Consider the following 57,671-nt stretch of genomic DNA (forward strand, 5'->3'; position numbering starts at 1 on the left):
TTGGAAAAAGTCAAGTTGCAGGAATGAGCATTGTTGCATTAAAACTTTATTTTAACGCGCGCAATAAGGCAAAGCTTGAAATTGCGCTTGCTAAGGGGAAAAATCTCCACGATAAACGCGAAAGCTTAAAAGAAAAAATCCAAAAACGCGAAATCGCACAAAGTTTAAAAGAAATGCAAAAATTAAGATAAGGAATGAAATGCCACTAAAAGAAATGGTTGAATATGGGGTCATTGGAGTTTTACTAGCAATGAGTGTAATTGCGCTTTGGGCTGGGATTGAAAGAATATTGTTTTATCGTCAAATTAAGCTTGAGCAATACACAAACAAAACAGAACTTGAAATTGATTTGTCTAAAAATCTAACACTCATTGCTACTATTGGCTCTAATGCACCTTATGTTGGGCTTTTAGGCACAGTGTTTGGGATAATCCTAACCTTTGTGCAATTAGGGCAATCTGGAATGGTAGATACCGCCAGTATTATGACAGGGCTTGCGTTAGCCTTGCAAGCCACAGCTGGGGGATTATTAGTTGCGATTCCTAGCATTGTTTTTTATAATCTTTTAATGCGAAAAAGCGAAGTGCTAGTTGCGCAATGGGAAGTTTTAGGAGAAAAGGGCTTGCTAAAAGAAGGCGGAAAATGAAGCATTTTAGGAGAATGGATACAATAAATATTGTGCCTTTTATTGATATTATGCTAGTTTTGTTAGTGATTGTGCTAACAAGTGCAACCTTTATTGCGCAAGGCAAAATTCCTATTGCAATTCCACAAGCGCAAGGCTCACAAGAGATTCCAAAGCATAAAAAAAGTATTGAGATTACCATTGATGAGCAAGGGCATTATTATTATGATGGTAAGGGAATGGAGCTAGATGGCATTGAAATGGCATTAACTAAGCTTCCAAAAGATACTCCAATTCTTTTGCGTGGAGATCAAAAGAGTTATTTTGAACAATTTGTAAAACTAGTTGGAATTTTAAATCAAACAGGGCATAGCAATGTTGATGTGGAAGTGCAACGCAAATAAGGAGAGAGTTTGTTAAGAGAAAGTTATGATTTAGGCACGCTAATTTCAGCAGTGATTACCTTTATGATTGTTGTGCTTGCGATTCGTTTTGCGCTATATTTTGCAAACCGCAAAGGCTCACAAATCCAAAAACCAGATTGGTTAGATGATGAGAGATTTGAAGTCAAAAAGAAAAAAAATAAGAGATAAGGAAAGTTATGGAAACTTTGCTAATTAATGGGATTTTTACGCTATTTATGCTAGCCCTTGCATTTTGGGATTATAAGAGTTATGGCAAGCAAAAGCATAGAGATTTTAAATCTATTATTATGAGTGCTGGAGTTTTAGGGACATTTGTTGGAATCTTTGTAGGCTTGCAAGATTTTGATGTTAGCAATGTTGAAAACTCCGTGCCATCGCTCTTAGCGGGCTTGCAAACGGCGTTTTATACCTCTATTTTAGGTATGGCTTTAGCAATTTTGCTTTCAATCTTACAAAAAAGCAAGGCAGTTAAGAGTGATTTTGAAAATATGCTAGATTACTTTTCTCTGCAAGCAGGCAAGTTAGATAGTTTAGAGAAACTAGAAGCATTAAATGAGATTAAAAACACATTAAAAGGGATTGCTGAACAAAATAAAGAAAAATTAGAATCGCAAAATACCTATCAAACAGCACAGCTTGCAAACCTAAAAACACTAGAAAATTCTTTTAACACTACAAATACAACCCTAAAAGAAGCAATGCACCACTTAGCCAAAGGGGCTAGCAAGGAACTAATTGCTGCTTTACAAGAAGTGATTAAGGACTTTAATTTACGCATTACCGATCAATTTGGGGATAATTTTAAGGAGCTAAACAACGCCGTTACACAAATGATTGCGTGGCAAAATAGTTATAAAGATTCTATTGCAGGATTAGATAATAGCCTAAAAAGCACCCTTAAACTTTTTGATTCTACTAAGGAATCTTTAGAACTTGTTGCAAGTCGGAATAGTGAAGTGCTAGAAGTGTATAGCGCCTTAGCAAAGAGCATTGAAGCTTCACGCATTGAAAATGAAAAATTAGCGGTGCTTTTAAGCGGATTTGAAAATATGCACGCAAAGGCGGAGTTAGCACTTAAAGGCGTTGAAGAATTAAGTAAAAATTTAGATTCCACACACGAAAAATCCCTAAATTACACTAAAGAATCTCTCCAAGAAGTGCAAGGATTCCTAACACAAAGCACGCAAGAATATCAACAACGCGCACAAGATTCACTAGAAAATAACCTTAAAGCACTTCAAGAAGATGCAAAGCAACAAAAAGAATCCCTATTGGCGCTCCAAGAGGCGTTTAATGCCTTTAATAGTGCGTATTTGACACAAAACAAAGAGCAACTTACAAATCTCTTAGACGCACTAAAAGAAGAGTTAAGCACATTTGTGGAATCCTTTGTGGAAAGTGATTCTAAGCTAAAGCATAAAAATTTAGAGATGATTTCACATATCCAAAACAGCATACAAGAACGACTAAATGGAGTGCAAGAAAGCTTTAAAGAGAGTTTAGGAGTGCTAGAGAACGCACAAAAGGAATCCTTGCTTTTAATTGAAGAGCAAGCTAAACGCAGTGATGATGTGCTTATGCGTCATACACAAGAAATGGGAAGCGTGGTTGAAAAAGCAAGCCACCACTTGCAAGAATTAAGCGATAAAACACAGCAAAATTTAAGCAAAAATGCCGACACATTAGAGCAACATATCACAAATGCGGTGCTAAACTTTGATTCATTACTTGGAAAAACAACAAAAAGCTTAGAAGAAAACTTTGAAGATTCTAAAAATACCTTAATGGAATTAAGCAAAGAGATAGAATCGCAAATGGTTGTAACTACAAAATCGCTCAATTCCTTGCTTAATGATACCGCACAATCCCTAAGCACAAGCACGCACAACATTGAAAATTCACTCACACAAACAAGCGAAACTCTAACAGAATGCTTTAAGCAAACAACAGATTCTATTGCGCAAAACTTAGAATCCACTACAAATAATATGGGGCAGAGTGTAGCAAACTTGCTAGAGCAAAGCCAAACTTATAGCCAAAATCTCAATACGCTTTTAAAAAATAGTGTGAAAACCTTTGCAAACAGCTTAGAGCAATTACAAAAAGATTCCACACAATACACGCAAGAGATTCAAGGACAAATGCGCGCAAACTTCGCAGAATCCTATAAAAACGCACTAGAATCTTTAAGTGCATATCTAAAAAACACTACAAACACTTATCAAAATAAACTCCAAGAGTTATCAAAACTTGGTATAGAAAATCATCAAACTATTAGCCAAAATTTGCATACACAGCTTAATACAATTATAAAAGATTTTGAAAATAATACTAAAAATGTAATCCAAAGCAATGCAACTCTAGCAGAAAATTTACTCAAATTATCCACAAAATCACTAGATACGCATTCACAAAAAATCATACAAAATTACAGCAATTTAGATAATAACATCAAAACAACGCTACAAGAAATGGCAAAAAATTATCTAACAATGCTAGAACTTCTTACAAAACAAAGCCTTGAAACACCTAAAAATGCGAGTGTAGAGCTGCTTAACGCCTTTAACCACTTGCAAAAAAATCTAGGCGAAGCTCTAACACAAACTTATCTTTCATTAGAGAGCAATCGTAAAGAAATTGACGCGATTTTAAAAATCACGCAAACAAATATCACCACTTCCCTAAGTCAAACCACAGAGCTTAATAACACTCTGTGTAAATCTCTAGGGGAATTAGATAGCGCATTATCTAATATTACTTTAGGATTCCGCCAAGATTATGAGTGGTTTTTGCGTAGAATCCGCGAGCTAATGGGGGCTAGGGGATAATGGAGAGCAAAGGGAGCGAGTGGATTAGTATCTCTGATATGATGGCAGGGGTGATGATGATTTTCTTGCTAATTGCTGTATCTTATATGGTAGTAATTAGCAAAACGCAAAAGCAACTAGCCTTGCAAAATGCGGAGCTAAAAGAGCTAAATCGGCAAATGAGCGATATTGCAAAAACGCACGAAGATTTAAAAATCACCCTGCATAAAGATTTGCTTGCAGAATTCTCCAAAAATTTGGAATCTTGGAATGCTGAGATTGACGCAGACAACACGGTGCGTTTTAGAGAGCCTGAAATTTTGTTTGACTCTGGAAAAAAGGAAGTAAAAACAAGATTCCAAGAAATTTTAGATGATTTTTTTCCGCGTTATATTAAGATTTTAACGCAAGAAAAATACAAAAACGACATTGAAGAAATTAGAATTGAAGGGCACACTTCCACAGAATGGCAAAATGCAAAAACACTAGAATCGCGTTATTTGGGTAATGCCGAACTCTCACAAGCAAGGGCTTTAGAAGTGTTAAAGTATTGCTTTTCTAATCCAGTAATAAAGGCAGATAAACAATGGCTTATTAAGGTTTTGCGTGCAAATGGATTATCCTTTGCCAAGCCTTTAGAAACAGCGGAATTATCACGCCGTGTAGAGTTTAAAGCTCTCACAAAAAGCAACCAAAAAATTATGGATATTTTAGACATTAATAAAGAAAAAGACGCAGCACAAGCAAAACTTAAAAGCAATTCTAATCAAACACAATAAAGGAATATTATGTTAGAAAAATTAGTTTTTACAAAGCAAAATCCTAGCGTTTTTGGCGGGACAATGATTATTGCAGGAACTGCCATTGGTGCTGGAATGCTAGCGTTGCCTACAATTAGTGCTGGTATGTGGCTTTGGTATTCTTTGGGCTTAATGGCTTTAACTTGGCTTTTAATGCTTTTAAGCGCGCAAGCGCTTTTGGAAGTAAATTTATATTATGCGCCCGGTTCTAGCTTTCATACGCTTGTTAAAGATAATCTTGGAAAATTTTGGAATCTTGTTAATGGCTTAAGTGTAGCGTTTGTGCTGTATATTTTGATTTATGCTTATGTAAGTGGCGGTGGTTCAATGGTAATGCACACTTCAATGGCAGTTTTTGGCTATGAGCCACCTAAAGCATTAGCAGGATTGTTTTTTGGAATCTTATTAAGTGGTTGTGTGTGGTGGAGCACCTATCTTGTAGATAGGCTTTCTGTTGTGCTAATTGGTGGAATGGTTTTAACCTTTATCTTTGCAATGAGTGGAATGCTTGGTGAAGTGAAGCTTGCAAATTTGCTAAATGTTAATAGCGATGATAGCCCTTATGAGATTTTTATTTTTGTGGCTCTCTCTACTTATTTAACTTCTTTTTGTTTTCACGCAAGCGTGCCTAGCCTTGTAAAATACTTTGGCAAAGAACCAAAGCGTATCAATAAATGCTTGGTATATGGGACGCTTATCACGCTTTTTGCGTATTTAGTATGGATTGTTGCGTGTGATGGCAATATTGCGCGTGCAGATTTTAAAGAAGTGATTGCACAAGGTGGAAATGTTAGCCACCTAATTGCCGCTGCAAGCTCAAATTTAAATGGAGCATTTCTGTTAAGAATGCTAGAAGCCTTTGCTTTTCTAGCAGTTGTTACTTCATTTTTAGGGGCTGGGCTTGGGTTGTTTGATTATATCGCGGATTTATGTGGTTTTGATGATAGCAGACTTGGACGCACAAAAACACTTCTAGTTTCTTTTGCGCCACCAATTTTGCTTGAAATGCTTTTTCCTAATGGTTTTTTAGTTGCAATTGGTTGGGCTGGGCTTGCTGCTACAATTTGGTCTGTGATTATCCCTGCTTTATTACTTAAGGCAAACAGAAAACGCCTTGAAAAACTTCCGCAAGAACAAAGCGCATTTCGTGTAAAAGGCGGAGATTTCACTATTTATATACTTCTTGTTTTTGGCTGTGTGGTAGGAGTTTGCCATATTTTATATGTGTTAAATTATTTGCCAATGTATCAATAAAATGAAAGAATTATTGCGCGTTTTTAATTATATTCAAAAGTATCACGAAGATAATTTTGATATTTTATATCTTGTTTTAGAGTTTTTATTTTTTATCAAAGACAAAGAACAGGGCAGTGCACTATTAATGCAAAAAGACAAAGAAAAAGCATTAGAAAATTTTAAGAGTCATTTGCAAGAAATTGGCTTGGAGTATTTCGGATTCCATAGTGATTTAAATTACAAAAAAGTTTTAAAATCCCTGCAGGGCTTTGATATAAAAGCGCAAACTTTGTGGGAGTTTATCCAAGCAATCACAATGCAAAAAACAATCCTTAAACTTTATGAATACGCAACACCAGCAGAGATAAACGCTTTAGTCTATGGAATTTTAGATATAAAAAGTGGAGAAAGTGTTTATAATCCCTGCTGTGGGCTTGGCTCTTGGTTGCTGCATTTAAAGCTACACACCAAAGATTGCGCATTTTATGGCGCAGATATTAATCCTAAATCAATCCGTATTGCTAAGGCTCTTGCGCTATTATTGGAGTTTAAAACCTGCTCTTTAAGCATTAAAGATATTTTTAGTGAGCCTTTTAAAACAGAATCTAAATTTGATAAAGTCTTTTGCCATCCACCATTACTAAGCCATTTAAGCCTTAAAGCACCTAGAGAATCAAAACTTGCCCCTTACAATAAAACCGCATTAGAAATCCCTTTTATAGATTATTCCTTAATGCGTTTTAGTAAAAAAGCAGTTTTTATTGTGCGCACTTCACTTTTAAGCAAGGGAGCAGGAGAGCGATTGTGTAAATATTTATTAAAAAATGGATTATTAGAATCTGTTATTGAATTGCCTGATAATATTTTTCCTTATAAAACAGAATCTTATTCTATTTTAGTAATTTCAAATACAAATAAACGCTGTTTATTTATCAACGCGCGGGATTTTTATATAAAAGAGGGCAAATACCATAAGCTAATTAATCTTGAAGAAATCCTAGATTTATATTTTTCTAAGCAAAACACAAAATATTCTAATTTTGTAGAATATGCAAAAATCAAGGGTATAAATTTGTGTTTATTCGAGAGTCAAAACTCTACACAAATCCCATTAGGAAGCCTTTTAGACTGCATTTATAGGGGTGCTCGTATCGTTTCTAAAAACGATAGTGATTTAATCTCTTGTTATGATTTTGGGATTAAAGATTTTAATCCTTATGGCTTTAGCGATAATTTTTGCGATTCCACACTAAAGGCAAATAGCAAGCAACTTGAAGTGTTAAAAATTAAGCCTTATGATATTTTGCTTTCAATGCGTGGTGTAACCCCAAAAGTTGCAATTATTAGCAAAGAAGCAGAGAATAAAATCATTCTTGCAAATGCTGGAATCTTAGTGCTTCGTTTTAAAGATTATAAAGTTGCAAAGGCATTGTATTTTTATTTTTTAAGCAAAGCAGGGCAGGAGCTTCTTAAGTCTTTTTATCTAAAACACAATGAACGCGTGGGTGAAAAAGAGATAAAAGCATTAGCATTACCACAAGATTTTTTAGATTCCTTAGAGAGCTATAATGCAGACTTTGAAAAGTTATGCGAATATGGAGAAATAGTAGCAAAATACACAAGTGCGATAAAAAAAACTTTAGGCTTTTAAAGCTAAAAATTTTTTAGATTCCATTTTCAAACATTCTTAAAAGCCCAAATTTTCTAAGAAACTTCAGAAAAAATAAATTAAAAATGTTTTATTGAATTGTATTGTTTAAAAGAATATAATAAATCATTTTTATTTTTACAAATATAAGGAGAAATAAATGCAAAACAATGTTCAATTAACCCAGCGGGGGGGGGGGGCAAATCCTAGTTATCAGCCACTAAAACGACTTACTTCTTCAATCTTTTATGGTTCATTAGTTTTAACAACCTTACTTACAAATGTCAATGCAGATGATATTACTATAACTCAACCTCAAAATAATAATGTCTCTATTCAAAGTGGTCAAAACAAAGACAATATTATTGTTGAAAGTGGTGGTTCTATTATTGTAAATAATCAAAGCGTCGTAGCCATAGAGAATAAAGGAACGATTAATCAATCAATTCATATAAAAGATGGTGCTACTTTAACAGGTGGAACTAATACTACTGGTAATAGTTTTTATGTTTCTATTCATAATAATAGTGGGACAATAGGCGATATAAAAATTGATAAAGGTGCAATTTTAAATGGTGGAATTATGAATTATGCACGATTGATGGGCGGTCGATCGACTGTGAAAGGCGATATTGAAGTCGCAGGAACAATCAACGGAACTAATATTGGTATTCAAAATAGTTTTGGGACGATTGAGGGGAATGTTCTTGTTAAAGAAACTGGTAAATTAACCGGAAATATTTGGAATCAAGATAGAATCCAAGGTAAAGTAGAGGTTAATGGATATCTCGATGGAAGCATTGTCAATAGAAACAATAATTCTCAATCTTATATTGGAGAAAATATTATAGTAGGAAGTGGTGGTAATGTAACAAAGGATATTAGAAATGAAGGAACTATTGAAAAAGGTATTATAATAGAAAAAGGTGGAGTAGTAGCGGGCAGTATTAATAATACTGGTAAAATTAACCAAAATGGCATCTCCATCAATGGCGGTAGCGTAGGTGGCGACATTAAAAACAGCGGAACCAATGCAAAAACAGGAAACATTACTATTAACAATGGTGGAAGTGTTGGTGGTTCTATCATCAATGAAAATGGTGCAAATTATGAAGCTACAAATACAATTACACTAGATAAAGGCTCTAGCCTAGGTGGTATTCAAAACAAAGGAGCAAACTCAACTTTTAGTGCCAATCTTGATTTAAAAGGCAATGTTGGAACAATCTCTAATGAAGGAACATTTAATAGTGATTTAAATCTTAATAACATTAGTGTTAATACAATTAACAATTCTAAAGATTTCAATGGAGATTTAAATCTTAGTAATGGTGCGAGTGTTCAAGCCATTAACAACAATGGCGGAACAATCTCTAAAGATATTAGTATAAACTCTAATGCTAAGGTTGGAACAATCTCTAATGCTGTTGGTGCAATCATTGCAAAAAACATTTCTGTAAATAATGCTACACTAACAAGCATTGATAACAAAGGAACAATTCAAGAAGCTATTAAATTAGAAAACAATGGAACAATAGGCGATATTACTAATAGTGGAACAATCACAAATGGTATCACTGCAAGTAATGGAACAATCAATAAGATTACTAATAGTGGAACAATCTCTAAAGAAATTAATATAAGCTCTAATGCTAAGGTTGGAGCAATCTCTAACTCTGGAACAATTCAAGAAGCTATTAGACTAAATAGTGGAATCCTAACTGCTCTAAGCAATGCTAAAAATGCAACCATTAAAGAAGTAAGTATTACTAATAATTCTAAAGTAGGTAATATTACTAATGAAGGCACAATCACAAATGGTATCACAATTGATAAAGCAAGCTTAGAAGGTAATATTACAAATTCTGGAAATCTTTCTAAAATAGATGTTAATAATGGTGGAAACATCACAGGTAATATTACTTATAGCAATAACGCTAAAGGAAATCTTACTATTAAAGATGGTGGTAAAGTAGCAGGAGCTTTTATTAATGAAAAAAATTCAACCTTTAATGACGCAATCAAAGTAGAAAACAATGCAAGTTTAGGCGGAGTTGTTAATAAAGGAACATTTTCAGGTAGTCTTACAGTAGATAAAGGTGGAGAAGTAGGATATATTTCTTATGAAGAGGGTTCTACCTTTAATGGAACACTAGATATAAAAGGGGAAGTAGGTGGAATCTCTAATAAAGGAAACTTTAATGGAACTATTAAAGTAGATTCTATTCTAAAAGCTTTAAGTAATGAAGGAACTATTAAAGAAGTAGAACTTGCCAATACTGCTAAACTTGATGCTCTAATTAATGAAGGAACTATTAATGATAAACTCACAAACAAAGGAGAGCTTGCACAATTAGCAAACTCTGGGACATTAGAAAATGGATTTGAAAGTGAGAGTAAAAAGATACCACTTTAATAAACTCTGGAAACATTAAAAATGGTATTACTAATAATGGAACTGGAAAACTAACTCTAGCTAATAGTGGAACTATCACTAATGGTATTACTAACAACACTAATGCAAATCTCACTTTAGTTAATCAAAAGAACATTACAGGAGATATTACTAACAATACCAATGCAAATCTTACCTTAGATAACCACAAAGACATCACAGGAAGTATCACTAACTCTGGGGAATTAACTCTAACTAATACTGGAGATATTTCTAAGGGAGTTACTAATAATGCTAATAGTAATTTAACTCTAACTAACTCTGGAACAATTACTGAAAATATCACTAACTCTGGTGAATTAACTCTTACTAATACTGGAAATATTTCTCAAGGTATTACTAATAGTGGAACTATGACTCTTGCTAATAACCTTGATAATGGTATAACAAGAGCAGTAAGTAATCTTGCAAATGGAATCATTGGTAAAAACAATAATGGTGTGCAATTAGAAAACAATGGAGTAAATGCTAAACTCTCTATTAAAGATTGGTATTTTAAAGCACCTGAATTTACAACTAATGATGAAAGAAAAGATGGCTCTTTACTTGTAGGTGGAGATAATATTGCTGGAATCTCTTTAGAGAAAGTCTATATTAACACTGAAGATTTAGATATAGATAAAATCTATGATTCTAATACTTTCTTTGCAGATAAAGATGGAAATGCAGTAGGAGAGCAAATTAATACTAATCAAGGAATTGATGCTAATAATATCCATTCTATCTCTGGAATTTATACCTTTGAGAGTGCAAACAATAATGGGGGATATAGAGCAAAAATTAATCGTGCAGAATTAAGTGGTAAAACCTTAGCACAATCTGTTGTGTATTCTTCAAGACTTAGAAATATGAGCGTTTCAAATCTTTTAAGAGCTACCACCACACAGAACTTTGCAACAAACTTTAATGCCATAGAAGATATGGAACTCTCTAAAGAAGGAGAAGCACCAACAGATGCAGATGTTTTATCAGAGTTTGAAAAACTCTATATTAACCATAATAACTTAGAATCTAAAAACCATTCCTTTGTAATTCCTTATTATCAATACTTTAGTGCAGATATGGAAGGGGGCAGTGGAAAACTAAAATCTAATTCTGCAGGAATGCTAATAGGAACACAAAGACTACTTCCAAATGATTATGGAATCTTAGGTGTTTATGGCGGATTTGAAAGTGCAGATCAAGATGTTTCTAACCAAAGATTAGAGTTTGATAATAAATCTTACTTTGGGGGATTATCTTATTATGATATTTTTATAGAAAAGGTTTAACACAATATTTTGTGAGTCTTACAACAAATCTTGATTACACTAATGCAGATGTTAGCAAAACTTATACAGATGGTGTTACAAAAGTAGATTCTACTGCAAAGATTTATGGATATGGAGTAAATGCAAGAGTTGGATTAAGCCATTATATGTTGCATAACTATTTAAGAGTAACTCCAGAGATAGGATTTAATTATTTAGGAATGCATTCTAAAGACTTTACATTACAACACTTAGGTGGAACAAATGAACATTATAAGGCACAATATTTTAACTTTATAGATACAGTTGCTTCTATAAAAATAGAATCCCCTTATAGTAATCGTTTAAGAACATCTTTTAGTGTAGGTGGTTTATACAATGTTTATAAAGATGCAGAAGGAAGATTAAAGCTAGATAGAAATATCCTTACAAGTGAAATTGATGTTGCAAGATGGTATGCATTTGTGCAAATGGGATTATCTTATGATTTCTTAGAAAATGCTAATCTCTCATTAAACTATAATGGAATCTCTACACTCTCAAGCAAAGCAAACTCTCATAGTGTGTTTGTGAAGTTTGCTTGGTGGTGGTAGGGGAGTTGGAATCTAATTAGAATCTAAAATGTATTTACATTTTAGATTCCACTAGCTCCATTTTCAATTTATTTATCTACTACTTACTTATCATTTTACCTTATATTTACCAACACTTATCATTTACCCATTTTGCTTAAAAACTATTTTAAAACTATATAATAAAATTTAAAGACTATATAATAAACTTACTTTCAACAAATTTCGCTATAATGCGTGATTTTTCAAATCTTTAATCATTTAAATTGAGTGATGATTCTACATTCTATTCTTTGGAGTTTCTATGTCTGCAAAAACTATCAATCAACAGCTTGATGAATTGTTTAAAAATGCCACCAAATATGTTTCTTATGAAAAAATCGCACAAGTTTTAGTTAAACTTCCCACAGCAGCCCAAGCAAAAAAGTAAGTGAATTAGCAAAAATATAAAAAACAATTAATGGCAGCTTCAGAGGTTGCAAAAATTTTAAATCAAGATGATGCAAGAAAGATTAAAGAAGATAAAAACGCCTTTTAGATGAAGAATTAGAAGATGAATTTGACTTTATGAAAGAAAGGGAGCTTTTAGAGTGGAGTAGAAGTGATAGCCCTGTTAGAATGTATCTTAGAGAAATGGGACAAATCCCACTTCTAACAAGAGATGAAGAAATAGAATTAAGCAAAAACATAGAGCTTGGAGAAAATATTATCTTAGATGCAATCTGCTCTGTGCCTTATTTAATAGATTTTATCTTAGATTACAAAGAAGCTTTAATTAATAGAGAAAGAAGAGTTAAAGAGCTTTTTAAAAGCTTTGATGATGAAGAAGATAAAGAAGAAGAGAGTGAAGAAGTAGATGAAGAAAATGAAGAAATAGAAACAGAAGATAAGATTCTAAAAACCTATTTCTAAAAAGATCAAAAAAGAGTAGAAAAAGTTCTTGTTAGTTTTAAAGCACTAGAAAAAGCTAAAAAGATTGGTTAAAAACTTGGGAGCTAGAAAATGGAGATGAAACTTCTAAAGATATGCTCTATCTCTTAACCCTAGCACATAAAAACAATTCTTAAAAGAAAAGCTTTTAGACTTAGGACCAACCAGTAAGCTCATCAATGAGCTTGTTAAAGCAATGGAAAACACAATTAAAAGTGATGAAGGATTTGATAAGGAATTAAAGCGTTTAGAATACCGTTTACCCCTTTTTAATGATATGCTCTTAGAAAACCATAAAAAGATTTTAGAAAATATCACAGAAATGAACAAAACAGAAATCACAGCAGCAGTGCCAGAAGCTACAATGGTTTCAACCTATATGGAAATTAAAAACTCTTTCAAACGAAAGCTGCAAGTGAGGAAGCTTTGATTTAGAACCAGAAAAGCTTAAACAAATCCTAGAACAAATTAAAAGGGGGAAAGATATTGCTGATAAAGCCAAAACAAAAATGGCTAAATCTAATTTAAGGCTTGTGGTGAGTATTGCAAAGCGTTATACAAACAGAGGCTTCCCTTTTTAGACTTAATCCAAGAAGGCAATATTGGATTAATGAAAGCTGTGGATAAATTTGAGTATAAAAGGGGTATCGCTTTTCAACCTATGCAACTTGGTGGATAAGACAAGCAATTTCAAGAGCTATTGCCGATCAAGCCCGCACTATTAGAATCCCTATCCATATGATTGAAACTATTAATCGTATTAATAAAATTATGCGCAAATGCTTACAAGAAGAAGGAAAAGAACCCGATTTAGAAAAAATTGCTGAAGAAGTAGGCTTACCTTTAGATAAAGTTAAAAATGTGATTAAAATCACTAAAGAACCTATTAGCCTTGAAGCTCCAATAGGTAATGGAGAAGATGGTAAGTTTGGAGACTTTGTAGAAGATAAAAGTGCAGTAGGTCCAATGGATCATATCTTAAAAGAAGATCTCAAAAGTCAAATTGATGATGTGTTAGATCAACTTAATGAAAGAGAAAAAGCAGTAATTAGAATGCGTTTTGGATTATTAGATGATGAATCTGATAGAACACTAGAAGAGATTGGAAAAGAACTTAATGTTACAAGAGAGAGAGTTAGACAAATAGAATCTAGTGCTATTAAAAAACTTAAACATCCAAAAGTAGGAAGAAAGCTTAAGAATTATATTGAAGAATAGTTGGAATCCAAAAATGGATTCCGTGTTTTAAAGTGCTTTATTGCTCTTGCAAATCTTTAAAGATTTGGGTGGCTAAAGGCAGTGAGTAAAAGCCGTCTTGGTCCATAAAATGTCCGCCAGAATCTGTGGCGATTAACTTTGCATTGAGTGCTTTTGCAACTTCTTTGCTTAGGGTGTGTGGGACAATTTTATCATCTTTAGAAGAAATTACAATAGCTAGGTTAAGGTGGTTTTGTAGGGCTTTGTAATTAGGCTTTGTTTGTGTAAAGCCATTAAGAATAGGCAAGATTTCTAAAGGCTTATCAAATGGTGCTACAAGGATAATACCACCAATTTTAGAATCTTTTTTAAATTGCGTTTGGCTTAAAAATTGCAAAAGTGCGATTCCACCTAAGGAATGCGTGATAAAGTAGGTGTTGGAATCTAGTGTTGTAACTTGCCTCTTTAAATGCTGTGTCCATTGCTCTAAGCTTGGTTTATCAGGTGTTGGCATATCAAGGGCTTTAACGCTATATCCTAAGTCTTGTAATTCTTGCTTAAGGTTTGGAATCCACGCATATTTGCTTGTGCAGTTAAAGCCGTGTATAATATACACTTCCTTTGCAAAGAGTGGATAGACAAAGAGAAATAAAAGCATTAGTAACTTTTTCATTTAAGAAAACCTCTAAAAATAATTTGCAAAAGCTAATAATATATTGTAGCTTAAATTTAAAATATCTTAAATTTAAGTGTAGTTTATGTAGAATTTAAGATTTATGTTTTACAAGGAATTTTATGAAAAACACACAAGATATATGGAATCTAAAACCTCTATTTGATAGCAAAGAATCTTTACAAAATGCAATGCAAAGCGCAATTACAAAGGCGCAAGACTTTGAGAAGAAATATAAAGGCAATCTTAATGCGCTAAATGCAGAATCCTTTTATCAAAGCTTAAAAGAATATGAAGCACTTTGTGAGAAGCTATCACGCATTATGACTTATGCGTTTTTGTGCTTTGCGTCTAACACAAAAGAAGGGGCATTTTATGCAGAATGCGAAATGGAAGTCAATAAGGCGCAAGATTTTTTGCTGTTTTTTGATTTAGAATTTAATGCACTTGAAAGAGCAAAACAGCAAGAGTTTATAGAGAGTGCAAAGGGATATGCGTATTATTTAGAGCTTTTACAAAAGCACGCAAAGTATCAACTAAGCTTACAAGAAGAAAAAGTGTTGCTAAAAACACAGCCTGTGGGCGTGGATAGTTTTAAGCGATTATTTGATGAGCATTTAAGTAATTTGCGCTTTTTAATCACGCTTAAAGGGGCAAACAAAGAAGTTAGTGAAGAAGAAGTTTTAAGCCTGCTTTATGACAAGGATAGGGAAGTGCGTAAAATGGCGCAAGAATCCTTAAGTAAAACATTGGCGCAAAATCTCCCGCTTCTAACTTATATTTATAATGTGGTGCGTAAGGATTTAAAGATTACAGTGGAGTTGCGTGGATATGAAAGCCTAGAGCAATCGCGCCATATTGCTAACCAAACCACGCAAAAAAGTGTAGATATGATGGTAGATACCATTAATAAAAATGTTGGAATTGTAGAAGAATATTATACACTTAAAGCACAATTACTAGGCTATGATTGCCTTTATGATTATGATCGTTATGCGCCTATTGCTAATGATGAAGCGGACTTTAGTTATATGGAATCTAAAAGTATTGTTTTAGAAGCGTTTGCGGAGTTTTCGCCAAAGTTTTACGAAATTGCCAAGCGTGCGTTTGATGAAGGTTGGATTGACTCACATCCTAGAGAAAATAAGCGCGGTGGAGCGTTTAGCCATAGTGCTGTTCCTAGTGTGCATCCCTATTTAATGCTTAATCACACAAATCGTAGGCGCGATGCTTTCACAATGGCACACGAGCTGGGGCACACGATTCATCAATATCTATCGTATTCTGTGGGTTATTTAAACGCTGATACTCCACTAACAACAGCAGAAACTGCTTCTGTTTTTGCGGAAATGTTATTATTTGAAAAAATGCAGCAACGCCTAAATGATAAGGAAAAAATCGCTCTTTATGCAGGAAAGCTTGAAGATGTATTTGCAACACTTTTTCGCCAAAATGTTTTTACAAATTTTGAACGCTTGGTGCATAAAAAAGATGGGGAGTTAAGCACGGAAATGCTAAATGCTCTATGGCAAGAAGAAAATCAAAAAATGTTTGGTAAAAGCGTGATTTTAACAGAGAATTACAGGCTATGGTGGTCGTATATTCCACATTTTATCCATACGCCTTTTTATTGCTATGCTTATAGTTATGGGCAACTTTTAGTTTTTGCACTTTTTGGTGTGTATCGCAAGCAAAGGGAAGATTTTGTGGCAAAATACGAGAAGTTTTTGAGTCTTGGGGGAAGCAAAACGCCAAAAGAACTTGTTGGAATCTTTGGATTGGATCTTGAGAGTAGCGATTTTTGGGAAATTGGAATGCAAGAAGTTAGAATCCTTTTGGAAGGTTTAAAAGAAATTATAAAAAGGGTATGAAATGGAAGTTTTATTAAAGGATAAGAAGTTTCAAGCAATGCAAAGTAGGCATTGTTATGAGATTTTAGAGCATTTAATCCGCAAAAAAATCAACTTTTCTATTCTTTGCAATGTAGATTGTGTGAAGTTTGAGCCAAGTTTGCCCCAAGAGATTCGCAATGCGTTTGGAGAGCTAACTTTGTTTATTTTAGCTGGCTATACTTTTGAGAGTTTGGAGCTTGATGGAGAAAATTTGTATTTTGAAGCGGGATTTGGAGAAGAGAATTTGGGTAGTTTTGTAACAGCTCCGCTTAATAGCATTGTGCAAATTTTGTTATCAAATCACGATAGTTTGCAATCAGATTTTTGTATTTATGTCAATCTTTTTGCAACTTTTGCAAAGTTAAAGCCAAACTCTATGGAAGAAGATGAAGGAATAAATAGCTCAATGCAAGCCCTTTTGGCAAATCCAAAAAACAAAAGATTTAAAAAATAATTTGTTATACTGCGTGCATTTTAGTGCTTCAAATGGAGAAAAAATGGAGAAAAAGATTAACTTAGAGTTGTTCCGTTTTGATGTAAAAACGGATTATTTGCCCTATTTTGCAAAATTAACACTTAAAATCAATGTGGAAAAAACCTTGCTAGATTTGCTTAAAAGCGTCCAAGATTCTGTGTATGAGTATGGTTATAATGCTTATGGATTTAAGATTAATGGAGTAGTTGTTTATGACTTTGAGCTTCCTATTTTTAGGCTTTTAGATAGGTTTGGTAGTGAGTGGAAAGTAGAGCCACTTAATGCGCATTTAGCACTAAAGGATTTAGTGATTAATGTTGAACCATTTTTAGATAAACTTGCGCCACTAAGAGAATTAGGCTTAGATGAGTTAGCAAGTGATGAAGTGTTAAGCATTTTTAAAAATGCAGATTTTAAAGGAATTGGCATTGAGAAGTTGGAATCTAAAACGCTAAGTAATACATTTCTGCTTTCTTTCTTGCCCTATGCGTATGCAACGCCTTTGAGTGTGGAGAATCCAAGCTATTTAGGCGAAGCGTATTTTTTGCTTGTAGCGGCATTGTATGCAAAGCACAAAACAAATGCTATTTTAGAATCAGTAAGTGATTTAGAAAATGGAGTCTTAAATGCTCAAGAATTAAAAACATATCTTTTTCCACAAGATGATAGATTTGATCGTTGTATTAATGAGCTAAAAATATTACTATTTGATCGTTGTGAAAATCCAAAGATTCAGAAGTTTAAAGCCAAAATCTTAAAGAGTTAGGAGAAATAATGGAATCTTATATCCTTTTGCATAATAACTTTTATAAGCATTGCAAGCCTTTAATCTCTAGCGTTAAGAAACTCTTAGAGAAGATCCATATCCCTATTGTTAGGACAGAATCGCTAGCGCTTGATGAGAAGTTTTTGCCATTTATTACGCCTGTGGAGTATTTTAAGCCCTTAATTTTGCTATTAGATAAAGCGCAACAAGATGGACATAAGGTGTTAGTTTGTGATTCACAAAGTCTTTTGGTTATCACAAGGCTTTTAAAAAATCTGTATGAAAATACAGAACTTAGAGAAGAGCTAGCAAAGGCTTGTGCGATTGATATTTTAAATCTTGAAAATAGCTTTGTATTTGCCCCTGAAGTGCTGGTGGATAGGATTCCACTTGATGCTATAAAACACAGGCGTTGGGAGGGCTTTAAATGCGCTTTTATAATAGATAGAGAGCTTGAAGAGCGGATTAGAGAGTTGCAAATTCTATCGCGCATTGAGAGTTTTACAGGGCTTAAGATTTTGCCATTTTTTAAAGAGAGTTATGCATATTTGCTCCAAAGTAATCCCAAGCTTGCTTACAAAATGGGCGCAATGGATTATTATGAAATGGTAGATTGTGGAGTGGATTTTATTATCACCGCAAATTTAGGAAATTTTGAGCTTATGGACAAGCACATTAAGGACTTACAAGATGTTTCTGGGCGTGATACCGCTGAGATTCCGCTACTTTTTATGCCACAAGTGATTTTGGCGTTGTTTATGGATTCAAATGCGGAATCTTTAGAATTTAACGCACATAAAATTAAACCACAAATGCTGTAATATGGTTTCTGTTTTAAAAGTTATCATCTCACTTGGAATTGCAATGGCTTGGTATCAACTCACTGCTAACCAAGAGACTGCGATTTTTTTCTTTGTTTTAATGCTTGGAATCTTTTTTATCCGTCCTATTGCATATCAAAGTCAGACAGAGCGTGAAGAGTTTATAGAAAAATATAGGCGTTCAAAAGAGCGACAAAGAAATTTAGAAAAAATGCGCCAAGAAGAGAAGAAGAAAGCACTTGAAGAAAAGAAAAAAAGAATGGGTGGCGAAAAATAATGCGCCTAATGTTGCTTCAAACTACAACAACGGAATCTAACGCAAAATTATTAATTGAAATAGCCTTGCAATCACGCTTATGTCCATGCATTCAACAAACACAGATTCAAAGTAGCTATGTGTGGAAAAAGGATTCCAACTTTTCACAAATTGTTAGTGAGGCGGAAGTTTTGCTAAACTTTAAGGTGTTTAAAAAAGACTTTAAGAAGCTTAAAAAAGATCTTTTGGAAAACCACGCTTATGAACTTCCAGAGATTGTTGGAATCAAACTTTATAAGGTTTCTAGGGAATATAAAAAATGGTGTAAAAACGCATTTTTGGATAACTTGGAATAATTTTTGCTTTAACTTATAAGACTTTAAAATAAAGGAAAGTTATGCAAGTTGGCGATAAAAATAACCAAATGTGGGGCTTATTAAGTCAAGCTTATGATCAAAATAAATCCAGCAATCTAACAGGTTTTACCAATAAAAGCGATTCTAACTCTGTTTTTTCCACCAAAGAAACACAAAGAGCACAAGGTATTGATGCGCTTTTTGATACGGCAAATACAAATACCACAACGCGCGAAATTGAAGATGTTTTAACACTTAGCCACGATTTTACAAAAATGCGTGATTTTGCTAAAGATTTTAGCATTAATGGCAATTTAAGCGAGCTAGGTGATGCGATGATGCAAAATGGAATCCTAAGTAAAGAAGAGAAAATGGGTTTTGATGTGTTGTATAAATTTAATCCAAGTTTAGATTCTACGCAAACGCAAAATATCTTACAAAATGCAAATTTAAGTAAAGAAAACTTGAATTTACTTAGCAATGTGGATAGAAAAATCAGTGCTGTGCGTTATTTTGGAAACTTCTAAGCGCATTAAAAACGGATTTAGCAAAGGTTTTTGATAGCACTTTTTCAAGCTCATCTAAGTCTGCCTTTTCAATGGCTTCAAAACTTCCAAAATAGGCTAAGAGCTTGTTTTGGATAGCTTTGCCTATGCCTTTAATGCTTAAAAGTTTAGAGTGTTGCATTGTTTTTTGCTTTTGCTTTTGGTGAAAGGTGATTGCAAAGCGATGTGCTTCATCGCGCAATTTTTGTAAAAATTGCAAGCGTTTATCGCTCATACTTAGGCGATATTCCTTTAAATTTTCATCTCTTAAAATGTCTTTTGCACCGCCTTTTGCGCGGTGAGTCTTGCTATCAATCTTCTCTTTTGCAATCCCTATAACTTCTAAATTAACTCCCGCACTCTCTAGCAACTCTTTTGCAAGATTAATCTGTCCAGCCCCCCCATCAAGCACCCATAAATCAGGCGGGGATTCTTTTTGAAAATCTTGTATGCGCCGTGTTAGCATTTCACGCATTTGTGTGTATTCATCTTTGCCTTCTAGTAAATAATGGCGATAAGATTCCTTGATAAAATCCAAGCCATCATACACAACCATTGCTCCAACGCATTGTGTGCCTTTGTGGTGAGAGGTATCAAAAACTTCAAAGCGATAGGGCGTATTTTGTAGGCAAAAGAGCGTTTTTAAGGCGTTAAAAATTTCTTCATTATCATTTTGTTCTAGGCGTAAAATCTCTTTTCCATTCTGTATTGCAAGCTCGCATAGGCGTTTTTTATCACCACTTTTTGGGAAGTGGATTTGGACTTTTTTGCCAACTTTTTCTTGCAAAAAGTATTCCAACTCTTGCGTGCTTTCACCTAAATCAAAGGGAATTAGAATTTGTTTTGGAACTAGCGGAAGGGTGTTAGAGTAGTGGTTAATTAGTGCCTGTTTATAAATGCTTAAACTATCAAATCCTAATTCACTTTTAAGATTTTGTGTCGCACTTGAGATAATTTTGCCATTACGCATAAAGAATTTTACAAGCACAGCGCGTTTATCTTCGCAGACAAGTGCAAAAATATCTAAATCTACTAAATTTGCAAAATCCACAGAAGATAAAGGGGTTAGGTTTTTAATTTTTGCAATCCTATCGCGCAAGATTAGAGCTTCTTCAAAGCGTAAATTTTGTGAGAGTTGAAGCATTTTTTGCTCCAATGGTGCTAGGATTTTTTTAGGATTTTCTACGCACTCTAAGGCATTTTGGAGAATCTTTGCATAGTCTTTGGTAGAAATTTTACCTTCACAGGGAGCTAAACAGCGATGGATTTGATAAAAAAGACAGGCTTTTTTGCCATTTTTGCACGATTCTTTTTGTGCAAGTGGGAAAATTTCATAGATGGAATCCAAAAGATCCCTAGCACCGCTTGAAAAAGGTCCAAAATAGCGCAATCCTTGCTTTTTAAAAATTTTTCTAGTGAGTAAAATGCGCGGAAAATCTTCTTGTAAATCCACGCATAAATACGGATAAGTTTTATCATCGCGCAATAACACATTGTATTTTGGCTTAAGTTGCTTAATTAGGGAGTTTTCTAAGATTAGCGCGTCATTTTCGTTCTCCACAACAATATAGCGTAAATGTGCGATTTGACTAACCATTTGCGTAATTCTTGGGCTTAAATTTGGTGCGGGAGCTAAGTTTGGAGTGAAACGAAAATAACTTTTAATGCGATGTTTTAGATTCTTTGCCTTGCCCACATAAAGCAACTTGCCTTGCGTGTCAAAATAATGATACACACCGCTAGAATTTGGAATCTTTTTTAAAGTTTCTAGTAGGTTTTGTGATAGGGGCTTAAAATTGGATTCCATATTTTGCTATTCTTTATTGTTTAAAATATGCTTGCGTATGGATTCAAAGAGGGCGTGTATTTGCGGGTCTTTTGCTAAGTTTTCAAACTCTCCATAGCTTAACTCACCATAGGTTAGTGGAATCTTATTTTCTTGGTTTTTTTTCACTTCTTTTTGATAGGCATTATAAGTTACAAAAGTTTTTATATCTTTTACTTCCAAAAGTGCATTTTTTTCTTGCTGATATTGTTTTAAAAGTTGTTTAACTAGACTAATTTTATGATAGAATTCTTGCTTGAAACAGGGGTGCTTTAGAGTGATAAATAGAATTTTATCCTTAGTATAAGTAAAAGCGATTCCGTTTTTAAGGCTTAAAGGTAACATTTGTATAAAATACTCTGATTCTCTAATTTCGTGGAATCTTTTAAAACTAGGAGAGCTTAAGAGATGCGTCAAAACTTCCGATATATTTTTCATTTTTTAATTATAACACAGATTGTTTTGTTTAGTGCTTTAAGTGCTGGTTGCGGATTTAAAGACGATCCATTTAGAAGCACACAAACACAATCTTAAAGAATTATAATGTTACATTTTGATGTAATTATTGTAGGTGCTGGGGTTGCTGGGTTATATGCTTCACTAAATTTGCCCAAAGAGTTGAAAGTTTTAATTCTCTGCAAAGATCAGCCTTGGGAATGCAACACCTTTTACGCACAAGGCGGAATCGCAGTTGCCAAGAATACTGAAGATATTGCGTTACATATTAAAGATACGCTTGATGCTGGGGCTGGAATGTGTGATGAAAACGCAGTAAAAACATTAAGCGAAGAGAGTTTAGAGGTGCTAGAAGATTTAATAGCGCGTCAAACGCCTTTTGATAAGGACGCAAATGGAAATTTGCTTTTTACCAAAGAAGCTGCACATAGCACTTCACGCATTATCCACGCGGGAGGGGATTCCACAGGGCGTGCGTTGCATTCGCATTTAATGGCACAAATCTCACATACTTTGTGGAAAAATGCAACAGTTACGGAGCTTTTGATTGAAAATAATCATTGTTATGGTGTGAGTGTGCTAACAAAGCGTGGAAACTATAATCTTTATGCCAAGCATATTATTTTAGCAAGTGGCGGTGTGGGCGCGCTTTTTGAGTATCATACAAATGCACATACAATTTCTAGTGAGTTGCACGGAATGATTCTTGAAAATGGCTTGAAGCTTAAAGATATGGAAATGTTGCAGTTTCACCCAACCGTTTTTGTTAAAACGCATCACGCACGCAAAATGCTACTTAGTGAAGCTCTAAGGGGGGAGGGAGCTAAAGTTGTGGATTATTTTGGAAAGCGTTTCTTGTTTGATTATGATAAAAAAGGCGAGCTAGCTTCGCGAGATAGGGTAGCTAGAAGTATTTTTGATTACAAGCTAAAGTTACAAGAAAAATTTAAAAAGCAAGAGGAACAAGAAATCTATTTGGATTTAAGTGAGTTTTCTAAAGAATTTTTTTATAATCGTTTTCCTAATATTGCGCGTAATCTTAGTGCCTTTGGGTATGATTTACCCAAAGATAGGATTCCAATTTCCCCTGCGTTTCACTATTGTATGGGCGGTATTGAAACAGATGGTGTGGGTAAGGTTGTAGGGATGGAAAATCTCTATGCAGTAGGTGAGTGTGCTTGCACGGGAGTTCATGGAGCAAACCGCCTTGCTTCTAATTCCTTACTTGAAGGCTTAGTGTTTTCAAGGCGTAGTGCTAGGGATATTATGGGCTGTGTGAAGAGTGAGCAAAAAACTAGAGAGTTTTTACTCCACACAGAGCCTTTACAAAATCCACAAGATGAGAATCTTAAGGCGATTTTGCGTCATTTAATGTGGAGCAAAGTTGGTATTATGCGTAATAAATCAGGGCTTAATGAAGCCTTAGGGGGCGTGGAAGTAATGTTGCAAAGTGGAGTAGGGCGACTGCTTCGCTTGCGTTTGCTTACTGCAAAAAATATTATAGAATCAGCACTTAAGCGTGATGCGTCCATAGGTGCGCATTATCTTACAGAATAAAGGAAAAACGATGAAAAACAAAATGCGATTGCGCAATAAATTTAAAAATAAATTATTAAGAAATCAAGAAAATGTAACAATGGATAAGTTTAGAAAAACTCTTCTAAGAGATTTAGAAGAGATTCAAAAGAAGCCTAGAAAAACTAAAAATATAGAATCTAAAGATGATTATTCATTTTTTTAAGATTTAGTTTAAAATTCAAAAATATTTAAAAACTTTTTAGCGCGCTCACTTTTAGGGTTTGTAAAAAACTCTTGAGGTGTTGCAATCTCTGCGATTTTTCCGTGGTCAAAAAACACGATTCTATCTGCGACAAGCCTTGCGAACTTCATTTCGTGAGTTACTAGAATCATTGTCATTCCATTCTCTGCAAGCTCTTTAATAACTTCCAAGACTTCTTTTACCATTTCAGGATCTAATGAAGCAGTAACTTCATCAAAGAGCATAATTTCTGGATTCATACATAAAGCACGCACGATTGCTACACGCTGTTTTTGTCCTCCACTTAACTCTTTAGGGTAAGAGTCCTTTTTATGTGTTAGCCCAACGCGCTCTAGCAATCTAAGTGCCTGTTCTTTCGCATCTTTTATACTTCTATTTTGCACTTTAATGGGAGCTAGAGTAATGTTTTCTAAAACACTCAAATGGGGAAAAAGCTCATAGTTTTGAAAAACCATTCCGATTTTTTGACGCACTTTGCTCCATTTTGTTTGCACGCCTTCACCGCTAATTTGCACTCCATCTAAGTAGATTTTGCCACCTTGAATAGATTCCAATCCATTAATACAACGCAAAAATGTGCTTTTGCCGCACCCACTAGGTCCTAAAATTGCACAAACTTCTCCCTTTTTAACCTCTAAGCTAACATTATCTAAAACGAGATTATCTACATATTTTTTTACAATATTTTCTAATCTTAATAAAACCATCATTGCCCTTAAATGAGTTTTTTCTCTAAGTAGTGACTAAACACAGAGAGCGGATAACAGAGCGCAAAATACACAAAAAAGATTCCACCATACACCCAAAAACTAGCCGTAGGGTAGCTTATGAGATTAACTTCAATAATTTGTTGTCCAACTTTTAACATATCGCTAACTCCAATGAGTGCGGCTAGTGAAGTTGTTTTAATCATTCTAGTAAAGAGATTTACAAGACTTGGAAGTAGGCGTTTGAAACTTTGCGGGAAAACAACAAAAACCTGCACTTGCCACTCTTTTAAACCTAAAGCTCTAGCACTTTGTTCTTGATGTTTGGGCAAACTTGAGATTGCACCACGCACTAAATCTCCCATTTCAGCAATACCCCAAAGACTAAAAGCTAAAATACAAGCCCCAACTCCACTGAGATTTATCACACTTGAAAAACCAAAGTAAATAATAAAAAGCCACGCTAAAATGGGGATTATGCGGATAGATTCTAAATACAAGCGACAAATTCCTCTTAAAAGCCTAGATTTTAAAGTCATCAAATACCCTAAAATAAAGCCAAAAAGACAAGAAAATATAATTGCAATAAGTGCGATTTGTAAAGTAATAAAAACACCTTGCAAGATTCTTAAAATATTCTGTGGCAAAAGTAAGACTTCCATAATTTTACCCTAGAAACTTTTTGTAATGTTTTTCTAGCATTGAAAAGACAATAGATAAAGGTAATAAGACAACTAAATAGCAAAGCACTAAAAGAAGCAAGGTTTCATTTGTCTTGTAATAGCTTCCAATTAAGTCTTTTGTAACAAAAAGCACATCCACAAGGGCGATTGCACTAACAACAGAAGTTTCTTTTAAAAGAAAAATTACATTTGCACCAATGTAAGGAAGGCTTACCATTAAACTTTGAGGCAAAATGATAGAAAATACAAGCTGTTTTTCACTAAGTCCCAAGCTTCGCCCTGATTCTATTTGGATTTTTCCCACAGATTCTAATCCAGCGCGAAAAGATTCTGCCATATAGCTTCCCCCAAGAAAAGTTATGCCAATCAATGCGCAAATGTAGCTATCTAACTTTAGCCCAATTTGTGGCAAACCATAGTATAAAAAGAAAAGTTGAATGAGTAAAGGGGTATTGCGTGAGAGTTCAATATAGCCTTGTGCAACGGCATTTAAAAAACGGATTTTATAAAATTGTATAAGTGCAATAAAAAATCCCAAAATTATAGAGAAAACGATTCCAAAAAATGATAAATGCAATGTCAGCCACAGGGCTTTTAAAAAAGTTGGAATCGCATTTTGCATAAATAAAATATCAAAATTAAAAGACAAGCTTACTTCCAAAGTATAAAATAAAAATTTTGCGAATTTTGCCTTATTGCAACTTAAGGTTTAATATTTACCTATTTTACAAGTTTATTTTGATAAAATTTAATCTTAATTTTGAAATTTTTGGAGTGCGTTTATGCTGTTTTATTATGTAAAGATTTTTCATATTATTTCTTTTGTGTCTTGGATGGCAATGCTCTTTTATCTACCGCGTCTTTTTGTTTATCATGCTGAACATCTTGATAATATGGGGTTTGTGGAAGTGGTAAAAATCCAAGAAGAGAAACTTTATAACTTCATTGGTTATCCTGCTTTAATTGCAACATTTGCTTCTGGGGTTTGGCTACTTGTTTTAGAGCCTAGTTTTTTAACAGGTGGTGGTTGGATGCACGCTAAGATTCTGCTTGTGGTGCTTTTATTGGCATATCACTTTAGTTTATATCGTTATATGGTTGCTTTTAGGGAGAATCGTTGTTTTAAAAGTGGCAAATTTTTTCGCGCATACAATGAAGTGCCAACTATCGTACTAATTTTTATTACAATTTTAGTGATTTTAAAACCATTTTAAAGGGGTATTATGGCAAATCAAAAACTATGGGGCGGACGATTTAGCGCAAGTGCGGCAGAGATTTTAGATGTTTTTAATGCGTCTTTGCCTTTTGATAAAAAGCTTTATAAGCAAGATATTCTAGGCTCTAAAACGCACGCAAAAATGCTAGCAAGATGTGGAATCCTAACCCAAGATGAAGCAGATTTGATTTGTAAGGGATTAGAACAAGTTAAAGATGAAATTGAAAGCGGTGTTTTTGAGTTTAAACTTAGTGATGAAGATATTCATATGGCAATAGAAAGCCGTTTAACGCAAATCATTGGGGAAGCAGGTAAAAAACTCCACACTGCAAGAAGTCGTAACGACCAAGTTGCTCTCGACTTTAGACTTTTTGTTTTAGATTCTAATAAACATTTACGCAATTTAGTATTAAATCTCATTACCACACTTTTAAGCCTTGCAAAAGAACATACGCAAACAATGCTTCCGGGAATGACGCATTTACAGCACGCACAGCCTGTTAATTTTGGCTTTTTGCTTTGTGCGTATGCGTGTATGTTTATGCGTGATTTTGAAAGGTTGGAATCTACTTTTAAGCGTAATAATTATTGCCCGCTTGGTGCTGCCGCCCTTGCTGGCACTCCTTATAGCACAGATAGGCATTTTGTAGCAAAAGAGTTAGGGTTTATCGCGCCAACGCTTAATGCAACAGATTCTGTAAGTGATAGGGATTTTGCGCTGGATTTTTTGTATGATACAAGTCTGCTTGCAATGCATATTTCACGCTTTGCAGAAGAGCTTGTGCTGTGGAGTAGTTATGAGTTTAGGTTTATTACATTAAGCGATGCGTATTCTACGGGAAGCTCTATTATGCCACAAAAGAAAAATCCCGATGTACCGGAGCTTTTGCGTGGTAAAAGTGGGCGCGTGTATGGGAATTTAATGGGACTTTTGGTGGTGATGAAGGGCTTACCACTAGCTTACAACAAAGACACTCAAGAAGATAAAGAAGGGGTTTTTGACAGTTTTGAAACACTTGAGATTTCTTTAAGAATTTTAAATGACGCGCTAAAGACTATGACAATCCATAAAGATTCTATGCTAAAGGCGTGTAGAGTAGGGCATTTAAGCGCGACAGATTTGGCGGATTTTCTTGTTAAAAATTGTGAAATCCCTTTTAGGGAAGCCCATCACATTACTGGAAAAGCCGTTGCAAGTGCGGAATCTTTAGGAAAAGATTTGAGTGAATTAAGCATAGAAGAGCTTTGTGCTGTGGATTACAGGATTCCAAAAGAAGCGCATAGCAGCCTTGATTTAAAGGCTTCAATGGAGAGTCGTAATTCTTATGGCGGGACTTCTACGCAAGCCACTTTGGCGCAGATTGAAAGCCTAAATGCGTGGTTAGAGCTTGCTAAAACAACTTTAGGGAATGTGTGATGTCAAAACAGCAAGAAATTATTACAATGTTTGATGATATTGCAGGGAGTTATGATTTAACAAATCGCGTAATGAGTTGCGGGATTGATATAACTTGGCGCAAAATTGCTTGCAAGCAAGCCTTTAAGCTCTCAAAGAATCAAGGCTTAGAAATTGCTGATATTGCTTGTGGCACAGGGGATATGATAAGCCATTGGCAAAAAAATGCACAAAAAGAAGGTGTAGAGATTCAAAGTATCATAGGGCTTGATCCAAGTGAGGGAATGCTAAGTGTTGCGCGTAAAAAAATGCCAGAAATTAATTTTATACAATGTGAGGCTACAGAGTTACCACTAGAGAGTGAAAGCAAAGATATTTTAAGTATTGCCTATGGAATCCGTAATGTGGTAGAGCGCAAAAAGGCGTTAAATGAGTTTGCAAGGGTGCTTAAAAAAGATGGAATCTTGGTAATTTTAGAATTTACAAAATGTGAAAATCCTAGCTTAATAGAACAATTAATGGGATTTTATACAAAAAAGATTCTACCTTTTGTGGGGGGAATTATCTCAAGGAATTACCGTGCCTATCGTTATTTACCAGATTCTATTGAAGAGTTTTTGACCACAGATAAATTAAACACTGAACTTAGTGAAGTAGGCTTTAAGCCACTTTATACCAAAGCATTTTCCGCAGGTGTCTGTACGCTATTTATTGCTAAAAATTACCAGTATATCAATAAATCTTGATTTATTGATATACGTCTGCTATACTTACACTTTGTCTAAGATGAAAATGTGATTAAGGAGTATGTATGCAGATTTCACAAGTTTTTATAGATAAGCTAGTTGCGACAGCTGGGGTATTTTCTATCTATTTTATAGAGCTTTCGTTGTTATTTTTGGCTATTAATTTTTGTGTAACGCTATTGCAGCAAAGATTCCAAACCCTACTTCAAAAAACGCTTAAAAATAATATCTTTGGCTATATAAAAGCCATTTTGCTCGGTGCTTTAACGCCTTTTTGTTCTTGCTCGACAATCCCATTGTTCTATGGCTTATTACAAGCAAAGATTCCATTAAGCATTGCTTGTGCGTATTTATTAACTTCGCCACTTTTGAATCCTGTGATTTTAGGAATGATTGTATTTGCTTTTGGGGGAGAATTGGCAAGTCTTTATGGTTTATTTATTATCTTATTTGTCTTTTTTATCGCTTTGTGTCTTGCAAAAATCCCCAATCTTTTATTGAAAGAAAGCACCAAATTTTCATTTAGCCCCATCTTATTACCCCTACAAAAGCCACAGATTCAAAAACCTTTAGTCTTTATTCAAAAGCCCCAAAAAATTTCTGTAAAAAAAGCGTTTAATGAAGCATTGTTTCAATATAGAAAGGTATTTGTGTATTTGGTTGTTGGAATGCTTATTGGTGCGGTGCTAAAAGGATTTGTCCCACAAGATTCTCTATATTTTGTTGCAGAGTTTGGAAACACTGGAATCATATTTGCCGCATTGCTTGGGATTTTTCTCTATGTGCGTGTAGAAGCCATAATCCCCATTGGAGTTGCATTGCTTGATATAGGTGTGCCACTAGAAATTGTAATGAGTTTTTTAATCGCAGGTGGGGGCTGCTCTTTGCCGGAGTTAATTTTACTAAAATCCAAAATGCGTTTTTTATTTTTGGTGATTTTTGTTGGCATTGTGTTAAGCATTGCCATTGTATTTGGCTATTTTACGCTAGTTTTGAAAAACTAATATAAGGAGAATATAATGGAAGATTTTTTGCGAGTTATGCAGGCTTTAAACGATAGAAGCCGCCTTGAAATTCTTATCTTTTTAAAGGCACAAGAAGATATGCTTTGCGTGTGTGATTTGCAGCATTCTCTCAATATGATTCAATCAAGGCTCTCAAGACATTTAAAGATTCTTAAAGAAGCGGGATTTTTGGAGTTTGTGCGTAAGGGGACTTGGGCGTATTATGGAATCAAAAAGGATTTACGCCCTTTGTGTGCGTCCCTGCTGCAAGAATTAGATCATTTGCAAATAGACATACCGCCATTAGTGCGTATTTCGTGTAAAATCTCTCAATAAGGCTAATTTATGGCATTTCTTATTTTTATATTGACTTTGCTTTGCATTTATATCCGCCCTTTTAAGTTGCCTTTGTGGGTGTATAGCTCTCTTGGGGCGTTGCTTTGCTTGGGGTTTGGGGTTGTAGGTTTTGCTGATGTGGCATTTGTATGGAATATGGTATGGGATAGCACACTCACACTTGTTGGTCTCATCATCTTTTGCATTGTGCTTGAAAAGCTCTTATTTTTTGACTTTTTAGCCTATAAGATTCTAAGATTTTTAAGTGAAAAGGGGGAGTGCGGGGGCATTTCTAGTCTTAAATTTTATGTGTTTATTGTGCTTTTTGGGGGATTTTTGGGGGCATTTTTTGCCAATGATGGTGCAATTTTAATCCTAACACCACTCATCATCGCCCTTTTTGGCAAGCTAGATTCTAAAGATATGGAATCTAAGCTAGATTCTAAAAATTCAACGCAGATTCTAACCCCACTTGTGATTTTCCTGCTTATTGTGAGTTTTGTAAGTGATTTTGCTTCAAATACCTTTGTGATTTCAAATCTCACAAATATCATTGCCTTGCATTTTTTTAATCTTAATGCCCTAGATTTTAGCAAGGTGATGGCACTGCCACAAATTTTTATCATCATTGCTAGTCTTTGCTTTTTTATCCTTGTGCGTAAGAGATTGCCTAGAATCTTAAGGGTTAAGATTCCAAATGCGGAATCTCACGCGATAGAATCTAGCACAATGCCCCAAAAAAGCGTGATTATCATCTGTTTTGCCCTGCTTTTCTTGCTTTTATGCGGGATTTTTATAGCAAATACTTTTTCTCTCCCGCTTTCTTCTTTCACGCTTTTATGTGCGGCTCTTAGCCTTATTCTTGCGTATAAAAGAATTGAGATTCTGCCCTGTCTTAAGGCTTCGCCCTTTGGGATTGTGGTATTTTCTTTAGGGCTTTTTATCGTGGTGTTTGGACTGCATTCTACAAGCTCTTTTATGCGTGATATTTTTGCGTTTTTCCTTGATGATTCTCTAAGCGATAGTTTTTCTACACACACTCTCACACAAATCTTTAGCGTTGGTGCGATTAGCTCACTTGGCTCAAGCCTTATTAATAATCTGCCTATGGTAATGCTTGGGAATCTTGCTTTAGGCGACTTTGTGGGGTTAGATTCTAGCTCTAGGGAGTTGCTAATTTACGCTCATCTACTCGGCTGTAATGTTGGGGCAAAGCTCACGCCCATTGGCTCACTTGCTACACTGCTTTGGCTTTTTAGTCTTAAACGATATGGCATTTATATTAGCTTTTGGCGGTATATGCTAGTGGCAATGCTTATTGTGCCTTTTATGCTGTGTATGGGGCTTTGTGGGCTTGTGGTTTATGCTGTGTTATGAAATGGGGAAATATGAATGCTTTTTCTGCTCTTGCTTGGTTAAATTTTTTTATCGCTGATGTGAGAGATGGGCTTGGTCCTTATCTTGGTGTGTTTTTAAAAGAGTATCAGTTTGGAGAATCTCATATCGGGCTAATTGTTACAAGTGCATCTTTGTGTGCGTTAATCTTTGGGATTCCACTTGGAATCTTTATTGATAAAACGCATTTTAAGCGTGGGATTATTGCGTTATGTATTGTGGGGATTGTCCTAGCAACAGGGGCGAATTATTTTTATCCGCATTTTGCCTTCACGCTTATGGCACAAATTACCATTGCATTGTGTGGCGTGTGTCTTGCTCCCGCTTTTAGTGCCATTACGCTTGGGATTGTGGGGCAAAATGGGTATAGTAAGCAAGTGAGTCTCAATGAAGCGTATAAACACGCTGGGACGGCTTTTAGCGCAGGGCTTAGTTTTGTATTTGCGTTGTATTATGGGATTGGAGCGATTTTTGTCATTACTGCTTTGATGGGCGTGCTTGCCTTAATATTTTTAGCACTGCTTAGAAGCTCACAGATTAATCACGCAGTGGCTTGTGGGAGAGAAGATAGCACAGAGATTCCATTATGGAAAGCCCTAAGCGATGTTAGGGTGCTGCTTTTAGGTGTGGTAGTGTTTTGCTTTCATTTAAGTAATGCCTATATGCTCCCGTTGCTTAGTCAAAGAGCGCACACGCTTGGGGTAGATTCTAGTGGTGCGTATGCGGCGGCTACGATTCTTATCGCACAATGCACGATGATTGGAATCTCTTTATTATGTATGCGATTGTTGCAGACAAAAGGCATTCCACATTTCTCTAGCATATATGCTTATCTTATGGGAATTGCACTTTTTGAACTTATCGTGCGTGGTGGTGTGGCGGCACATTTTGAAGGAATTGCTGGAATGGTGATTGTGTAGATTCTAGATGGTGTGGGGGCTGGGATTGTTGGTGTGATTTTGCCACTTTTGGTGGCTATGCTTATGCGTGGGAGTGGGCATATTAACGCTGCTTTTGCTTGTGTAATGACATTTGGTGGGATTGGAGGGGCTTTGAGCGGAAGTTTGGGAGGATTTGTCGCGCAGTATTTTGGCTATTTTTATGCGTATTTGGTGTTGGCTTTTGTAGCGGCTTGTGGGCTTTTGATTTGGATTACAGGTTTTGGGATTTTATACAGAATAGTAGAGTGGAGAGTAAATTAACTTAGTTGGGATCCAAAATGGATTCCAACTTTATTCTTGTAATTTAGCAGCTTTATATACATGAATGCACATTATGATATATACAGCAGGTATGAGAATATATCCAATGATTAATAAACAAAGAAATCCAGAGATTACAAGTGCTAAGAAGTATCCAATAGAATAGAATAAGCTTTTTGCAAGTCCCCATTTAGCAAGTAGCCACCACGAGAAAAACGCACCAAATGGACCAAAAAAGAAAGTGATAAGCAAGGCTACAATACCATTGTTTCCATTAACCACATCATCAATACTTCCGTTTCTTTTTATGATAAAAATACTACTTGCCTTATTTTCCTGTATTTGAAAATCTACTTCACAGCCTATCAAACTATCCAATGTGCGTTTTCCTAAGTTTGCAATATCGCTTGGTTCAAAGTTATAGCGATTGCCGTCATCCCCACTAATCATTCCAATTCCTAAGACTTTCCCTCTCATTAATATCCTTTTTTAAAAAAATAATTTTTGATTATACATAAAATCATTTTAAAATGTAATAGCCAAAATGTTAAGCTAGTTTTTGCTAGAATCCAAGCCTATTTTACAGAAATAGTTTCAATTCTTTTAAAGGGTATTTTATGCAACAAGATTTTTTGCACAATGTGGAAATTTTGGTTTTGGATTTTGGTTCACAATATACACAATTAATTGCTAGAAGACTTCGTGAATATGGGGTTTATACCGAGATTGTGCCTTATTTTGAAAAAATAGATTCCATAAAAGCAAAAAACCCTAAGGGCATAATTCTTAGTGGCGGACCTGCAAGTGTGTATGCAGAAGGGGCTTATAAGCCAGATTCTGCGGTGTTTGATTTGGGTGTGCCTGTGCTTGGAATTTGCTATGGCATGCAGTATATCGCGCATTTTTTTGGAGGAAGTGTGGTAAGGGCGGAAGCGCAAGAGTTTGGCAAGGCGGTGCTTGAAATTTTAAATCTAGAAGAGAGTTTGACTTTTAGTGAATTTAACCACAAATCAATGCCTCAAGCTTTAGAAGCGCTTGTGAGTTTATGGGAGGATTCTGTAAGAGATAGTCATGATTTTTTAAGAGAAAATGATATTGTTGCACTTAAACCTGAAGTAAGTGAGCTTTTAAAGACTTCAGAAAATACACTCGTTGCTACAGATGATGAGACATTTTTAGGATTTTTAGGCGTGGAGCATAATCGCATTGAAATGCTCTTTGTTCATCCAAAATTTTTCAAGCGCGGAGTGGGGATTGCGCTTTTGCGTGAAGTATTTGTGCGTTCTTTAAGACAATATGATAATATCGTTGTGGATTGTAATGCAGGGAATACTAGAGGGCTTAGGTTTTATCAGCAACTTGGCTTTAGAGAAATAGGCGTAAGCCAAAAAGACTCCAAGGGTAGGGACTTTCCAATAGTGCATTTAGAAGTTTCTAGTAAAGAGTTAGAATCTAATTTGCAATCGCATAATATTTTATTTCATAATGTGAAGCAAGATTCTATCGTGTGGATGAGCCACGCGGATAAGGTAGAGTCTGTGCCTAGTGGATTTGTGGAGCTGGCAAAAAGTGGGAATACGCATTATTGTGCTATTGCTGATTTTAAACGACAAGTATATGCTTTGCAGTTTCATCCAGAAGTGGTGCATAGTGAGTGTGGCGGGGAGATTCTAAAAAACTTTGCTGTGGGGATTTGTGGGGTGGATACAAGCTGGAATATGCGGAATTTTGCGGAAGCCGAGATTGTGAAATTGCGTGAGAAAGTGCTTGGTTTAGATATTTGTTTTATCAATAAGAATGAAGCGTTTAATCAAATGGGGGCAAAAAAAAGCATAGAAATATTGACTCAAATTTGGGAATGTGGAGCAAAAGTAACTCATAATGATTTAACACAGAAAGAAATCGCGAGTATGAAACTAGAGATAGAAAAAAGTATTATTGCTTCTGAGCAACTCTGCATCGCACAAAAAAATGGGGAATGGTTGGGATTTGTCGCAGTGGAAAATGACGAAATTACATTGCTTTTTGTTGCATCTAAATATTTTAAAAAAGGACTTGGTAAGGCATTGATTAGGGAAGCATTAGATCGCTACTTGATGGATTTTGAGAGTGTTAAAGTTGGAAGTATTGAGTGGGCTTTGGAGTTTTATACCCATTTGGGCTTTACAAAAAATGATAGTAATATATCTAGCAAACTTTATCCGGATCTTATTCCTCTAAGGGCAGGTTGTATGGATTTAAGACATATTTTAACTTTGCAAAAAGCTGAATTTTCCAAAGTTTTGTGTGCGGTGAGTGGGGGCGTAGATAGCTCCGTCGTTGCCACACTTTTATATCGTGCCATAGGGGAGAATCTTATCCCTGTTTTTGTCGATACTGGGCTTTTAAGAAAGGGGGAGAGAGAAGCGGTAGAAGCGATGTTTAGAGAGAATCTAAAAGTGCCTTTGATTGTAGCGGACGCTAGGGAGCTATTTTTAGGGCGATTAAAGGGCGTAACAGATCCGGAAAAGAAACGCAAAATCATCGGCGAAACCTTCATAGAAGTCTTTGAAGCTGAAGCTAAAAAGCACAACACAAAAGGCGAGATAAAATTCCTAGCACAAGGCACACTCTACCCTGATGTGATTGAATCTGTGAGTGTAAAAGGTCCAAGTAAAACGATAAAAAGCCACCATAATGTCGGTGGATTGCCTGAATGGATGAAGTTTGAGTTAATCGAGCCTTTAAGAGAGCTGTTTAAGGACGAGGTAAGGGCGTTAGGCAGAGAATTAGGAATGCCAGAATCTATGCTTATGCGACACCCTTTCCCCGGACCCGGACTTGCCATACGCATTATGGGCGAGGTGAATGCGACGGATTTGGAGCTATTAAAAGAAGCGGATTCTATCTTCATAGAAGAGCTGCATAAATGGGGCTTGTATGATAGCGTGTGGCAGGCATTTTGTGTGCTTTTAAATGTGCGAAGTGTGGGCGTAATGGGCGATAACCGCACTTATGATAATACTATTTGCGTCCGGGCAGTAGAAGCACAAGATGGAATGACTGCAAGTTTCTCACACTTACCCCACGCATTTTTAGAATCCGTCTCAAATCGCATAATCAACGAAGTAAAAGGGATTAACCGCGTAGTCTATGACATCACCTCAAAACCCCCAGGGACTATTGAGTGGGAGTAGAATGTAATTTTTGTGATACAATTTAGGTGCTTCGGAATATAGACAAAAGGAGTTTTCAATGGCAGGTTTTCAATCACCCATTACAATCAATCAAGCGATGCAAAAAATACACGAAAACGAGTATTTATTGCCAGCATTTCAAAGAGAGTATGAGTGGTATCCGGAGCAAATAGAGGAATTATTTGATTCTCTTATGAGAGATTATCCGATTAGTTCAATGTTATTGTGGCGTGTTAAAGATGAAAGCAAGACAGCGTGGAAATTTTATAGATTTTTAGAATACTATAGGGAATTATATCATACGCACAATGATTATTTTAATACCTCAAATCATAAAGATTTTGATGCTGTACTTGATGGACAACAAAGGCTTACTTCATTATATCTTGCTTTATTTGGAAATTATGATATTCATAAAAACCATAATAAATGGGAAGATGATGATAGATATTTTAAGGTCTGTGATTTTTATTTCAATCTCACTCAAAGCGAAAAGCCAAAAAATGAAAATGTAGAATATGAGTTTTTATGGCTTGATAGAAAGGTTACAGAACAAAAAGGTATTTATATCGATAAACAAGGACAAAAATGGTTTAAATGCAAAGAAGTTTATAAGTACGAGACGGCCAGAGTAAGAAAAATAGCAAAAGAATTTGAGTTGGATGAGAATGAAGAGGAAAGACTAGAATTATTTCATCAGAAAATATTTGATAAAGCTTTAATTAATTATTATTTAGAAGAAGAGCAAAATCCAGATAAGGCGGTAAATATTTTTATACGCATTAATTCGGGTGGGACTTCTCTTGATTATTCTGATATTTTATTTAGTATTGCTATTGCGAATTGGAATAAGATTGATGCTAGAACTGAAATCAATAAGCTTGTGGATAGAATCAATGAAAATTTTAGTATTTCAAAAGATTTGGTGCTAAAAGGGTTTTTGTATCTCTTTCATAATTCTATTAAATTCCAAATCAATAGTTTTGATAAAAACTTTATCCAAGATATTGAGAAAAAATGGGAAACTATTCAAAATGCCTTTATTGAAACTTTTAGACTACTCAGAAGTTTTGGCTTTGATGCAAAAACACTCTCATCAAACAATGCAATTTTGCCTATTTTATATTTTATTTATCATAAAGATTTAACTCATAGTATTGTAGATTCTGTAAAACAAAAAGAAAATAGACACCTTATTAAAAAATGGCTACTTCGAGCCACGATATTTAAATTATTTGGGGGAAGTGGCGATACGGTATTGGCAAACACTCGCAAGGCTTTTATCAAAGATTTCAAGCAAAATGATGTATTTTTTGATAGGGAAGTAGAATATTTTCCTTGGCAAGAAATTGAAAAAGAAACAAAATATACTCACAATTTAGATAGGGAATATTTGCAAGACAATATAATGCCATATCAAAAAAATAGTTCCGAAGCTTTTGCTGTATTGTCTTTACTTTATCCAAATTTGGATTATAAAAATAATAACTTTCATAAAGACCATTTACATCCAGAATCTGCGTATAAGGAGTATGAGAAAATAGCTAAAAAACGAGCAGAAAAAGAACAGGATTATAAATGGAAAGATTTTAAATATTATAATTCTTTGGTAAATTTACAAATGCTTGATGCTAATGAAAATATGGCTAAACAAGGTAAAAATTTGGAGCAGTGGGTAAGTGAAAATTGTGGTGATGATAGAAAAAGCTTTTTAAATCAGCATTTAATTCCGGATGTGGATTTATCGCTTGAAAATTTTGACAAGTTTGCAGAAGAAAGAGAAAAATTATTATTAGATAGACTTATTGAAGTTTTGAATAAATAATTTGCAGCATTTGTTTTGCTAAAATGACAATTAAAGCCATATGATAGTGGGTTTCTTTTTTCACAAAGAAGCTTGGAAAATGTAATGTTGGATTCTAGGCTTTTTGGAAATATATTAAAATATTTATAAGGAGTATAGTATGCAATCTTTAAGAGGTGAGTCTGCAAAACAAAAATTTATAAAAGAGTATAGAGATGTTAAAGTATTGGTATATACCGTTTTACTCAATGGCGATAAGAAACCCAATCAATGTGGTGGAGAACTGGTAGATAAGTATTATCAATTTAGTGCGATACATAAAAATACAGGACGAAAAGAAATATTTTATCTTGGCTATTCTTGCGGGAAACAATTATTAAAAATATTGAATATCCCTGTTGATTCTATAAAACTTTTTAATCCATTTAAACAAACAATTAATGATGATTTAAGTGTGGTAAATGACAATATTTCTGGTATGCCAAAAGATAAGCAAGTTCAGTCGACAGCATTAGCTAATGAGCTTTTTGAGATTATCAATATTATATATATGGGCTTAAATTTGAAAAACACTCATATTTTAGATGAAATAATTATAAAGCTACGAGAAAATATAGGTGAAAATCCACCTGCACATAATTTTGCTTCAGTAAATACAATCCTAAATAAATATGAAACTATATCGGGAATTTTGGAAAGATTACAGAAAAACAATAAACCATTTAAAACATTTAATTTTTCGCAGTCAAGAGCTTATTTAAAAGAATATTTGATAAGAAATAATAAAGAAAATCAAAAGATAAACTTTTAGGTACTATTAAGCATTTTGGATTTTAGAGCTTTTTACACAAAATGGAGAGAGTGGGCAAGAGTGGAATGGTATAAAACCACCTAATGGCAGACATTGGAGGTATAGTCTAAAAGAGCTTGACAAGTTGCAAGAAGCAGGGCTAATTGAATGGAGTAAAAATAATAATCCACGCAAGAAAATTTATATAGATGAATGCAAAGGCAAAAAGATACAAGATATTTGGGAGTTTAAAGACTCTCAAAATCCAGCCTATCCTACCGAGAAAAATAGAGCAATGCTAAGGCGTATTATCGCTATGTCATCAAATGAGGATTCTAGGGTTATGGATTGCTTTTGTGGTGGGGGTAGATTTTTACAAGAAGCCCTAAATTTAGGGAGAAAATTCATCGGCATTGATGAGAGTTTTGAAGCCATAAAGCTTAATCAGCAATGGATAAAAGAAAGTGAAAATATTAATAATATTCTCTTAAAATGATAATAGATTTTAATACTAATATAAACTTTGAATTGCTATAATTTTAAGAATTATTTTTATTTTTTAGGATTCTAAAATGACAATAAATTCCTTAAAGAATGGTGAACAAGGTATCATTGCGTGCATTGAGGCAGATTCTAGAATGCGTGAAAGATTATTTAGCTTTGGAATTGCGAAATCAAAGCATATAAAGCGGATTAAGAGCTCCCTAGGAAATTCTACAATTTTAGTAGAAATTGATAGAAGTTGCATTGCATTGCGCGCTGAAGAAGCAGAATCTATTCTGATAGAGAAGGAAAAGTAATGCAAAAAATCATTAAAATCGCTCTTATTGGGCAACCAAATGTAGGTAAAAGCCTTTTGGTTAATGCTTTGTGCCATACAAATATGAAAGTAGGTAACTTCACTGGAGTAACAATTGAAAAAGCTCAGGCACAAACAGAATATAAAGGCTATACACTTCAAATTATTGATCTCCCTGGAACTTATTCTCTTTATGGCTATTCTAAAGAAGAACAAATTACAAGAGAATTTATAGAAAATGGTGCATATGATGTAATTGTTAATGTTGTGGATTCTACAAATTTAGAGCGCAACTTGCAACTTAGCACACAGTTGCTTGATGTGCAAAAAAAAATGCTTCTTGCCTTAAATATGAATGATGAAGCACGCAATGAAGGGATTAATATTAGAACCAAAACATTAAAAGAACTTCTTGGTATCCCTTGCGTGCAAATCTCCGCGCACACAAAAGAAAATCTAACTACTCTTCTTGATAGCGTTGTGGAGCTTTACAGACAAGAGCAAGAAAGTAATAAGCGTATTTATAGCGATGCGATTGAAAATGAAATTTTGCGCCTTGAAAAATTTTTAAAAGCAAAAAATGATAAAAGCGTGGAATCTTTAGGCTTAAATATGCGCCAAATTGCAATATTGCTTCTTAAGCAAGATGAATACTTGTTTAAGACTTTGCACGAAAAGCCAATTTGGATGGAGCTTTCAAAAATCCTACAAAGCTCATTAAACACTTTATATTCAGTATTTGGCTCACAAAGTGCGCAAGAGATCTTCTTAAATGATTTGCAAGCCTTTGTAAGTGGTTTAATTGCGGAATCTGTGCATTATGAGAATACCCCAAAACGCAACCATACAAGCAGTATTGACAGAATTTTAATCCACAAATATGCTGGGATTCCTATTTTCTTATTTTTTATGTGGGTACTTTTTCAATTAACTTTTACACTTGGTGCCTTACCTATGGATTTCATTGAAAGCTTTTTTGGCTGGTTAGGGGAGGGCATTAAAGAAAATATTAGCAATCCTTCTCTTGCTTCTTTACTGGCGGATGGAATTATCGGAGGAGTTGGGGCAGTTGTGCTATTTTTGCCAAATATTGTGATTCTATTTTTTGGGATTGCACTACTTGAAACAACTGGTTATATGGCGCGCGTTGCATATTTATTAGATGGATTTTTTCATAAATTTGGATTGCATGGTAAGAGTTTTATACCGCTGGTTACTGGCTTTGGTTGTTCTGTGCCAGCTTTTATGGCAACACGCACACTAAAAAGCCAAAAAGACAGACTCTTAACGCTTTTTATTATTAATTTTATGAGTTGTGGAGCAAGACTGCCTGTGTATGTGTTGTTTGTTGGCGCATTTTTTCCAATAAATGAAGCTGGAAATTGGTTATTTGGAATCTATATTTTAGGGGCAATTATTGGACTTATAATGGCAAAAATTCTGCGTTTGACTGCCTTTAGGGGACCTGATGAGCCCTTTGTAATGGAGATGCCAAAATATCGTATGCCAAATTGGAATCTCGTGTGGTTTTCTATCGTAGCAAAAGCAAAAATGTATCTTAAAAAAGCTGGAACTTTTATTCTTGCTGCATCCATTTTAATTTGGTTTGCAAGCACTTATCCTAAACAAGAAACTCTTGAAAGATCCTTTGCGCAGAAGATTGAAGCTGCCACAAATGGAGAGAGTAGGGCGGAACTTGAGCTTGTTTTGGAAGAGCAACTTATTGAAAATAGTTATTTGGGAATTACTGGAAAGGCGATAGAGCCTATTTTTGCGCCTCTTGGGTTTGATTGGAAAATGAGTGTGTCTTTACTTAGTGGGCTTGCAGCAAAGGAAGTAGTTATCTCTACAATGGGAGTGTTATACACACTTGGTGGAGAAGTTGATGAAACGAGTGAAAACCTTATGGAAGTGATTAAAAATGCGATTCCATTACAAAATGCGGTAGCTTTTATTCTTTTTATAATGATTTATAATCCTTGTCTTGCAGCGACTGTTGTATTTGGTAAGGAAGCTGGTGGGTTTAAATATATTATTTATTTATTCTTCTTTACTTGCATTACAGCATATATTGTCGCTTGGATTGGTAGCGCTATCGCTAGGGCTTTGCTTAACTAGCCTTAGCAAAGGTGTTTTTAATCCATAATCTCTGTAGTATTTTTTAGTTTTTGTTTGTCAAAGTGCATATAAATGCGTGAAGTATCTAGGCTTGCATGTCCTAGTGCCTCTTGCACCAGCACTAAATCCTGGCTTTTTTGGTAGAGTAGGGTAGCAAAGCTGTGGCGAAGCATATGTGCGCCGTTTTTTTCTTTTCTGATCCCATTTGCAACCAAAACTTGCTCCACGATTCGGCTAATATAAGCTTGTGTTAGCTTTTTTCCTTTGTGATTGCAAAAGAGCAAATCTTCTTCAGCTTGCATTGTGTCGCGTGTGCTTTTCCAAAGTTGCAAATCAGTGTGAATATTTTTAGATTTTAGCATCACAACACGCGGTTTATTACCCTTTCCGCGCACTTGTATGAGATAAAATTCCCCATCTTGCATAATATCCTTTAATTTTAACCCTAAAGCTTCTCCAACACGAATTCCAGTATAGATGATAATCTTTAGTATTAAGCGATTTCTAGCCCCTAAATCTTGGTGCTTGAAGGTAAAATTATTGATTCCATCAATGAAGCGATGCACTTCGTTTTCATTCATAAAAGAAGGTAGTTTTTGTCCGCTTTTTCCTCGTAACCCACCCCAATTTTTAAGCTCAATGCGAAAATTATACGAAGTGCCTTGTTCATCTTCATTTTGCTTATCAATAAAGCTAAAAAAATTCAATAAAGCCATACGATAATTTTTTTTGGTAGCATCCGATAATGAGCTTGTGTGGATTGTCAAAAATTCTTTTAAAAGCTCTTCATCAACATTTTTTAGGCTCTCCAAGTCTATTTGTGTAAGATATTCATGGAGTTTGCTTAGTGGCAAAATATAAGTGTTAATACCAATTAAGCCAATATTACGACATTCTTTGCAGGTATCTTGTAAAGATTCCATAGAATCAAATCCTTTACGGAATCTTGCTAAAATCTTTAAAATCTCATCCTTGTTTCTTACTTGATGATTTGACAGACTATTGATTTTACTATAAATAAATCGTTCTAGCCAAAACAAAAGGTTTTTATTGAAATTATCAAAATAATCAAGTGCATAACGCATAGGATTCCTTTATTAAAGTTTATTAAATATAAATAAAAATCCGTATTGTATCAAAAAATCTATCATTTTTGTATTGAAAACTATAATTTTCAAACTTTTTTGTTTCTTTTCTAAAAGGTGCTTGAAATGCAACAAAACACTGCTCTGTTTAACGATATTACTGAATTTGGCAAGAATTATGTAACTAATGAAAATTCTACATTTCAAATCCTTAAGGATAAACGCAAAAAAACAAGGAAAAAAGAGATAGATTTTTCAAAAATTGGAAAAACAATCACTGAAGCTGAATTTAAAAATCCTATGGTGGAATTTCATAATGATTTAAATTCTATTGTTTTTACCGCATTTAATGAAATTGATTTTAATATCTTTTTTGCTCTTTGTTTTATTTTTAAAAATAGGCTTGATAAGACTTTATCGCTAACCTTTGAAGAAGTAAGATTGCTTGTTGAGTTAAATGATAACCACAAAACCACAAACAGAAACAGATTTTATGAATCTTTGGTTTCTTTTTCTAATAAATTAATGTCCTTAAAGGCGCAAGGCTATAAAAGTGTTGGCATTAATAAAAAAAGGAAATATAGTGTAATTAATTTCTTTTCTGTGATTGATATTGATGAAGATTCTAAAACATTTTTTGTAAAAATTAGCGAAGAGGCTTCTTGCTTAATTAATAATCTTTTCAAAAATTATACAAGATTTGATTTAAAAGAGTTCTGCTCTATTGATTCTAAGTATGCTAAAAATTTGTATAGAATCTTAAAGCAATATGAAAATTTAGGACATTGCAAGTTAGATTGGGAGTCTTTTAGAAATATTATGTGTATTCCAGAAAGTTATGAACAAAGAGATGTTAGCAAGCGTGTTTTGAATCCAAGTATTTCCAAACTTAATTCTAATAATTATAATGGAATACCCTATTTTAAGGACTTAACATATCAAAAAATAAAAGTTTCAGGCAAGGGTCGCGGTGGTGTTGTAAGTGCTATTGTATTTGAGTTTGTTCCAAAGAATAAAGCACTAATTAACGCTAGAAATAAACAAATTCTAAACATCAATGGTAATGATTTAACAATAAAAAGGGAACAAAGAATTCAATTTCTTATATAATAAGAAATTCAGAGTTGGGATTTGGAATTAATGAGCGTGGGGAGCTTGTAGATACAAAAACTATTTTAAAAGAATGGGGGAGTGATTTTTCCAATAAAGATTCCACAAAAGAATCTTGGCATTTGGTATTCTCCATTAAAGAAATAAAAAGTGAAAACAATATAAAGGCGTTAGAAGAATCTGTAAAAATGGTTATGCAAAAGCATTTTTCATTATATAAATATATTGCTGTAACACACAAACATCAAAATAGGCCACATATCCATATAATTATCAATAAAACAAATATGCTCACTCAAAAGAAAATTCATTTTAAAAATAAAACTGAAATTAGAGATTTCTTTAATGAAATAAGGGAAGATTTTAAAGATGAGCTAAATTATAGGGGTTTAAGTTATCACAACAAGTTTCGTTGTGAAAAAGATTACAAAGAGCTTAAGGAAAAAATTATAAAAGAAACGCATAAAAAAATCCATATATCCACAGATATTTCAAACAAACAGATTTTGCTTAATAATAAAAAGGTTGTTTTAAGGGCAAAAATTAAAAATCTGTATATGGAAAAGAAAATAAAAGATAAAGAGTTTCAAGGGCTTTTCTCTAAAGCATATTCTGCCAAATTCAAAGACTATGAAGCATTTTTGCAACTAAAAAATGCAATGGAAAAAGTTAAAAAAGAAAAAGATTTACTTAAAAATCGCATTTTATCAGAGATGAAAACCATAAAAGAAATTGAAAAAGAACATAAGGAGTTAGAGTTAAGAAAAAATCATTTTGATTATAAAAAAGACTTTGCGGAGTTAGCAGAAAAGAAAAAATATGTAGAATTTTTAGAACAAGATTACAAGAAAAACAAGCTTAATAAATCGCAATACCAGCTTTTAAGAGATTTAAAACTAGATATTTTTATGGCAGAAAAATTTATTAATGAAAACATTCAATTAATTCTTAACCGATTTACCATAGATTCAAAAGTGTTAGGTTGTGAAGCAAATGGGTTTAATTTAGTTAAAACGCGTCAGGATTTAGTATCTAATTTAATGATTCTAAAGAAAATAAGCAGTGAAAAACACTCTTATTATGTTGATTATCATAATAAGCTTGTCAGAAATATAAAGTATGTGGAGGAATCCATTAATGAAAAATACAATAAGATGTTAAAAGCTTATGAAAATGGCAAAATTTTTAGCTCTTTTCATATTAAAGAGTTCAAAAAACTCTCTGATTTTCTAAAAAAAGATTCTTCCAATCAAATCGGAGTTTTAGAAGCAAGATTAGCAAAAATAAGAGCTATGGATAGCAAGGATAAATTTTTAATTTATAATTATCAAGAATCTCTTAAAAAGGATTCTTTGAAAAATATAGATACTCTTAATTTTAGCCCAAAAGGAATTGGTCGCTAAGATTTTTCTTTAAGGTGCTTTAAGATGATTTTTTTACACAAGTAACCTATTGTTTCACTTTCTTTGTCGGCTATGTTCTGCAAGGAATCTTTTTGCTCTTGTGTTAAATAAATTGTTATAGAATGCTTTGCCTTTTGGCTTTCTTCTTTTTTCTTTCTACCCACTCTACTCTGTTCTGCTTTTTGGAATGTTCTTTGTTCTATGATGCCACTTTTTAAAGCTTCTTTAATGCTTAGTGCTTTTTTCTCCATTTCTCTTCCTTGTTTGGATTTTGATATTTAAAATAATTTATAATATTATACAATATTTAAAAAAATTTAATATAATAAAAATTATTTTAAATTGTTTTTTATTGTATTTAATAACCTTTCGTATTCTTGGTAAAAAATTGCATAGCTCATTCTGCTAAGTCCATTTTCATTAGTTAGCTCTGTAAAGCTTGCTCCTGTTCGCATAGCGTTTTCTAAAATCTTAGAATGCTTAAAATAGAAGTAATTTAAATCTGCAAAATTAGAATCTAGCATCTCTATAATATATTGTTTGTCCGCTTCATTGTTCCAATCCGTAATTAAAACAATTATATTTAAATTCATCTTTTTAACTTCTGCAATCGTTTCTATTGTCCGCAAAATTGAATTATAAAGAGCGGTGCAAGGAATAATCACAAAATCGCTATGCTTTATGATTTCTAAAACTCCAGAATCCACAAATCCCCCAAAATCATACACACAATCTTCAATTAACTTAGGCTTTACTGATATTTGCGCCTTGTTAGAATATATCTGTTCCACAATAGAAGAATCATTGCTTTGCAAAAATAAATCCAAATCTTTAGCAAGAGAAAATGCAAAACAAGTTTTTCCAACACCACCTTTTTTATTAATTAACGAAATTATCATTTGTATCCTTTAAGATAAACTTTGCCCTGCTTTTTTATTACATTTTTGTAAAGCTTTTTACTCCACTACTTAAAGGGGAGGGAGGGAGGGCTTCCCCCTAGCCCATTCTTACCAACTTTAAAACATTTTTAGTAAAATCCTTATTAACTCTACTTAAAATCCTATTTGTATTTTTAAGCATTATAAATCCTTTTTATAATTTAAAATATTTTTTAATATTTAATAATATTTAAAACATTAAATATTATTTTTAATTGTGAAATTTTAAATTTAGTTCCCCCCTTTACACAAATTTAAAAGAGGGCTGAAAATACTTACTCTCTTTTTCTTTCCTTGTAACATTTTTTGCAAGAATAAAATAAAGGCTTAAGGATTCTAATTGTTCTTGCAAATTTTCTTTTCTCACCTTTTTAAATTCTTTGTTGAGTTGTGTTTTAAATTGAGATTTTAAATAATTAAAAAGTTCTTGCAAGGAATCAGAAAAAAACATTAATTGATTTTTATTATAAAGTCTAAATTTCTGTCCTTTATATACACTTCTTTTTAAATTTAAATCTAATGCTTCACAAAGATTTAAAACCGCCTTTTTACTTGCTCTTTGTCTGTTGATTTGTATGTGTTGCATTTTCACTCCTTTCCTATTGATTATGCTTTAATAATTTAATTGGCAAATTTCATCTTTTTGTGTTTGAAAAAAATATTGTTTATTATGTTTAAAAAAGTTGCTTGACTCTACCCAGACTTCTCTTATATCAAATCCATTAAAATCTTTAAAGGCATTTTCTCCATTCTTTATAATATCCACAAAATATTTTTCAAACTCTCCATTGCCATTATTAAAAAAATTAATTTCAGCATTTCTTTTAGCCAGCTTACTTTTAATAAAATTTTTAGCTTGTTGTAGATTTTCTGCTAAAAATAACCTATAAGAATTCGCGCAATAATTATCACAAAAAACAATAATTTCATAACCTTTAATCTTTTCCATAATAGCCCCTTTTGCAAATTTCATTTGTTACAAATAAATTTAAGTTTTCATACTCGCAAAATTTCATTGAATCTATTTCTATATTTAAGACAGATTCCAATCTTTTCATACAATACCAAAGCATATCCATTCCATACCCTTCTATAATGATTAAACCATCTTTAGAGAGCTTTTTATCTGTAATTTTTTTCTTAATAGCATTTGGCAACTTATAAAACTCTCCCTTGTTATTTTTAAAAAAAATTTCAATATGCCTTACAATGCAATTTTTACTAACCTTCAATAAAACAGGGTAAAAAGTGATTTTTCCTTGTTTTATTTGCTTTCTTAATGTTTTTTCCATTATAAAAACTCCTTTAACTCTTTGCGCTCACTAAAATAATCATAAAGAGAAGAAGATGTAGAATAAATAAAGGCTTGCACAATCTTTTCTTTTACTTCTTTTATGTTGTCTAAAAAATCATAAAAAGAAACCTTTAAATCCTTTTGTAAAAAGCTTAATGATGATTCTCTCCCAATTTCAAAGCTTTCATTCTCCACCCAACGCATAAAGAAACTTCTAAATCTTCTAAAAACAGATGAAAATCTGTTTTCCACTTCCACGCAATCAAGATTAAAACCTCCATTAACGCGCAACAAATCTAAAAATTCACGATAATCTTTTTTAGTATAGATAGCCTCTAGTATTTCCAAATCCTCTAAAAATCCACAATCTTTAGCCACTTTATGTGCAATTTTCTTTAAATCCATTAGCCACCCCCTTAAAAAATAAAAGAGGGTTGATAGTTTTTACCCTGCTTAAAAGCTTTTTGTCTCTCTTTTGCTTCAGCTCTTTTTTGTAAATATTGCTTGACATATAAATCCGCTTCTTTTTGTGTTTCTTTCCTTAGCTTTTCTTTTAATTTTGCTTCTAAGAAATAAAAGATACTCTTTAGGCTATTGCTTAAAAACAATGCGTCTTTATATTGTGGCATTCTGCCTTGTGGCTCTTTATACACTATAAATTGCCCACCCCTTTTTAAAAAAGCTTTATTTTCTATAAAATCAAGCTTCAAACTCTCACATAAATTTCTTATTGCTTTTTTACTAACTCTTTGCATTTTTGCTCCTTTTATAGTATTTTGTAACCTGTTAAGAAACGCGACCCATTTTCATTTCCAAACGCTTTATTCTTTCTCTATAATCTGCCATTATCTGTTTCATAAAATCGTCTTTAAGCTCTATAAATTTGTCAAAATCCCCAGAATAACACCTGCTAGAATAAAACCATTTACCGCCAATTCTTAAATAAATATATTCAATATCACTATAACCAAAGCTTTTGAAGTGATTTAAAAACATATTTAAAGAACAAGTCAAAGTCGCATTCTTATCACCTATATCACCTATAACTTCTCTTTTTGTTTTGTTTATCGTTCTCTCTAAGCTCCTTATCCCACCTAAAGCAATTAACTTGCGAACCTTTTTATCTGAATCGTAATCTCTTTTAAGTCTATTTCCAACGCCCTCTAAGTAGCCATCATAATGACAATAAATGCCCTTTACATTTAAATCCAAAGTAGGCTCTTTTTCAGCAAAAAAAATAAAAGACCTTGTAGCCATTTTCTTTTTCTCCCTTAAATTAAAATATTTGTTTGCATATATTTTTTACTAAAAATATATTGACTAGAAAAGAATTTATTAAAATCAGCAATCAAAACAAGCATACTATTTAAACTCAAATCTTTTTTACTAATTTCATAAGTTTTTTTAGCACCATTTTCTAAACTAAAAATAATATTAAGAATATTTTTAGTATTGTTTTCAATCACAATATTTTTAACTTCCAAAGGCTTTAAGATTTCTTTTAAAGTTTGCGCAATAAAATCAGAATCCTTTGCTAATTTAAAACTTAAATTCATTTGCAATCCTTTTATTTTTTTATTTGTGTAATTATACTATATTTTATTATATAAATCAAGTATTTTATATAATATTTTATAATAATAAATCCCTATTTATTGACATATTTTTTTAAAAAATAATCACTAAATACTATATTTTTTAGAAAAATATGCTATAATGCAAAACAGAAAAAAAGCGCAAAAACAGCTTAAAATCCCTGCCATTTTCCCCTTTTTTGCGGAGCGTAAGCGAGCAATACGGGGCGTTGCGGGGTGTCCCCGCAAAAGATCATAAAAAACAAGACTTTAGGCTTGTTTTTCTGCTTTTGACTTTAGGCAAAAGGAATAAAAGGTGCAAACAGAAATTGAAAATGAAAGAAAAAAATGCGGTAGAAAAAAAGGTGTTGTTAGAGAGCATTTAATCAACAAAAAAGAATTTGGAATCGAGCTAGAAAAAGCTGGTCTAACCAGAAAAGAACTTTGCGAAAATCTAGGTGTAACATACACAACTTTCAATAATTCTTGGGGGTCAAATAAAGCAATTCCAAAATATGCAATTTCTTATGTAAAAATCTACCAAAAATTAAAAAAATGTAGAGAAGAAAAAAAAATACTAGAAAAGTATTTTGAGTTAAAAAAAACAGAAAATAAAAAAAATAATTCAAAGTTAAAAAAAACAGAAAATAAAAAAAATAATTCAAAAGATGAATATGCAAAAAAGATAAAGGAATTGAAACTTAGTAGAGATTTTTTGTGTGAAGAATTTGGAGTTACAAAACAATCTATTTCTAATTGGCTAAATAATTCTGCAACTCCACTATGGTTCATTTCTTGGCTTAATGTGTATGAAGAGATTTGCAAATATAATGAGTTAAGAAAGGCTTTAGAGTGCTTTAACTCTGCAGAATGAAGCATTAAAAGGGCTTTTAGCCCTGTAATTTGCGCTTCTAGCGCAAATTACAATTCTTTAAAAAAATAAACAAACCTATTAAAACCTAACTTCACAATACTAAATTATTATAATTTAAAACAATATTTAATATTATTAAATGTTTTAAACAATTTAAAATATTTAATAATTTTTTATATCATTTAAAATATTATTAAATATTTTTATTGCATTCTTCTAAATTCACTAGGCTTTATAGGATTATTAGCATTCCACAACCCTACTTTTTTAGACTTAGCCATTAATTCATATTCCACATAATCACTGCTATATTCCCTATAAGCCCAAGCAAATCCATTTTTTACCATTTCTGCATTAATATCTCTTGCATTGCATTCCAAAATCCCTATTGCGCGCTTATATTTGTCTTCATCTTTTACAATAATTTTTGCTTCTGTATTGATAGGACACATTTTATTTAAAGCAAGTGTTGCTTCTTTGCCATAACTTTGTTTCTTCTCTGGGGCATCTATCCCATATAACCTAATAATATAACTTTCTTTGCCACTTAAAAAACGCAAAGTATCACCATCAATGATTTTTTCTACTCTACCCTGCAATTCTTGCGTTTTCAAATAATTTGTTAAGGTATTTTCTAACACAGAATAGTTTTTTTGAATATCAATATCATTAATGATTTCTTGGTTGAATACCAAAAGAGATAAGATTGCTAAACTAGCAATACTTTTTATAGGATTATTTGAGAGTTTTCTAAGTAAGAGATTATTTAGTCTTTTGAATTGCATTTGTTCATTTCCTGATAGTGATTTAAAAATTTAATGGCTTCTTGTTTGTAGTTTGTATAAGGTATTTTGTAAGATATTTTTCTTTCTAAAAATAAGAGAGAATGCGATAAAAATTCTGCTCTTTTATAATTTTCATCTTTTGCGCTTTCTAGATAATTATCTGTTTGCCTAATTCTTTTAATCGTATTTGCTATTGCATTTAATTCTGTTTTAATCTCTAAAAGAGTGCTATTTAAAGGAATATTTAATGCTTTTGCAATAAACAAATCATCATTAAAGTCTTTAAAGCTAGGAATACTTTGCCTAACTTCTCTTCCTTTAAAAAACTCTAAGCATTTTTTACTAAACTCTCGTCCCTTTTCATCATTATCAAAACCTAAGATGATTTGCGCTTCTTTAGGTAAATTTTTATTTAAAAACTCCATTACTCTAAATTGAGATTGTGTAGGCACTCCATTTGTAGAACATAATAAAAAGTTTTTTTCATTATTTTTGTGGTGCATTTCAAAAAGGGATAAAGAATCAATCATTGATTCTGTTAAAATTACTCTTGTAAGCGTATTTAGTTTTGTGTCCTTTTCTTTTAGCATTTCTAAGCCCTTATTTCCATAGCAAAGCTGTTTAATGCTTTTGGAGTTCTTTTGTATAGGTGCATTTAAATATTTAATATAACCGCTAATTATAGGAATGAAAGTGGAGTATTTTGAGTCTTTAATGGTATAGGTTGGCGATAAGATATTATGATTTTTGTTTTTTAATCCTAAAGTATCATTGGCAAATCTCTCTAAAATACTTGATTCTATTAGGCGTTTTAAAGTAAAAACATTTTCTTTTAAATTTAATGTGTCTGCTTCAAAATATTCCTTTAAAACTTCTTCTTTTGCGCTTTCATCTTTTTGTGTGCTAGGATTAAAAGAATAGCTAATTTCCTTTTTTTCAGCATTAAGCAATACTTCATAGGCAACACCACGATTTTTAGCAAAATTAAAGATATTTCCCCTATCTTTCTCATCATTGGGATTAAAATAAAGATAATCGCCATTGCTTTTTTGCGTAATTAAAACAGAATCCCCATTTTTATTTGTTAAAGCAATATAATTCCTTGAAGTTTTGTCTTTTTTAATACTATATCCATTATTAATTAAAATTTCGTGCAAAGGTAATTTAATGATTTCTCTATTTGTAATGTAGGGATTTATCTTTTTTTCTTGCATTGCTACTTCTTTTTACCATTTGTAAATTCTTTGATAAAAAAATCTAACATTTTCCTATCTTCTGCCATTAAAGGATTGTCTTTAAAAGCGTCATTTTGTAAAAGTGTATTAAATTGTTTCATCAAAGAGTTCAATTTTTCTTCTCTTGCACTAGGGTAATAAGAGTTGTATTGTTCATAAAGCTCTTTAGCTTGTTGTTTGAAAAAACCTGCTTGATAAATCAAGCTCCCCTTTTGTTGATTTAGTGCTTGAGTGATTTGTGCTAATTCTGCGGATTCTTGAAGATTATATCGCCATATTTCGCTCGCATTGAAGCTGTGAAGTTCTTGGCTCGTATTTCTAGTGCTTTGGCTTCCTTCGCGAATTCTTCCGCTACTTGCAATCTCCGCTCGGCTTCCTGTCTGTAAATCTTGGCTTCTCTCGCTCTCTGCTCTGCTCTCTCTGCTCTCCGCTCGGCTTCCTCTGCTCTCTGCTGTGCTAAGAGATTCTTTTCTATTTCTATTTTCAAAATCTCTACTTCCTTTGGTTTGTTTGATTTCATTGCTACAAATAGCATATCTTCCAAAATCCAAAGTGGTGCTTTCTTTAAGGCTTGTTCTGTTGCTGTCGGTAATGCTTCCACTAAGTCTATTATCATCTTCTCTGGAATGCTGTTGGAGAGTTGTGTTGGAATTTCTATTTTCATTGTCCCTTTCCTTTCTTGTTGCTTCTTGGAGCATTTTCTCAAAGTCTTTTTTCTCTTCCATTATTTTACCTTAATTTTATCTCTAGTATCAACAAGCTTCACAATTGGTTTCTCTTAAAAATTTTTTTACATAATCAAAAATTTCTTTGGGTGGCATTTGATTAAACCTTTCTTTTAACTCATAAATGCTAAATTGATTTTTTCTATTTTTAATTAGCTCTAGTGTGTAGTCTATTTCTTTTAGATTTAGATTATAAATGGCACTTAATCCTTGATTAATTCTATGCTTTCTTGTATAAACACAATTTTTATGCTTTTCTCCTTGTAGATACAATTCTTTTTCATTTTTCAAAAGTTTAAAATTCTTTGGCAATTTTAAATCTAAAAAAGAAGTATCAATCTTTAGTTTTTTACTCTTTGGGATTTGCTTTATATTTAAAATTAAAACTAATCTGTCGTGTTCTTTTTGCATACGCTTTAAGGATTTGATATTAAGATTAATAAGCTCTTTTGTCAAATAAACAAGTTTGGTGTAATCTTCTATGAGCTGTATAGTGCCTTGAGTTAAGGATATAGCAAATTTATCCACAAGAAAAAGTTTTAAAAGATTAAGACCTTGATATTTTTTTCTTTGATGAGAGATTAGAGCAAGTGGTGCTTGTCCTCTTAATAGCATTAAATCTTTTTGTGAGCTTTTCCAAGCTTCGTTGTTTTCAAAAGTTTCTTTGATGTATTTTTTTATTCTTTCATAGCTAGTTAAATGCTTATTGATGAGAAATTGATAAAGCTTATTATGCTCCTTTGCTGGGATAAAATTTAAAGCAAGGATAAAAGATAAAGCCACAAATATATCTAGCTTATTAAGATTAAATGCAAATTCTTTTTTAAAAAGCTTTTCCATAAGCTCTTGGATATTATGCACTTCATTTAAAAGTGCAAAATCAATTTTTAAATAATTTAAACTTTCATCATCTAAGCATTTAATATCTTTGATAATGGGTGTTTTGATTTGACTTAGGAGGAATTCTTTTAAAAGAGGATTACTTAAAAGAGTGCTTGCGTATTTGCTTATCATAAAATTCATAAAATTTGTTTTATTTTTAGAGATAATTATCTTATTCTCTTTTAAAATATAAGCTTGTTTATGCCATTTTCTTCTAAATTCAAAGGCTTTTTTGTCTTTTGTTCTTTGCAAATCTATGATTTGCTCATAGAAGAAAATATCCTTTGTGCTTGGATTGTATTTTAGAATATAAAAATAAGTGCTTCTAGTTATTCCTTTGCTTTCAAACTCATAAAAACTAAGATTATAATTTAAATGCAAATTTGTTTTTAAGAGATTTTCTAAAAATCCTACAAGCTCTTTGGAAGTTATGAGCAGTGTTAAGGATTGATGAAAGCTATTGATAAAATCATCTTTTTCTAAAAAGATACAATATCTTTCATCATCAATGTTATTAAGAAAAGCTTTTAAATACTCATCTTTTAACATCTCTTTATTAAATACGCAATAATCTTTAAAAAGAGAGGGGGTAGAATGTTGCATTATGTATTCCCTTGTGTTATAATCTGCTCATCCATTTTGACTAAATGGTAGAAAAGGTTTGACGCCTATGTGGTAAAGTAAAAGCTCGGCTCTTTGCAGTCGGGCTTTTTTTTTGGCTATTTGGTTGGGTGTGTGGGAGGAATTTACCATATAGGAGTCCATAATGGATTCATTCATTTTATTCATTTCGGTAATCTCAGTGATTATCACACTTTTTAGAGAGGAGATAAGAGAAATCTTATTTAATCTCAAAAAGTAGGTTACCGACTTCGTTAAACCTCTATCACAAGGATTAGTCGCCCTTGTGGTAGTTTTAAATTTTAGAATTTTCAACGGCTTAAACTGCATAATTTTCTTTTCCTAGCGATAAATACTTTTTTACCTTATCCCTTAATAACTCCAACATTTTTTAGTGAATGGAATCTTTTTAAAATATTGATTATATGGGTCGTTACAATTTGAATAAGTATCATCATATCTACATTGATTAAAGATTTTATAACTTTGATTATGGTTAAGCTTTTTAAAAGTTGCATAATCTATTGATTGAAGTTTTGCGCTTAAACTCCATTCTAATTTAGAGTAAAATTCTCCACTGCATTTATAAGTTGGAATTTTATAATCTGTGTATGCGTGATTAATAAGTGCTTGGCAATGTTTTGGCAGATTGGGATTGACTCTAAAGAACATTGCTTGTTGTATGCCTTGTAAGTTATTTGTTTTTGTTTGTATCTGTTGATTTAAATATTCAGGTTTGCATTGCTCTGGGTTTGCACTTGGTAAAATATCTTGTGTAAGATTTTTTAAAACCAAATCATCACTTGCATTATTAACAGGACATAAATTTAAAAAACTTTTTCTCTTTCTTATGGTATCTGCCATTTTTTTAGCACTAATAGAATAGAATCTTCTTAATGAAGGGTTACATTCTGAAGGGGGATTGCCCGTGCTTAAACAAAGAATTGCTTCGCACGCTAGTTTGGTATCTCCTGTTAATTCTTTGCTTTTTAAATTCTGCAGATTAATTTGTGATTGTTGCAAATTATTTGCATTTACGCTAGAAAATCCTAAGATTAGTGCTAATGTTAAACTTTTTGTTATTTTATTCATTATTTTTCCTTTGTAAAATTTTTAGAGTGTTGTTGCTCATTCTTTATTTAAGTTGTAAAATTGGTATGCCATTTTTATCGTATTGGGGTTGCTTCTGTAAATAATCTCCTAGCGTTGGATTAATTTCTTCTAAAGTTAGAATTTTTGGTTTTTGCATTTCGTGCGCATCTTTAGCGTTAATTTGGGATTCTTTTTCTGCCATAATTACTCTATAATATTTCATATTTGTTTCATTCATATCTTGGAGTTGTGTTGTAAGTTTTAAAAGAATCGTATTTGTTAGGGCTTCCCTTTCTTTTGTAGTTTGCGCATTTTTAACCTTTGCTGTTAGGGCTTTCATATCTTTTTGGAATTTCTTTTGAGAGTTTTGCCCTTTTCCAGAATAATAATCATCTACAATTTTTATCATTTCATTGGCGTTATTTGCGGTGTCTTTTTCTTTGATAAATTGTATAGTTTGTTTTAGCATTACCGCTTGGCGCATTTTTTCTTGGTAGCCTGCATAATCTTTCTCTAAAAGGTCTAAAGCTTCTTTTTCAAGCTTTTCTACATCTTCAAAAATATCATCAGCATTTTTTACTGATGTTATGCACTGATTAATATCCCTTTTAATAAAATTTTTAATTTGAGTGATTTTGTTTGAGTATTTAGAAGAATTAATCTCTAAATATCTACAAGCATTGGCAATATTGCTAGTTTCCCCCCAAATATTATCAGGCAACTCTACAATATTTTCATAGAGATTTTCAAAATCATTAATCATATCTTGGGTTTCCCCTAAGACTTCAGTAATTGCTTTCATATCAACCCCCAAAGATTCCATTTGTTTTTCAAAATTTAATGTATCTTTTAGCATTTGTTGAAATTGTTGCAGTTGCATTGCGTAGTCTTTAGCATTAGCAGTTTGGTCTTGAATGAAGCCTTGCACAGCTTGTGCGATTGAAGTGGCATCAATTACGGGAATCCCACTTGCATTTAGGTGGTTTGGGAACATTAAGGTGGCAATCAAAGAAAATGCTACATAATGATTTTTAAATTTCATTTTGTGATTCCTTTGCTTTGAGATTGTTCTTGTGTGTTTTTCAGATTCTGCGCTAAATATTCTTTTGTTTTTTGCGTAATTTTTGGGTATTTATTTTCAAAATTTGGCGTTTTTTCAGAGATTTCTTTAGTAATCTCACCAATTGCTTTAAGCTTATTTTCACTATGTTCTAGACTTAAAATATCATCTAGTTTATAGTAAAGGGATTTTTCCATTTCTGCTGTCTTTAGGAATTGCGTTGCTTGCGTTTTCTTTTCATAGAGTTCTACCAAAAACTCTTTTGCTTTGCCTTTTAATTCTTCAGGTATATTTTTTGCAAAAGTTTCTAGCCATTCTTTCATTCTTCTTTCGTGTTCTTGTTCTTGAATTTTATTACTTTCTTTTTTCATAGAAGAAAGTGCGTAATCCATTTTATAGAGAGCCTTTAGAATTTCGTTAATATCTTTTGCTTCAATGAGTTTTTCTACGCTTCTATCAAAATTTTCTTCTAGTTCTTGGATTCTTTCAGTGATTTGTTGTTTGCGTTTTAAATACATTTCGTCAATGGAATTAGGGTTTAATTCTGTATTTTCTGTGCTATTTTGATTCTCTAAGGGCTTATCTTTTGTTTCTTGTGAAGTTTCTTGCATAGATTGTTTAAACATTTCTTTTCCTTGTTCTGTTTCTAAGTGCTTCAATTCTTCTTTTAGAGTTGTCATTTCTTCTAGAATTTCTAAAGAATCCTTTGCTTTTTCTATGCCATCGCTGTCTAATGCTTCTTTTGTTGCATAAATGGCTTGTTCTGGAGTGGAATTATTTAAAATTTCTTCTGCAAATTCTTTTTTATTTTCTAGTTTTTGCTTTTCTTCTAAGATTTGCATTGCTTCTTGTGCTTGGGCTTTTTCTTCGGCAATTCTTGCTTCTTCTATTTTTTGTTTTGCTTCTTCAATTCTTCTGCCTTCTTCTAAAAACTCTTCTTCATTAAAGTTTTCTGCAAAGGGTTGTCCATAAAAAGCTAAGGCATCTTCATAATCAGAATCTCCAAAAGAGCCTTCTCTTGACACATCATAATAAGGACTTTTTATATCATTTCTTACTTCTTTGGATTGTGTGTTTTCTTTAAAGTCTTTGAAGTCTGTGTAGGTTTCTTTATGGTTTTCATCTTGCAAGCGATGATTTTCATCTGTTTTATCGGCTTCATTCCCTTTTTCTCTGTCTTTTGTTTCTTTTTTGTTATCAATTTCATCAATTTCTATAATTTCTTCTTGTGCTGACATTTTTACTCCTTAGGCATAGATTTATTTTGATTTAAAAAAAATCTAAATTTTAGATTTTACTTTGAACTTTGAAAAATCCAAAAAAACGATATATAAAAATGCAAATTTTTAGGTATAATTAAGTTATATACAAGTGAAAAATTAAGGAATTATTAATGGCAACACAAACAATACATCATACAAATTTGGAAACAAGAGAGATATTATCCCCTATGTTACTAGCCTTTTTAAAACAAAAGATTAAAGAGTTAGGACAAGAGAAAAACGAACAAATCATTATGGAATCTATAAAAGTTGTAACAGATGAAATTGCTAATAAACAAGCTATTAATGCGACTGCTATAAGAGAAGAACTAGAAGAGAGATTAAAAAATGAGCTTGCAACTAAAGACTTTGTAAGGGCTGAAATTAATCAAGTAAGAACAGAAATTGCAGAAGCTAAACAAGAATTAAAAGTAGAAATTGCAGAAGTAAGAACAGAAATTTCAGAATCCCACAGAAAACAAATGTGGCTTATTATCTCAACAGGAGTTATTTCAGCAATTACAATCATAGGTGCAAATTTTGCATTACTTAAATTTTTAATTGATACA

The 57,671-nt window shown here is 33.0% G+C and carries 60 protein-coding genes and 2 pseudogenes (2 of these 62 only partly in view); 38 read left to right on the top strand and 24 right to left on the bottom strand.

Annotated elements, in window-relative coordinates; genetic code table 11:
• From smpB to rpoD, 12 genes and pseudogenes are all read left to right on the top strand, one after another.
• Positions 1-191 carry the 3' portion of an SsrA-binding protein SmpB gene (smpB, locus tag IP358_RS04140; RefSeq protein WP_006803098.1) on the top strand. The gene continues 271 nt to the left of window position 1, outside the view, so 191 of the gene's 462 nt are visible here — the last part of the coding sequence; its start codon lies beyond the left edge, outside the window; it ends in the stop codon at positions 189-191.
• Positions 192-199: 8 nt separating this feature from the next.
• Complete coding sequence (gene exbB, locus IP358_RS04145; RefSeq protein ID WP_006803097.1) at positions 200-646, top strand: TonB-system energizer ExbB; 447 nt, start codon at positions 200-202, stop codon at positions 644-646.
• Positions 643-1,029 carry a TonB system transport protein ExbD gene (exbD, locus tag IP358_RS04150; RefSeq protein WP_006803096.1) on the top strand — a complete coding sequence of 129 codons (387 nt, stop codon included), beginning with the start codon at positions 643-645 and terminating at the stop codon, positions 1,027-1,029. Before exbB ends, exbD begins: the two co-directional genes overlap by 4 nt.
• Positions 1,030-1,038: 9 nt before the next feature.
• Positions 1,039-1,218, top strand: a complete 180-nt coding sequence (locus tag IP358_RS04155; RefSeq protein WP_006803095.1) for a hypothetical protein — start codon at positions 1,039-1,041, stop codon at positions 1,216-1,218.
• An 8-nt stretch (positions 1,219-1,226) separates the two neighbouring features.
• Positions 1,227-3,878, top strand: a complete 2,652-nt coding sequence (locus IP358_RS04160; RefSeq protein WP_006803094.1) for a rhoptry family protein — start codon at positions 1,227-1,229, stop codon at positions 3,876-3,878.
• On the top strand, positions 3,878-4,636 hold the full coding sequence (locus IP358_RS04165; RefSeq protein WP_006803093.1) for an OmpA family protein: 759 nt from the start codon (positions 3,878-3,880) through the stop codon (positions 4,634-4,636). Before IP358_RS04160 ends, IP358_RS04165 begins: the two co-directional genes overlap by 1 nt.
• Positions 4,637-4,645: 9 nt before the next feature.
• Positions 4,646-5,911 carry an aromatic amino acid transporter gene (locus IP358_RS04170; RefSeq protein ID WP_006803092.1) on the top strand — a complete coding sequence of 422 codons (1,266 nt, stop codon included), beginning with the start codon at positions 4,646-4,648 and terminating at the stop codon, positions 5,909-5,911.
• A gap of 1 nt (position 5,912) precedes the next feature.
• Complete coding sequence (locus IP358_RS04175; RefSeq protein WP_006803091.1) at positions 5,913-7,544, top strand: N-6 DNA methylase; 1,632 nt, start codon at positions 5,913-5,915, stop codon at positions 7,542-7,544.
• 157 nt (positions 7,545-7,701) lie between these two features.
• Positions 7,702-9,957, top strand: a complete 2,256-nt coding sequence (locus IP358_RS04180; protein WP_370525631.1) for a beta strand repeat-containing protein — start codon at positions 7,702-7,704, stop codon at positions 9,955-9,957.
• Positions 9,958-10,349: 392 nt separating this feature from the next.
• The gene (locus IP358_RS04185; RefSeq protein ID WP_370525632.1) at positions 10,350-11,267 is read left to right on the top strand and encodes a hypothetical protein; all 918 of its coding nucleotides are present in this window, start codon (positions 10,350-10,352) and stop codon (positions 11,265-11,267) included.
• A gap of 11 nt (positions 11,268-11,278) precedes the next feature.
• On the top strand, positions 11,279-11,839 hold the full coding sequence (locus IP358_RS04190; protein WP_370521172.1) for an autotransporter outer membrane beta-barrel domain-containing protein: 561 nt from the start codon (positions 11,279-11,281) through the stop codon (positions 11,837-11,839).
• Positions 11,840-12,122: 283 nt separating this feature from the next.
• Positions 12,123-13,966: pseudogene (rpoD, locus tag IP358_RS04195) on the top strand (RNA polymerase sigma factor RpoD).
• A 37-nt stretch (positions 13,967-14,003) separates the two neighbouring features.
• Here the strand turns inward: rpoD and IP358_RS04200 are convergent.
• Positions 14,004-14,618, bottom strand: a complete 615-nt coding sequence (locus tag IP358_RS04200) for an RBBP9/YdeN family alpha/beta hydrolase (RefSeq protein ID WP_040498496.1) — start codon at positions 14,616-14,618, stop codon at positions 14,004-14,006.
• A gap of 122 nt (positions 14,619-14,740) precedes the next feature.
• Here IP358_RS04200 and IP358_RS04205 point away from each other — a divergent pair, with 122 nt between their 5' ends.
• The 7 genes from IP358_RS04205 to IP358_RS04235 are packed head-to-tail and all read left to right on the top strand — an operon-like array spanning position 14,741 to position 19,711.
• On the top strand, positions 14,741-16,489 hold the full coding sequence (locus IP358_RS04205) for a M3 family oligoendopeptidase (protein ID WP_006802336.1): 1,749 nt from the start codon (positions 14,741-14,743) through the stop codon (positions 16,487-16,489).
• A gap of 1 nt (position 16,490) precedes the next feature.
• Positions 16,491-16,964, top strand: coding sequence for a hypothetical protein (locus tag IP358_RS04210; RefSeq protein WP_006802337.1), 474 nt, complete (start codon positions 16,491-16,493; stop codon positions 16,962-16,964).
• Positions 16,965-17,007: 43 nt separating this feature from the next.
• Entirely contained in the window at positions 17,008-17,751 is a 744-nt protein-coding gene (locus tag IP358_RS04215; RefSeq protein ID WP_006802338.1) for a DUF5644 domain-containing protein, read from the top strand.
• An 8-nt stretch (positions 17,752-17,759) separates the two neighbouring features.
• The gene (locus IP358_RS04220; RefSeq protein ID WP_006802339.1) at positions 17,760-18,572 is read left to right on the top strand and encodes an HdrB C-terminal domain-containing protein; all 813 of its coding nucleotides are present in this window, start codon (positions 17,760-17,762) and stop codon (positions 18,570-18,572) included.
• Position 18,573: 1 nt separating this feature from the next.
• Positions 18,574-18,849: a hypothetical protein gene (locus IP358_RS04225; RefSeq protein WP_006802340.1), complete on the top strand. Its 276-nt coding sequence runs from the start codon at positions 18,574-18,576 to the stop codon at positions 18,847-18,849.
• An 8-nt stretch (positions 18,850-18,857) separates the two neighbouring features.
• The gene (gene cutA / locus IP358_RS04230) at positions 18,858-19,184 is read left to right on the top strand and encodes a divalent cation tolerance protein CutA (RefSeq protein WP_248613379.1); all 327 of its coding nucleotides are present in this window, start codon (positions 18,858-18,860) and stop codon (positions 19,182-19,184) included.
• A 41-nt stretch (positions 19,185-19,225) separates the two neighbouring features.
• Positions 19,226-19,711 carry a hypothetical protein gene (locus IP358_RS04235; RefSeq protein WP_006802342.1) on the top strand — a complete coding sequence of 162 codons (486 nt, stop codon included), beginning with the start codon at positions 19,226-19,228 and terminating at the stop codon, positions 19,709-19,711.
• On the opposite strand, the gene uvrC is transcribed toward IP358_RS04235, so the two are convergent.
• Both uvrC and IP358_RS04245 read right to left on the bottom strand, forming a co-directional pair.
• A complete protein-coding gene (gene uvrC / locus IP358_RS04240) occupies positions 19,680-21,536 on the bottom strand; it encodes an excinuclease ABC subunit UvrC (protein WP_006802343.1) in 1,857 nt (618 codons plus the stop codon). The two genes, IP358_RS04235 and uvrC, sit on opposite strands and share 32 nt — an antisense overlap.
• Positions 21,537-21,542: 6 nt before the next feature.
• The gene (locus tag IP358_RS04245) at positions 21,543-21,992 is read right to left on the bottom strand and encodes a hypothetical protein (RefSeq protein WP_040498499.1); all 450 of its coding nucleotides are present in this window, start codon (positions 21,990-21,992) and stop codon (positions 21,543-21,545) included.
• A gap of 105 nt (positions 21,993-22,097) precedes the next feature.
• On the opposite strand from IP358_RS04245, the gene IP358_RS04250 reads away from it, so the two are divergent.
• Positions 22,098-23,567 carry an L-aspartate oxidase gene (locus IP358_RS04250; RefSeq protein WP_006802346.1) on the top strand — a complete coding sequence of 490 codons (1,470 nt, stop codon included), beginning with the start codon at positions 22,098-22,100 and terminating at the stop codon, positions 23,565-23,567.
• Between the two features lie 10 nt (positions 23,568-23,577).
• Complete coding sequence (locus IP358_RS04255; protein WP_156777715.1) at positions 23,578-23,751, top strand: hypothetical protein; 174 nt, start codon at positions 23,578-23,580, stop codon at positions 23,749-23,751.
• An 8-nt stretch (positions 23,752-23,759) separates the two neighbouring features.
• On the opposite strand, the gene IP358_RS04260 is transcribed toward IP358_RS04255, so the two are convergent.
• The 3 genes from IP358_RS04260 to IP358_RS04270 are packed head-to-tail and all read right to left on the bottom strand — an operon-like array spanning position 23,760 to position 25,802.
• A complete protein-coding gene (locus IP358_RS04260; protein ID WP_101312960.1) occupies positions 23,760-24,497 on the bottom strand; it encodes an amino acid ABC transporter ATP-binding protein in 738 nt (245 codons plus the stop codon).
• 8 nt (positions 24,498-24,505) lie between these two features.
• Entirely contained in the window at positions 24,506-25,159 is a 654-nt protein-coding gene (locus IP358_RS04265; RefSeq protein ID WP_006802349.1) for an amino acid ABC transporter permease, read from the bottom strand.
• A gap of 4 nt (positions 25,160-25,163) precedes the next feature.
• Positions 25,164-25,802: an amino acid ABC transporter permease gene (locus IP358_RS04270; protein WP_040498599.1), complete on the bottom strand. Its 639-nt coding sequence runs from the start codon at positions 25,800-25,802 to the stop codon at positions 25,164-25,166.
• A gap of 160 nt (positions 25,803-25,962) precedes the next feature.
• On the opposite strand from IP358_RS04270, the gene hemJ reads away from it, so the two are divergent.
• The 7 genes and pseudogenes from hemJ (at position 25,963) to IP358_RS04305 (ending at position 32,475) form a co-directional block, all read left to right on the top strand.
• Positions 25,963-26,394 (top strand): protoporphyrinogen oxidase HemJ, encoded by a 432-nt coding sequence (hemJ, locus tag IP358_RS04275; RefSeq protein WP_006802351.1) that lies wholly within the window; start codon positions 25,963-25,965, stop codon positions 26,392-26,394.
• Positions 26,395-26,403: 9 nt separating this feature from the next.
• A complete protein-coding gene (argH, locus tag IP358_RS04280) occupies positions 26,404-27,813 on the top strand; it encodes an argininosuccinate lyase (RefSeq protein ID WP_006802352.1) in 1,410 nt (469 codons plus the stop codon).
• Positions 27,813-28,538 carry a bifunctional demethylmenaquinone methyltransferase/2-methoxy-6-polyprenyl-1,4-benzoquinol methylase UbiE gene (gene ubiE, locus IP358_RS04285; protein ID WP_006802353.1) on the top strand — a complete coding sequence of 242 codons (726 nt, stop codon included), beginning with the start codon at positions 27,813-27,815 and terminating at the stop codon, positions 28,536-28,538. The genes argH and ubiE overlap by 1 nt, the downstream gene beginning before the upstream one ends.
• Before the next feature lie 65 nt (positions 28,539-28,603).
• The gene (locus IP358_RS04290) at positions 28,604-29,542 is read left to right on the top strand and encodes a permease (RefSeq protein ID WP_006802354.1); all 939 of its coding nucleotides are present in this window, start codon (positions 28,604-28,606) and stop codon (positions 29,540-29,542) included.
• A 15-nt stretch (positions 29,543-29,557) separates the two neighbouring features.
• Positions 29,558-29,878, top strand: a complete 321-nt coding sequence (locus IP358_RS04295) for an ArsR/SmtB family transcription factor (protein ID WP_006802355.1) — start codon at positions 29,558-29,560, stop codon at positions 29,876-29,878.
• Positions 29,879-29,887: 9 nt separating this feature from the next.
• Positions 29,888-31,255 (top strand): arsenic transporter, encoded by a 1,368-nt coding sequence (locus IP358_RS04300; RefSeq protein WP_040498501.1) that lies wholly within the window; start codon positions 29,888-29,890, stop codon positions 31,253-31,255.
• Between the two features lie 11 nt (positions 31,256-31,266).
• Positions 31,267-32,475: pseudogene (locus IP358_RS04305) on the top strand (MFS transporter).
• A 30-nt stretch (positions 32,476-32,505) separates the two neighbouring features.
• Here the strand turns inward: IP358_RS04305 and IP358_RS04315 are convergent.
• A complete protein-coding gene (locus IP358_RS04315; protein WP_006802358.1) occupies positions 32,506-32,952 on the bottom strand; it encodes a hypothetical protein in 447 nt (148 codons plus the stop codon).
• 140 nt (positions 32,953-33,092) lie between these two features.
• Here IP358_RS04315 and guaA point away from each other — a divergent pair, with 140 nt between their 5' ends.
• From guaA to feoB, 6 genes are all read left to right on the top strand, one after another.
• Entirely contained in the window at positions 33,093-35,651 is a 2,559-nt protein-coding gene (gene guaA / locus IP358_RS04320) for a glutamine-hydrolyzing GMP synthase (protein WP_006802359.1), read from the top strand.
• 58 nt (positions 35,652-35,709) lie between these two features.
• The gene (locus IP358_RS04325; protein WP_006802360.1) at positions 35,710-37,476 is read left to right on the top strand and encodes a DUF262 domain-containing protein; all 1,767 of its coding nucleotides are present in this window, start codon (positions 35,710-35,712) and stop codon (positions 37,474-37,476) included.
• Between the two features lie 139 nt (positions 37,477-37,615).
• Positions 37,616-38,266 (top strand): hypothetical protein, encoded by a 651-nt coding sequence (locus tag IP358_RS04330; protein ID WP_006802361.1) that lies wholly within the window; start codon positions 37,616-37,618, stop codon positions 38,264-38,266.
• 124 nt (positions 38,267-38,390) lie between these two features.
• Positions 38,391-38,741 carry a DNA methyltransferase gene (locus IP358_RS04335; protein ID WP_370525610.1) on the top strand — a complete coding sequence of 117 codons (351 nt, stop codon included), beginning with the start codon at positions 38,391-38,393 and terminating at the stop codon, positions 38,739-38,741.
• Positions 38,742-38,817: 76 nt separating this feature from the next.
• Positions 38,818-39,045, top strand: coding sequence for a FeoA family protein (locus IP358_RS04340; RefSeq protein WP_006803325.1), 228 nt, complete (start codon positions 38,818-38,820; stop codon positions 39,043-39,045).
• Positions 39,045-41,162: a ferrous iron transport protein B gene (feoB, locus tag IP358_RS04345; protein ID WP_101312965.1), complete on the top strand. Its 2,118-nt coding sequence runs from the start codon at positions 39,045-39,047 to the stop codon at positions 41,160-41,162. Before IP358_RS04340 ends, feoB begins: the two co-directional genes overlap by 1 nt.
• A 17-nt stretch (positions 41,163-41,179) precedes the next feature.
• Here feoB and IP358_RS04350 read toward each other — a convergent pair whose 3' ends face one another.
• A complete protein-coding gene (locus IP358_RS04350; protein WP_006802363.1) occupies positions 41,180-42,247 on the bottom strand; it encodes a tyrosine-type recombinase/integrase in 1,068 nt (355 codons plus the stop codon).
• Between the two features lie 126 nt (positions 42,248-42,373).
• On the opposite strand from IP358_RS04350, the gene IP358_RS04355 reads away from it, so the two are divergent.
• On the top strand, positions 42,374-43,357 hold the full coding sequence (locus tag IP358_RS04355) for a replication initiation protein (protein ID WP_006802364.1): 984 nt from the start codon (positions 42,374-42,376) through the stop codon (positions 43,355-43,357).
• A gap of 14 nt (positions 43,358-43,371) precedes the next feature.
• On the top strand, positions 43,372-44,760 hold the full coding sequence (locus IP358_RS04360) for a relaxase/mobilization nuclease domain-containing protein (protein WP_006802365.1): 1,389 nt from the start codon (positions 43,372-43,374) through the stop codon (positions 44,758-44,760).
• On the opposite strand, the gene IP358_RS04365 is transcribed toward IP358_RS04360, so the two are convergent.
• The 9 genes from IP358_RS04365 to IP358_RS04405 all read right to left on the bottom strand — a co-directional run bounded on the left by IP358_RS04365 (position 44,757) and on the right by IP358_RS04405 (position 48,548).
• Positions 44,757-45,011 (bottom strand): ribbon-helix-helix domain-containing protein, encoded by a 255-nt coding sequence (locus IP358_RS04365; RefSeq protein ID WP_006802366.1) that lies wholly within the window; start codon positions 45,009-45,011, stop codon positions 44,757-44,759. The genes IP358_RS04360 and IP358_RS04365 overlap by 4 nt on opposite strands.
• 81 nt (positions 45,012-45,092) lie before the next feature.
• A complete protein-coding gene (locus IP358_RS04370; RefSeq protein ID WP_006802367.1) occupies positions 45,093-45,659 on the bottom strand; it encodes a P-loop NTPase family protein in 567 nt (188 codons plus the stop codon).
• A 283-nt stretch (positions 45,660-45,942) separates the two neighbouring features.
• Positions 45,943-46,284, bottom strand: coding sequence for a hypothetical protein (locus tag IP358_RS04375; RefSeq protein ID WP_006802368.1), 342 nt, complete (start codon positions 46,282-46,284; stop codon positions 45,943-45,945).
• A 27-nt stretch (positions 46,285-46,311) separates the two neighbouring features.
• The gene (locus IP358_RS04380; RefSeq protein WP_040498502.1) at positions 46,312-46,647 is read right to left on the bottom strand and encodes a hypothetical protein; all 336 of its coding nucleotides are present in this window, start codon (positions 46,645-46,647) and stop codon (positions 46,312-46,314) included.
• Positions 46,634-46,990, bottom strand: a complete 357-nt coding sequence (locus tag IP358_RS04385) for a hypothetical protein (protein WP_006802370.1) — start codon at positions 46,988-46,990, stop codon at positions 46,634-46,636. Before IP358_RS04385 ends, IP358_RS04380 begins: the two co-directional genes overlap by 14 nt.
• Positions 46,990-47,397: a protein kinase family protein gene (locus IP358_RS04390; protein ID WP_006802371.1), complete on the bottom strand. Its 408-nt coding sequence runs from the start codon at positions 47,395-47,397 to the stop codon at positions 46,990-46,992. Before IP358_RS04390 ends, IP358_RS04385 begins: the two co-directional genes overlap by 1 nt.
• 11 nt (positions 47,398-47,408) lie before the next feature.
• Positions 47,409-47,747 (bottom strand): hypothetical protein, encoded by a 339-nt coding sequence (locus IP358_RS04395; RefSeq protein WP_006802372.1) that lies wholly within the window; start codon positions 47,745-47,747, stop codon positions 47,409-47,411.
• A 31-nt stretch (positions 47,748-47,778) separates the two neighbouring features.
• Positions 47,779-48,249, bottom strand: a complete 471-nt coding sequence (locus tag IP358_RS04400; protein WP_006802373.1) for a hypothetical protein — start codon at positions 48,247-48,249, stop codon at positions 47,779-47,781.
• A gap of 14 nt (positions 48,250-48,263) precedes the next feature.
• Complete coding sequence (locus IP358_RS04405; RefSeq protein ID WP_006802374.1) at positions 48,264-48,548, bottom strand: hypothetical protein; 285 nt, start codon at positions 48,546-48,548, stop codon at positions 48,264-48,266.
• Between the two features lie 334 nt (positions 48,549-48,882).
• On the opposite strand from IP358_RS04405, the gene IP358_RS04410 reads away from it, so the two are divergent.
• A complete protein-coding gene (locus IP358_RS04410; RefSeq protein WP_006802375.1) occupies positions 48,883-49,440 on the top strand; it encodes a hypothetical protein in 558 nt (185 codons plus the stop codon).
• Between the two features lie 203 nt (positions 49,441-49,643).
• On the opposite strand, the gene IP358_RS04415 is transcribed toward IP358_RS04410, so the two are convergent.
• From IP358_RS04415 to IP358_RS04445, 7 genes are all read right to left on the bottom strand, one after another.
• The gene (locus tag IP358_RS04415; RefSeq protein WP_006802376.1) at positions 49,644-50,225 is read right to left on the bottom strand and encodes a thermonuclease family protein; all 582 of its coding nucleotides are present in this window, start codon (positions 50,223-50,225) and stop codon (positions 49,644-49,646) included.
• Entirely contained in the window at positions 50,207-51,439 is a 1,233-nt protein-coding gene (locus tag IP358_RS04420) for a toprim domain-containing protein (protein WP_006802377.1), read from the bottom strand. The genes IP358_RS04415 and IP358_RS04420 overlap by 19 nt, the downstream gene beginning before the upstream one ends.
• Before the next feature lie 2 nt (positions 51,440-51,441).
• Positions 51,442-52,185 (bottom strand): hypothetical protein, encoded by a 744-nt coding sequence (locus IP358_RS04425; RefSeq protein ID WP_006802378.1) that lies wholly within the window; start codon positions 52,183-52,185, stop codon positions 51,442-51,444.
• Positions 52,186-52,212: 27 nt separating this feature from the next.
• Complete coding sequence (locus tag IP358_RS04430; protein ID WP_370525611.1) at positions 52,213-53,670, bottom strand: hypothetical protein; 1,458 nt, start codon at positions 53,668-53,670, stop codon at positions 52,213-52,215.
• A gap of 390 nt (positions 53,671-54,060) precedes the next feature.
• Complete coding sequence (locus IP358_RS04435) at positions 54,061-54,780, bottom strand: TrbM/KikA/MpfK family conjugal transfer protein (RefSeq protein ID WP_006802379.1); 720 nt, start codon at positions 54,778-54,780, stop codon at positions 54,061-54,063.
• Positions 54,781-54,823: 43 nt separating this feature from the next.
• Positions 54,824-55,822 carry a hypothetical protein gene (locus tag IP358_RS04440; protein WP_006802380.1) on the bottom strand — a complete coding sequence of 333 codons (999 nt, stop codon included), beginning with the start codon at positions 55,820-55,822 and terminating at the stop codon, positions 54,824-54,826.
• Positions 55,819-57,078 (bottom strand): coiled-coil domain-containing protein, encoded by a 1,260-nt coding sequence (locus tag IP358_RS04445; protein WP_006802381.1) that lies wholly within the window; start codon positions 57,076-57,078, stop codon positions 55,819-55,821. The genes IP358_RS04440 and IP358_RS04445 overlap by 4 nt, the downstream gene beginning before the upstream one ends.
• Positions 57,079-57,233: 155 nt before the next feature.
• On the opposite strand from IP358_RS04445, the gene IP358_RS04450 reads away from it, so the two are divergent.
• Positions 57,234-57,671: the 5' portion of a hypothetical protein gene (locus tag IP358_RS04450; protein WP_006802382.1), read on the top strand. 33 nt of this gene lie beyond the right edge of the window; only the first 438 of its 471 coding nucleotides appear in the window; the start codon lies at positions 57,234-57,236; its stop codon lies off the right edge, out of view.

The sequence above is a fragment of the Helicobacter winghamensis ATCC BAA-430 genome, assembly GCF_028751035.1.
Taxonomy (GTDB): Bacteria; Campylobacterota; Campylobacteria; order Campylobacterales; family Helicobacteraceae; genus Helicobacter_D; species Helicobacter_D winghamensis.

Bases quoted from the DNA above. Each gene is read 5' to 3' on its own strand.
- IP358_RS04435 (WP_006802379.1), bottom strand. From the start codon at position 54,780: ATGAATAAAATAACAAAAAGTTTAACATTAGCACTAATCTTAGGATTT.
- argH (WP_006802352.1), top strand. From the start codon at position 26,404: ATGGCAAATCAAAAACTATGGGGCGGACGATTTAGCGCAAGTGCGGCA.
- IP358_RS04245 (WP_040498499.1), bottom strand. From the start codon at position 21,992: ATGAAAAATATATCGGAAGTTTTGACGCATCTCTTAAGCTCTCCTAGT.
- IP358_RS04180 (WP_370525631.1), top strand. From the start codon at position 7,702: ATGCAAAACAATGTTCAATTAACCCAGCGGGGGGGGGGGGCAAATCCT.
- exbB (WP_006803097.1), top strand. From the start codon at position 200: ATGCCACTAAAAGAAATGGTTGAATATGGGGTCATTGGAGTTTTACTA.
- IP358_RS04290 (WP_006802354.1), top strand. From the start codon at position 28,604: ATGCAGATTTCACAAGTTTTTATAGATAAGCTAGTTGCGACAGCTGGG.
- IP358_RS04420 (WP_006802377.1), bottom strand. From the start codon at position 51,439: ATGCAAGAAAAAAAGATAAATCCCTACATTACAAATAGAGAAATCATT.
- IP358_RS04200 (WP_040498496.1), bottom strand. From the start codon at position 14,618: ATGAAAAAGTTACTAATGCTTTTATTTCTCTTTGTCTATCCACTCTTT.
- IP358_RS04250 (WP_006802346.1), top strand. From the start codon at position 22,098: ATGTTACATTTTGATGTAATTATTGTAGGTGCTGGGGTTGCTGGGTTA.
- IP358_RS04365 (WP_006802366.1), bottom strand. From the start codon at position 45,011: ATGGAGAAAAAAGCACTAAGCATTAAAGAAGCTTTAAAAAGTGGCATC.
- IP358_RS04255 (WP_156777715.1), top strand. From the start codon at position 23,578: ATGAAAAACAAAATGCGATTGCGCAATAAATTTAAAAATAAATTATTA.
- IP358_RS04235 (WP_006802342.1), top strand. From the start codon at position 19,226: ATGCAAGTTGGCGATAAAAATAACCAAATGTGGGGCTTATTAAGTCAA.
- IP358_RS04430 (WP_370525611.1), bottom strand. From the start codon at position 53,670: ATGCAACATTCTACCCCCTCTCTTTTTAAAGATTATTGCGTATTTAAT.
- IP358_RS04170 (WP_006803092.1), top strand. From the start codon at position 4,646: ATGTTAGAAAAATTAGTTTTTACAAAGCAAAATCCTAGCGTTTTTGGC.
- cutA (WP_248613379.1), top strand. From the start codon at position 18,858: ATGTTGCTTCAAACTACAACAACGGAATCTAACGCAAAATTATTAATT.
- IP358_RS04165 (WP_006803093.1), top strand. From the start codon at position 3,878: ATGGAGAGCAAAGGGAGCGAGTGGATTAGTATCTCTGATATGATGGCA.
- IP358_RS04210 (WP_006802337.1), top strand. From the start codon at position 16,491: ATGGAAGTTTTATTAAAGGATAAGAAGTTTCAAGCAATGCAAAGTAGG.
- IP358_RS04220 (WP_006802339.1), top strand. From the start codon at position 17,760: ATGGAATCTTATATCCTTTTGCATAATAACTTTTATAAGCATTGCAAG.
- IP358_RS04185 (WP_370525632.1), top strand. From the start codon at position 10,350: ATGACTCTTGCTAATAACCTTGATAATGGTATAACAAGAGCAGTAAGT.
- IP358_RS04400 (WP_006802373.1), bottom strand. From the start codon at position 48,249: ATGGCTACAAGGTCTTTTATTTTTTTTGCTGAAAAAGAGCCTACTTTG.
- IP358_RS04300 (WP_040498501.1), top strand. From the start codon at position 29,888: ATGGCATTTCTTATTTTTATATTGACTTTGCTTTGCATTTATATCCGC.
- IP358_RS04445 (WP_006802381.1), bottom strand. From the start codon at position 57,078: ATGTCAGCACAAGAAGAAATTATAGAAATTGATGAAATTGATAACAAA.
- IP358_RS04415 (WP_006802376.1), bottom strand. From the start codon at position 50,225: ATGCAATTCAAAAGACTAAATAATCTCTTACTTAGAAAACTCTCAAAT.
- IP358_RS04260 (WP_101312960.1), bottom strand. From the start codon at position 24,497: ATGGTTTTATTAAGATTAGAAAATATTGTAAAAAAATATGTAGATAAT.
- exbD (WP_006803096.1), top strand. From the start codon at position 643: ATGAAGCATTTTAGGAGAATGGATACAATAAATATTGTGCCTTTTATT.
- IP358_RS04370 (WP_006802367.1), bottom strand. From the start codon at position 45,659: ATGATAATTTCGTTAATTAATAAAAAAGGTGGTGTTGGAAAAACTTGT.
- IP358_RS04350 (WP_006802363.1), bottom strand. From the start codon at position 42,247: ATGCGTTATGCACTTGATTATTTTGATAATTTCAATAAAAACCTTTTG.
- IP358_RS04405 (WP_006802374.1), bottom strand. From the start codon at position 48,548: ATGAATTTAAGTTTTAAATTAGCAAAGGATTCTGATTTTATTGCGCAA.
- IP358_RS04440 (WP_006802380.1), bottom strand. From the start codon at position 55,822: ATGAAATTTAAAAATCATTATGTAGCATTTTCTTTGATTGCCACCTTA.
- IP358_RS04270 (WP_040498599.1), bottom strand. From the start codon at position 25,802: ATGCAAAATGCGATTCCAACTTTTTTAAAAGCCCTGTGGCTGACATTG.
- IP358_RS04225 (WP_006802340.1), top strand. From the start codon at position 18,574: ATGGTTTCTGTTTTAAAAGTTATCATCTCACTTGGAATTGCAATGGCT.
- IP358_RS04330 (WP_006802361.1), top strand. From the start codon at position 37,616: ATGCAATCTTTAAGAGGTGAGTCTGCAAAACAAAAATTTATAAAAGAG.
- IP358_RS04205 (WP_006802336.1), top strand. From the start codon at position 14,741: ATGAAAAACACACAAGATATATGGAATCTAAAACCTCTATTTGATAGC.
- hemJ (WP_006802351.1), top strand. From the start codon at position 25,963: ATGCTGTTTTATTATGTAAAGATTTTTCATATTATTTCTTTTGTGTCT.
- IP358_RS04340 (WP_006803325.1), top strand. From the start codon at position 38,818: ATGACAATAAATTCCTTAAAGAATGGTGAACAAGGTATCATTGCGTGC.
- IP358_RS04380 (WP_040498502.1), bottom strand. From the start codon at position 46,647: ATGGAAAAGATTAAAGGTTATGAAATTATTGTTTTTTGTGATAATTAT.
- IP358_RS04295 (WP_006802355.1), top strand. From the start codon at position 29,558: ATGGAAGATTTTTTGCGAGTTATGCAGGCTTTAAACGATAGAAGCCGC.
- IP358_RS04315 (WP_006802358.1), bottom strand. From the start codon at position 32,952: ATGAGAGGGAAAGTCTTAGGAATTGGAATGATTAGTGGGGATGACGGC.
- uvrC (WP_006802343.1), bottom strand. From the start codon at position 21,536: ATGGAATCCAATTTTAAGCCCCTATCACAAAACCTACTAGAAACTTTA.
- IP358_RS04390 (WP_006802371.1), bottom strand. From the start codon at position 47,397: ATGGATTTAAAGAAAATTGCACATAAAGTGGCTAAAGATTGTGGATTT.
- IP358_RS04425 (WP_006802378.1), bottom strand. From the start codon at position 52,185: ATGGAAGAGAAAAAAGACTTTGAGAAAATGCTCCAAGAAGCAACAAGA.
- IP358_RS04175 (WP_006803091.1), top strand. From the start codon at position 5,913: ATGAAAGAATTATTGCGCGTTTTTAATTATATTCAAAAGTATCACGAA.
- IP358_RS04385 (WP_006802370.1), bottom strand. From the start codon at position 46,990: ATGGAAAAAACATTAAGAAAGCAAATAAAACAAGGAAAAATCACTTTT.
- IP358_RS04395 (WP_006802372.1), bottom strand. From the start codon at position 47,747: ATGCAAAGAGTTAGTAAAAAAGCAATAAGAAATTTATGTGAGAGTTTG.
- ubiE (WP_006802353.1), top strand. From the start codon at position 27,813: ATGTCAAAACAGCAAGAAATTATTACAATGTTTGATGATATTGCAGGG.
- IP358_RS04160 (WP_006803094.1), top strand. From the start codon at position 1,227: ATGGAAACTTTGCTAATTAATGGGATTTTTACGCTATTTATGCTAGCC.
- IP358_RS04375 (WP_006802368.1), bottom strand. From the start codon at position 46,284: ATGCAACACATACAAATCAACAGACAAAGAGCAAGTAAAAAGGCGGTT.
- IP358_RS04355 (WP_006802364.1), top strand. From the start codon at position 42,374: ATGCAACAAAACACTGCTCTGTTTAACGATATTACTGAATTTGGCAAG.
- feoB (WP_101312965.1), top strand. From the start codon at position 39,045: ATGCAAAAAATCATTAAAATCGCTCTTATTGGGCAACCAAATGTAGGT.
- IP358_RS04325 (WP_006802360.1), top strand. From the start codon at position 35,710: ATGGCAGGTTTTCAATCACCCATTACAATCAATCAAGCGATGCAAAAA.
- IP358_RS04215 (WP_006802338.1), top strand. From the start codon at position 17,008: ATGGAGAAAAAGATTAACTTAGAGTTGTTCCGTTTTGATGTAAAAACG.
- guaA (WP_006802359.1), top strand. From the start codon at position 33,093: ATGCAACAAGATTTTTTGCACAATGTGGAAATTTTGGTTTTGGATTTT.
- IP358_RS04265 (WP_006802349.1), bottom strand. From the start codon at position 25,159: ATGGAAGTCTTACTTTTGCCACAGAATATTTTAAGAATCTTGCAAGGT.